The organism is Bacteroides sp. AF25-38AC, assembly GCF_003602995.1.
Taxonomy (GTDB): domain Bacteria; phylum Bacteroidota; class Bacteroidia; order Bacteroidales; family Bacteroidaceae; genus Bacteroides; species Bacteroides uniformis.
In genome coordinates this window covers 57672-115342 of the sequence record NZ_QTMD01000006.1, presented here as the reverse complement: position 1 = coordinate 115342, position 57671 = coordinate 57672, and the positions used below count along the sequence as shown (strand labels likewise).

At 46.8% G+C, this 57671-nt stretch carries 46 protein-coding genes (2 of these 46 cut by a window edge); 11 read left to right on the top strand and 35 right to left on the bottom strand.

Annotation, left to right across the window (positions count from 1 at the left end):
- The 8 genes from DWY55_RS05985 to DWY55_RS05950 all read right to left on the bottom strand — a co-directional run.
- Positions 1 to 369: the 5' portion of an alpha/beta fold hydrolase gene (locus DWY55_RS05985; protein ID WP_005823804.1), read on the bottom strand. It extends 990 nt beyond the left edge of the window; 369 of the gene's 1359 nt are visible here — the first part of the coding sequence; the start codon lies at positions 367 to 369; its stop codon lies beyond the left edge, outside the window.
- 12 nt (positions 370 to 381) lie between these two features.
- On the bottom strand, positions 382 to 1338 hold the full coding sequence (locus DWY55_RS05980) for an SPFH domain-containing protein (RefSeq protein ID WP_005823806.1): 957 nt from the start codon (positions 1336 to 1338) through the stop codon (positions 382 to 384).
- 197 nt (positions 1339 to 1535) lie between these two features.
- A complete protein-coding gene (gene xyl3A, locus DWY55_RS05975) occupies positions 1536 to 4130 on the bottom strand; it encodes a xylan 1,4-beta-xylosidase (protein WP_057097280.1) in 2595 nt (864 codons plus the stop codon).
- Between the two features lie 88 nt (positions 4131 to 4218).
- Positions 4219 to 6624, bottom strand: coding sequence for a TonB-dependent receptor domain-containing protein (locus tag DWY55_RS05970; protein ID WP_117866233.1), 2406 nt, complete (start codon positions 6622 to 6624; stop codon positions 4219 to 4221).
- Between the two features lie 172 nt (positions 6625 to 6796).
- Positions 6797 to 8431 (bottom strand): hypothetical protein, encoded by a 1635-nt coding sequence (locus tag DWY55_RS05965; RefSeq protein WP_117866232.1) that lies wholly within the window; start codon positions 8429 to 8431, stop codon positions 6797 to 6799.
- Positions 8432 to 8456: 25 nt separating this feature from the next.
- Entirely contained in the window at positions 8457 to 9626 is a 1170-nt protein-coding gene (locus DWY55_RS05960; RefSeq protein ID WP_117866231.1) for a MalY/PatB family protein, read from the bottom strand.
- A gap of 229 nt (positions 9627 to 9855) precedes the next feature.
- On the bottom strand, positions 9856 to 10470 hold the full coding sequence (locus DWY55_RS05955; RefSeq protein ID WP_005823820.1) for a CPBP family intramembrane glutamic endopeptidase: 615 nt from the start codon (positions 10468 to 10470) through the stop codon (positions 9856 to 9858).
- Positions 10467 to 11360, bottom strand: a complete 894-nt coding sequence (locus DWY55_RS05950; protein ID WP_008665553.1) for a prenyltransferase — start codon at positions 11358 to 11360, stop codon at positions 10467 to 10469. The genes DWY55_RS05955 and DWY55_RS05950 overlap by 4 nt, the downstream gene beginning before the upstream one ends.
- A gap of 87 nt (positions 11361 to 11447) precedes the next feature.
- On the opposite strand from DWY55_RS05950, the gene DWY55_RS05945 reads away from it, so the two are divergent.
- The 4 genes from DWY55_RS05945 to DWY55_RS05930 all read left to right on the top strand — a co-directional run bounded on the left by DWY55_RS05945 (position 11448) and on the right by DWY55_RS05930 (position 15785).
- Entirely contained in the window at positions 11448 to 12248 is an 801-nt protein-coding gene (locus tag DWY55_RS05945) for a Cof-type HAD-IIB family hydrolase (RefSeq protein WP_005835301.1), read from the top strand.
- A gap of 12 nt (positions 12249 to 12260) precedes the next feature.
- A complete protein-coding gene (locus tag DWY55_RS05940) occupies positions 12261 to 14003 on the top strand; it encodes an ATP-dependent RecD-like DNA helicase (protein WP_005835299.1) in 1743 nt (580 codons plus the stop codon).
- Positions 14004 to 14071: 68 nt separating this feature from the next.
- Positions 14072 to 14686, top strand: coding sequence for an L-threonylcarbamoyladenylate synthase (locus DWY55_RS05935; RefSeq protein WP_005835297.1), 615 nt, complete (start codon positions 14072 to 14074; stop codon positions 14684 to 14686).
- A gap of 76 nt (positions 14687 to 14762) precedes the next feature.
- Positions 14763 to 15785: an AI-2E family transporter gene (locus tag DWY55_RS05930; protein WP_005823830.1), complete on the top strand. Its 1023-nt coding sequence runs from the start codon at positions 14763 to 14765 to the stop codon at positions 15783 to 15785.
- 4 nt (positions 15786 to 15789) lie between these two features.
- Here the strand turns inward: DWY55_RS05930 and DWY55_RS05925 are convergent, their stop codons facing one another.
- From DWY55_RS05925 to DWY55_RS05790, 25 genes are all read right to left on the bottom strand, one after another.
- Positions 15790 to 16995 (bottom strand): 6-bladed beta-propeller, encoded by a 1206-nt coding sequence (locus DWY55_RS05925; protein WP_005835295.1) that lies wholly within the window; start codon positions 16993 to 16995, stop codon positions 15790 to 15792.
- Positions 16996 to 17053: 58 nt separating this feature from the next.
- Positions 17054 to 17902: a formylglycine-generating enzyme family protein gene (locus DWY55_RS05920; RefSeq protein WP_005823834.1), complete on the bottom strand. Its 849-nt coding sequence runs from the start codon at positions 17900 to 17902 to the stop codon at positions 17054 to 17056.
- Between the two features lie 354 nt (positions 17903 to 18256).
- The gene (locus DWY55_RS05910) at positions 18257 to 18592 is read right to left on the bottom strand and encodes a hypothetical protein (protein WP_117866229.1); all 336 of its coding nucleotides are present in this window, start codon (positions 18590 to 18592) and stop codon (positions 18257 to 18259) included.
- 96 nt (positions 18593 to 18688) lie between these two features.
- Positions 18689 to 18907 carry a galactosyltransferase-related protein gene (locus tag DWY55_RS05905; protein ID WP_061411404.1) on the bottom strand — a complete coding sequence of 73 codons (219 nt, stop codon included), beginning with the start codon at positions 18905 to 18907 and terminating at the stop codon, positions 18689 to 18691.
- 248 nt (positions 18908 to 19155) lie between these two features.
- Complete coding sequence (locus DWY55_RS05900) at positions 19156 to 19497, bottom strand: DUF3244 domain-containing protein (protein WP_225982651.1); 342 nt, start codon at positions 19495 to 19497, stop codon at positions 19156 to 19158.
- Between the two features lie 118 nt (positions 19498 to 19615).
- The gene (locus tag DWY55_RS05895; RefSeq protein WP_117877884.1) at positions 19616 to 21310 is read right to left on the bottom strand and encodes a hypothetical protein; all 1695 of its coding nucleotides are present in this window, start codon (positions 21308 to 21310) and stop codon (positions 19616 to 19618) included.
- 801 nt (positions 21311 to 22111) lie between these two features.
- On the bottom strand, positions 22112 to 22762 hold the full coding sequence (locus tag DWY55_RS05885; RefSeq protein ID WP_005823861.1) for a hypothetical protein: 651 nt from the start codon (positions 22760 to 22762) through the stop codon (positions 22112 to 22114).
- Positions 22763 to 22810: 48 nt separating this feature from the next.
- Positions 22811 to 26017 carry an efflux RND transporter permease subunit gene (locus DWY55_RS05880; RefSeq protein WP_117877882.1) on the bottom strand — a complete coding sequence of 1069 codons (3207 nt, stop codon included), beginning with the start codon at positions 26015 to 26017 and terminating at the stop codon, positions 22811 to 22813.
- Positions 26017 to 27489: a TolC family protein gene (locus tag DWY55_RS05875; RefSeq protein ID WP_005823863.1), complete on the bottom strand. Its 1473-nt coding sequence runs from the start codon at positions 27487 to 27489 to the stop codon at positions 26017 to 26019. Before DWY55_RS05875 ends, DWY55_RS05880 begins: the two co-directional genes overlap by 1 nt.
- The gene (locus DWY55_RS05870; protein WP_117877880.1) at positions 27486 to 30557 is read right to left on the bottom strand and encodes an efflux RND transporter permease subunit; all 3072 of its coding nucleotides are present in this window, start codon (positions 30555 to 30557) and stop codon (positions 27486 to 27488) included. The genes DWY55_RS05875 and DWY55_RS05870 overlap by 4 nt, the downstream gene beginning before the upstream one ends.
- Before the next feature lie 36 nt (positions 30558 to 30593).
- Positions 30594 to 31667, bottom strand: a complete 1074-nt coding sequence (locus tag DWY55_RS05865) for an efflux RND transporter periplasmic adaptor subunit (RefSeq protein WP_034525355.1) — start codon at positions 31665 to 31667, stop codon at positions 30594 to 30596.
- 124 nt (positions 31668 to 31791) lie between these two features.
- Entirely contained in the window at positions 31792 to 33441 is a 1650-nt protein-coding gene (locus DWY55_RS05860) for an O-antigen ligase family protein (protein WP_374937450.1), read from the bottom strand.
- Positions 33423 to 34319, bottom strand: coding sequence for a signal peptidase I (gene lepB, locus DWY55_RS05855; protein ID WP_117877878.1), 897 nt, complete (start codon positions 34317 to 34319; stop codon positions 33423 to 33425). Before lepB ends, DWY55_RS05860 begins: the two co-directional genes overlap by 19 nt.
- Positions 34316 to 36154, bottom strand: a complete 1839-nt coding sequence (locus DWY55_RS05850; protein WP_057256522.1) for a hypothetical protein — start codon at positions 36152 to 36154, stop codon at positions 34316 to 34318. Before DWY55_RS05850 ends, lepB begins: the two co-directional genes overlap by 4 nt.
- 98 nt (positions 36155 to 36252) lie before the next feature.
- Positions 36253 to 37125: a DUF1573 domain-containing protein gene (locus DWY55_RS05845; protein ID WP_117877876.1), complete on the bottom strand. Its 873-nt coding sequence runs from the start codon at positions 37123 to 37125 to the stop codon at positions 36253 to 36255.
- A gap of 27 nt (positions 37126 to 37152) precedes the next feature.
- The gene (locus tag DWY55_RS05840) at positions 37153 to 38154 is read right to left on the bottom strand and encodes a hypothetical protein (protein ID WP_133303482.1); all 1002 of its coding nucleotides are present in this window, start codon (positions 38152 to 38154) and stop codon (positions 37153 to 37155) included.
- Positions 38144 to 39142, bottom strand: a complete 999-nt coding sequence (locus tag DWY55_RS05835; protein ID WP_057256525.1) for a hypothetical protein — start codon at positions 39140 to 39142, stop codon at positions 38144 to 38146. The genes DWY55_RS05840 and DWY55_RS05835 overlap by 11 nt, the downstream gene beginning before the upstream one ends.
- Positions 39143 to 39264: 122 nt before the next feature.
- Positions 39265 to 39525, bottom strand: coding sequence for an NVEALA domain-containing protein (locus DWY55_RS05830; protein WP_081028992.1), 261 nt, complete (start codon positions 39523 to 39525; stop codon positions 39265 to 39267).
- A 209-nt stretch (positions 39526 to 39734) separates the two neighbouring features.
- A complete protein-coding gene (locus DWY55_RS05820; protein ID WP_057256538.1) occupies positions 39735 to 40763 on the bottom strand; it encodes a BF3164 family lipoprotein in 1029 nt (342 codons plus the stop codon).
- Positions 40764 to 40792: 29 nt separating this feature from the next.
- The gene (locus DWY55_RS05815) at positions 40793 to 41011 is read right to left on the bottom strand and encodes an NVEALA domain-containing protein (protein WP_057256539.1); all 219 of its coding nucleotides are present in this window, start codon (positions 41009 to 41011) and stop codon (positions 40793 to 40795) included.
- Positions 41012 to 41161: 150 nt separating this feature from the next.
- A complete protein-coding gene (locus DWY55_RS05810; RefSeq protein WP_229077931.1) occupies positions 41162 to 42274 on the bottom strand; it encodes a transcriptional regulator in 1113 nt (370 codons plus the stop codon).
- 186 nt (positions 42275 to 42460) lie between these two features.
- Positions 42461 to 44026: an ATP-binding protein gene (locus DWY55_RS05805; RefSeq protein ID WP_008665600.1), complete on the bottom strand. Its 1566-nt coding sequence runs from the start codon at positions 44024 to 44026 to the stop codon at positions 42461 to 42463.
- A gap of 465 nt (positions 44027 to 44491) precedes the next feature.
- Entirely contained in the window at positions 44492 to 45304 is an 813-nt protein-coding gene (gene nagB, locus DWY55_RS05800; RefSeq protein WP_005823882.1) for a glucosamine-6-phosphate deaminase, read from the bottom strand.
- Positions 45305 to 45382: 78 nt separating this feature from the next.
- Complete coding sequence (locus DWY55_RS05795; protein WP_005835258.1) at positions 45383 to 46582, bottom strand: FprA family A-type flavoprotein; 1200 nt, start codon at positions 46580 to 46582, stop codon at positions 45383 to 45385.
- Positions 46583 to 46643: 61 nt separating this feature from the next.
- Positions 46644 to 47573: a TIGR01212 family radical SAM protein gene (locus DWY55_RS05790; protein WP_005823884.1), complete on the bottom strand. Its 930-nt coding sequence runs from the start codon at positions 47571 to 47573 to the stop codon at positions 46644 to 46646.
- Positions 47574 to 47888: 315 nt separating this feature from the next.
- On the opposite strand from DWY55_RS05790, the gene DWY55_RS05785 reads away from it, so the two are divergent.
- The 6 genes from DWY55_RS05785 (at position 47889) to DWY55_RS05760 (ending at position 55246) form a co-directional block, all read left to right on the top strand.
- The gene (locus DWY55_RS05785; RefSeq protein WP_009037141.1) at positions 47889 to 48848 is read left to right on the top strand and encodes an ROK family protein; all 960 of its coding nucleotides are present in this window, start codon (positions 47889 to 47891) and stop codon (positions 48846 to 48848) included.
- Positions 48841 to 49992 (top strand): MFS transporter, encoded by a 1152-nt coding sequence (locus tag DWY55_RS05780; RefSeq protein WP_120172750.1) that lies wholly within the window; start codon positions 48841 to 48843, stop codon positions 49990 to 49992. Before DWY55_RS05785 ends, DWY55_RS05780 begins: the two co-directional genes overlap by 8 nt.
- Before the next feature lie 31 nt (positions 49993 to 50023).
- Positions 50024 to 50785 (top strand): sugar isomerase domain-containing protein, encoded by a 762-nt coding sequence (locus DWY55_RS05775; RefSeq protein WP_005823892.1) that lies wholly within the window; start codon positions 50024 to 50026, stop codon positions 50783 to 50785.
- A gap of 201 nt (positions 50786 to 50986) precedes the next feature.
- Positions 50987 to 53200 (top strand): S9 family peptidase, encoded by a 2214-nt coding sequence (locus DWY55_RS05770; protein WP_009037143.1) that lies wholly within the window; start codon positions 50987 to 50989, stop codon positions 53198 to 53200.
- Positions 53200 to 54081: a lipoyl synthase gene (lipA, locus tag DWY55_RS05765; protein ID WP_005823900.1), complete on the top strand. Its 882-nt coding sequence runs from the start codon at positions 53200 to 53202 to the stop codon at positions 54079 to 54081. Before DWY55_RS05770 ends, lipA begins: the two co-directional genes overlap by 1 nt.
- A gap of 46 nt (positions 54082 to 54127) precedes the next feature.
- Positions 54128 to 55246, top strand: a complete 1119-nt coding sequence (locus DWY55_RS05760; RefSeq protein WP_008665606.1) for a hypothetical protein — start codon at positions 54128 to 54130, stop codon at positions 55244 to 55246.
- Here the strand turns inward: DWY55_RS05760 and DWY55_RS05755 are convergent.
- Positions 55212 to 55916 (bottom strand): SAM-dependent methyltransferase, encoded by a 705-nt coding sequence (locus tag DWY55_RS05755; protein WP_005823906.1) that lies wholly within the window; start codon positions 55914 to 55916, stop codon positions 55212 to 55214. The genes DWY55_RS05760 and DWY55_RS05755 overlap by 35 nt on opposite strands.
- Positions 55916 to 56773 (bottom strand): enoyl-ACP reductase, encoded by an 858-nt coding sequence (locus DWY55_RS05750; protein WP_005823911.1) that lies wholly within the window; start codon positions 56771 to 56773, stop codon positions 55916 to 55918. Before DWY55_RS05750 ends, DWY55_RS05755 begins: the two co-directional genes overlap by 1 nt.
- 361 nt (positions 56774 to 57134) lie before the next feature.
- Here DWY55_RS05750 and DWY55_RS05740 point away from each other — a divergent pair, with 361 nt between their 5' ends.
- Positions 57135 to 57671: the 5' portion of an HAD family hydrolase gene (locus DWY55_RS05740; RefSeq protein WP_005823917.1), read on the top strand. Its footprint extends 117 nt past the window's final position; only the first 537 of its 654 coding nucleotides appear in the window; it begins with the start codon at positions 57135 to 57137; its stop codon lies off the right edge, out of view.

The window sequence follows — 57671 nt, the reverse complement described above, 5'->3', positions numbered from 1 at the left end:
CCGGATTGTATTCAGTGCCCCGTCAGCATCAAAAGCCACTAGAAAGCGGAGATTATAACGTTCAAATTCCACATCGGAATAATAGATAGTAATTCCCTGGGCAGAATCGGTCTTCCATTCTCCTTTTGATATGGATTTACCAAACATTTTCTCTGCTTGCCGGAAAGAATCATTGAAGAGTGCCGGAGCCAGTTTCTCCTGCAACTCCCGGTTCAATGCCGCATGGATGCTGTCACCTTGCCCTGCCACAAACAATTCATAAATGTGCTGCGCGCGCGCAGTATTCGCATCTTGTGCAAAGCCCCCATATACATTGCCCAGCAAGAGCAGTATAAGAGCCCACCGTCCTATGCCTCCCATCTCTTTCATCCGTATCCTTTATCAATGGTTCAACGTTCCCGTATTGACTACCGGTTGGGCAGCCTCGTCCGCACAAAGCACTACCAACAGATTGCTGACCATTGCTGCTTTCTTGTCTTCGTCCAGTTCAACAATTTCTTCTTCAGAAAGTTTATGGAGCGCCATTTTTACCATAGAGACTGCCCCTTCCACAATCTTCTCGCGTGCCGTAATAATGGCAGATGCTTGCTGGCGACGCAGCATCACAGCGGCAATTTCGGGCGCATATGCCAGATAGTTGATACGCGCTTCCACCACTTCCATACCTGCCATGGCCAGGCGTTCATTCAATTTCTGCTCCAGCTGTTCATTGATTTCCTCACCGCCCGAACGAAGTGTCAACTCTTCCGTATCAGCCTCATTATCATCATAGGCATACTGACCAGCAACCTGGCGAAGAGCGGCATCACTCTGTATCATGACGAAATTCTCGAACGCATTCATACGGTTGGCCACCGCATTGCCAAGACTGACCTGGTTCGCATTACCCGCTGTCGGAGCGGATGCAGCCATTGTTTGTGAATCAATCTCAAACATGGCTTTATAGGTGTCCTTCAGCTTCCACACCAATACCAGTCCTATAAGAATAGGATTACCAATCTTATCGTTCACCTTTATCGGCTCCACATCCAGGTTGCGTGCACGAAGCGAAAGCTTCTTCTTATTAAGGAAAGGGTTTACCCAGAAAAAGCCGGTCTCTTTGAATGTTCCCTTGTACTTGCCAAAGAACACCATGGCACGCGCCTCGTTCGGTTCCAGCTCCATATAGCCGGCAAACATAATGAACCATACCAGACACAGACACACCGAAAGGATCAAGGTAGGCACAGAAATGAGAAACCCAAAGATTATCACCGCCGTAAGCACTACCAAATGAAGGAACAAGGCCAGAAAGCCATTCATCTTGAAACCACTGAAACTACACTCTTTTGTTTCCATATTCTATAAATTTAATTGATATCATAACGATATCACAAATATATCAATTAAAATTAGAGAAGTACAAAGAAACAAGGGAGTTAACATATAGTATTAAGGATTATTAAGAACATGTATTCCCAGTATATAAAAATTCCGCTTGAGGGTCATAACTCACCCTCAAGCGGAAAACTTTTTTTGACTCTGTCAGTGATGTATCAAGACTGAATGACAAAAGACCGGCGCAGCAAATCAGCAGTTTGCGAGCTACCGCCCACCATCAGTTCATAGCTGCCTTCGGAAACGCACATGGCATTGCTTTGCGGATTCCACCACACCAACTCTTTATCACCCAAATCAAACTCTACATCGACCGTCTTTCCTGCCGGGATATGTACCCGCTTGAAAGCACGCAATGCCTTGCTCGGTCCTTCGACATCATCGTTTTTCTTCAAATAGACCTGCACAACCTCTTCACCGTCACATTTGCCGGTATTGGTTACGGGGACACTCAATCTCAATTTCTCACCGGACTTTATATTATCCGAACCAAGCACCACAGCGCCATAGCTGAAAGAGGTATAGCTCAATCCATGACCGAAGGGGAAAAGCGGTTCCTGGGTCATGTAACGGTAAGTCCGGCCCGTCATATTATAATCCTCAAAATCTGGAAGCTGTGACACATTACGGTAGAAGGTTACCGGCAAGCGTCCTGCCGGATTGTAATCACCGAACAAGACTTCAGCTACAGCCGTACCGCCTGCCTGACCGGGATACCATGCCTGCAGGATAGCTCCACACCTCCCGGTTTCCGGCTCCAAGCCGATAGGAGAACCTGAACAGTTCACCAACACCACCTTTTTACCGGCATGGTGCAAAGCGGCAATCAGTTCCCGCTGGACAGCAGGCAACTCAATATCAGTACGGTCGCCTCCTCTGAATCCGGGAAGCTCAACACCCATCTCCTCGCCTTCGAGGTTCGGAGAGACTCCTCCCACAAAGACCACGACATCAGCATCCTTTACACGCTCCACAGATTTCCTCACATCCACTTCATTCTTAAATCCAAGGTCAAAGTTCAGCTGTGCATCGCTACGGAAATATTCAAAATCCAATTCAACGTCATACGTTTTTCCTGCTTGTACCTGCAAAGTATAAGCACTCTTCTGCCCACCGTGCTGATTGGAGAATCCTCTCACTTCCTCCCCATTTATCCGCAATCTCCCTGAGCCATAAGCATAGATGTCAAAGACCACCTCTCCCGACTGGTCGGGAGTGAATACGCTGTTGTAGGTAGCCGAGAAGTCGGTAAGGTTCACACCCGGAGCAAAAACCGTGGCACCGGATGTACAGAAATGGAAAGGAGTGGTCACTTGGGCAGTAGTGACTGGCTCACCGTCACGAGTCACGTTATTCCAGTAGCGTGCAGTAAATCCGGGTTTCCCGTCGGCAGTCTTGCAACGGTTGAAGACGCTCTGTATCTGAGCTCTCTCCACCCATCCGCAGCCTTGTTCATAAATAAGCCGATCATCACTCCCCAAAGCTTTTCTAATTCCGTCCAGAATGGTAACTGTGTGCGGAGGCATACCGTTATAATTTCCCCACTGCATCACAGAATCATTGGCATTCGGACCCATCACGGCTATAGTCAGCCCTCCACGCTTCAACGGCAAGGTATTATCCTTGTTCATAAGCAGTGTCATTGACTTGCGCGCCATGTCGAGCGCCAGAGAATCGTGTCCGGCAGAAGCCACCACAGAAAAAGGAATGCCAGTCCAGGACACCTTCTCCGGCTCGTCCATTTCACCCAAGGCAAAGCGAGCCGTCAAAAGACGCTTGACTGCTACATCCACTGCTTTTTCATCAATCTTTCCCTGCTTCACCGCTTCTACCAGGGCCTCGTAACTCGAACCGCACTCCAAGTCAGTTCCACTCAGCACCGCAACTGCCGAAGCGGACTCTGCATCAGGATGCGTCTTATGACCATAGTCTCTGTAAAAATCGGCAATAGCTCCACAGTCCGAAAGGACAATACCGTCAAATCCCCACTCATCGCGCAAAATCTGCATCAGTAGGCGGTCGCTACCGCAGCAAGGATCGCCCTCAAAACGGTTGTAGGCACACATCACCTCCTTCACTTTTCCTTCTTTCACCAAAGCCTCGAAAGGAGGAAGATAAGTTTCATACAAATCACGGGGCTTGATATTTTCCGCATTAAACTCATGGCGGTTCCATTCCGGACCGGAGTGTACGGCAAAGTGCTTGGCACAAGCATGCAGCTTGTCATATTTTCCATCGTTCGTACCCTGCAAACCTTTTACAACCATCACACCCATACGGCTGGTCAGATAAGGGTCTTCCCCATAAGTCTCTATACCCCTTCCCCAGCGGGGGTCGCGATAGATATTCACTGTAGGAGTCCACATCGTCAATCCTTGATAGCGTTCATGGCTTTCCTGGGATGTATAGTAGGCATTCTTGGCACGGGCCTCATCAGAAACAGCAGTAAATACCTCGTATACAGTCTCCGGCGAGAAGGATGCCGCCATACCAATCGGTTGGGGAAACACTGTGGCCAGCCCGGCACGCGCCACTCCATGCAACGCTTCATTCCACCAGTTATAGGGCTTGATGCCCAGACGTTCCACTGGTTTGGAACTGTCCATCATCAAGGACACCTTCTCTTCGAGCGTCAGTTCCTTCAGCAAAAGTCCGGCACGCTCTTCTGCCGGCAGAGATGCATTTTTGTAAGTAGCCTGTCCACATCCCGACAATAGGAAGAATGGCAAAAGGCAAAGAAGTTTCTGTTTCATCATGGTTTTATATTAATCGTTGTTACAATCGCTTGTATCACAAAGATAAATATTTTCTTCCAATTGCCAACACGCAATAAACTTCTTATTATAGCCTCCTCTGAATATCCTCGTTACTGTTCCGCTGACCCTTGCTACGTATATCACCACCGAAAGTATAGGATACACCGATATGGAAACTGGTAAAGGCAAACTGATTGTCGGCAATTATCTTCAGCCTGTTGGACATGGTTTCCAATTTGGAATGGCTGACAAACAAATTGTTGACATTCAGGCTGAGGCTGAGCTTATTGTCCAACAACCGGTAAAGCATACCTGCACTGATACTGTAAGTGGGGCTCATCAGATAGATGCCCTGATACTGACGGGAAGAATAGGAACCGGACAACGTAGCCAGAAGAGTCTTCTTTTCATTGAAGAAGAAAGTGTTGCGCAGACTGGCGTCATAAGCCCACCCTTTCTCCTCGGGAGAGGTGGTGGCAGCGCTGGAGGTGGTCCGGCGATAGCTCACTCCATGCTGGGCGTAAGCTTGCAGCCATTTGGTACGGAAAGTGTACGAATTGTTAAGCCCGAAAGCATGCGTCTGCATGAAATTCTCCCAGAGAAAAGAGGTCACATTCGTTTCGGCATCCAAGTCCACAACCTGGAAGAATACATCGTCCGAATAAGAATAATAGGCAGAAACATTGAAGTTATTCTTCAACGTATATCCCAGCTCGACATTGTAAGTATAACTAGGTTTCAAGTCTTCACGACCACAAGCGTAAGTGTACTTGTTCTGATAGAACGGAAAAGGATTGACCATATTCTGTGACGGACGGGAGATGCGGTTGGAGAAACTGAAGTTCAGCGCATGCCCGTCAGTAGGCGAATAAAGCAGATAGACAGTAGGGAATAAGCGCGTATAGTCGTGCTTGTCCTCCGTATCCTTCGCTTCGGAAATACCGGTAGTGCGGGTGTGCTCCATACGCAAGCCCAACTGCATGGAAAAACGTTCGGAAAATTCACGGCTATAATCAGCATATAAGGCATAGATTTGCTCCTTGTAACGGAAATAATCATCCTGCACCAGCGTAGGGTCCGACGTATCGTAATTGATACCGTTGCGAGTGTTGGTAAAGGAGACCTTGGCACCTGCCGTTATCTTGTACTTTTCAAAAGGAAGGATGAAATCAAGAGCGGAGGAGACTACATCTACCTTGCGATGTTGCAGATAGTTGTAATCGAAGTTTGTGCCCGGAATCTCCGTACCGTCAGGCAGGAGGGTTTTCGAGAGAAAGCCCATATTTTCGTCCCGGTTGTCACGCAGGTAATCCACATCCCAAGTCATTTTCTTGCCTTTGTCATCCCAGACCTTATCGGTATGAAAATTCAGATTGAGGCGGTCGGAACTGGTATCCTTGTCACTGTTGGAGTACAGCAAAGAATCCAATACGGCGGTAGAGGCATCGTAAACTTCCGTCCATGAAAGGGCGTTGCCCGGTTTGGGAGCACTGTGATTATAGATGGCCTGCATACCTACAGTCCAGTCCCGTTCCAACGATACGTCCACACCTCCCTGAAGGTAGAAGCTATTCATGTAATTGGTGTAGTCGGCACGGCTGTTCCAGGTGTTCTGCGGAAAATAGCGGTAATTCTTCTCACACGTCTCATAGTTGCCCTGCGTAGTACCCCCGTTGAGGAAGGATGACACGCGCCCCTTGCTGAGATTCAGGCTTACCCCGCCATATCCGTAATTGTCCTTTTCACCAGCGCTGTAGGAAGCGGAAGCCGTACCACCCACGTAATCTTTGGGACGTGACTTCAAGCGGATATTGATGATGCCTGCATTTCCGGCGGCATCGTACTTGGACGGAGGCGTGGTAATCACCTCCACCTTCAGTATCTGGGAGGCGTCATAGGAACGGAGGTAATCTATCAGTTCATCTCCCGACAGCTTCGTCTCACGGTCGTTGATATAAACCTTGATACCCCCTTTACCTATAATACCAATACTGTTTTGTCCAACCTGCAGACCGGGCACTTCACGCAGAAGGTCGAGTGCACTGCCTCCGGCAGAGGCTATGGTATTATGTGCATCGAACACTACCCTATCCACCAGACGCTTGATAACGGGACGCGCGGCCGTAACGGTCACTTCGTCCAGCAAGGCGGAAGAAGATTTCAATGTCAATTCGCCAACGTTTTTGTTTCCTTGCAGCACAACGGGAACGTAGAGGTCTTCGCTGCCGATAAGGGTAATATGCAACAAGTATTCTCCCAGTGGCTGGTCAAAGGAAAAACAACCTTGTGTGTCGGTCAGCATACCGGTAATATAGGTACTGTCTTTTGCCTGCTTCAGCAGCACATTCGCCACCTCTACCGGTTGGCGGTTCTCGTCCTGCACACAACCGGAAAGCCGGTAAGTCTGGGCGGAAAGGAAAGTGGCCATACTTGCCAAGGCCATCCATACCATCACTCTTTTTCTAACGTTGTTCAGTAGATTTTCTTTCATTATGCGTTTGATTTCAATGTTTTACTCTTTGTATTTCGCTGAAACAAAGATAGGGGTAAAACATGCCTCAAACGGTCTATATCGGGGAATAAAAAGTCTATACCCCAAGACTACAAATCACTACATATCAACACTTTAATTTTACAAAAGTCTATATTATGCCTTTTCCGGTCTATATGCTGCCTATAAACTCTACAATGCCTTCCTTCTCCCCCATCCCCAGTTTCTTGCGGATATTCGTCTTTCGCTGGTAAATGGTAGGAATGCTTTGTTGTGTCACCACACTAATCTCCTTCGTCGAGAAGTCCGCACAGAGCAGGCAGCAAAGCTGCTTTTCTTTGTCAATGAGCACATCTCCAAAACGGCTGTCCATCTTTGTGTAGAAATTATCATACATCCGGTCTATGATAGGGTACAAGTCCTCCCATACCAGCAAACTCTCTACCGGCAGTTCATGGCTGGTAATACCCGAAATGCGGCGAAGCAGCTCCTGATTCTGCGAGGTAGGTTGTTTAGCCACCAGCCGTATCATGCCTAATTGCTGCAACAGTATTTTCCGGAAAAACTGTCCGTCTTCCTCCTTCGACTGGTTCTTGGTCGCATCTTCCAACAGCCGGGTCAGTGTTTCCGCCCGTTCTTCCGCTTCAATCAACCGGTTACGCCGGTTACGGACATAAAGGGACACACCGCCACCTGCAAGCACCAGTACCAACAGTGCCAGCAACAAATTCAACTGTGCCTGCTTCCGTTCCACCGTCAGAATCAAGTTGGCTTGCGAAAGCGTCTCCTTCGACTCGTCCTTACGCCGGACGGTACTCTGCAGCGCAGCAAGAGCATTGGCAACAGAATCATTATAGCGCGCCACGTCCAGCACATCAAACGTACGGTGACGTGTATAATCTATCAATGCCCTATATACTGCCACCATATTCTCTTCCGTCAGAAACCGGTTCCGGCCCTCGCCACGTTTCCTCTCCTTATTCAAATAGTATTCCGCCGAATCAAGCAGCCCTTCTTTCAAGAACACTTCCACTTTCACCAGATCTCCCATACGCAACTGCACCGGATCGATGACATACTGCTCCATACGACGAATAGTAGCTATCGCACCGGAAGGTTCATCAAAAAGGTAAGCCTGCATCTGGGCATAGTTACGCAAATAATGCACTATCTTACTGGTATCTCCTGCCTGCACAGCCAGTTCTATGCTACGCTCCATGTAGTAAGGTGCAGAATCATTCTTGTTCAGCCCCAGGGCAATTCCCATAGAGAAGAAGCTTTCGGCTCTTGCATCCAAGGCTATGGCAGTACGGAAAGTTTCTATCGCTTTCTCATAATCTTTCCAGACATACACATACCAGTATGCCTTATCAATCAGCATATCAGCCATTCTTCCCGTGTCCTGCAGCGCCTTGGCCAAAGCTACGCCGCTGTCAATGGCAGCTATACACCGTTCGTGCTCTTTCAGCCAATACCAGTACCAGGCTTTCAACTGATAGGAAAACAGATTCTTCGCCGTGTCGTTGCGGAAGACGTAATAATCGGAAGCAGGCAATATCAAGGAATCTTCCGCCATCGAGTTGTGCCGCTTATAGTGCACATAAGCATTCAGCCATCCATACAACAGCCTCTCCTCATCCGAAAGTTGCGATGGCCTCTCTATCTGTACCAGCAAGGCATACACGCTGTCCACATTCATATTCACCTGCTTTTCTGCCAGATGTAACAGATGTGCCTCATTCATCTGCCGGCAGGCAACAAGGCACAGCAACGCAAACAATAGTCCAAGGAAAGGTAATCTATTCATAATATAGGAGATATAGTTTTTTCTATCATTTGTCTGCAACCGCAGTTTCCAGTTGCTTCAGCGCCTGCTCCAACACCGAACGCGGGCAGCCGATATTCAGCCGCATAAATCCCTTGCCCGGTTCACCGAACATGGTACCGTCATTCAGCGCCAGGTGTGCCTGGTCTACAAATAATCTCACCAGTTCCTCCTGAGTCAGCCCCAATCCCCGGCAGTCCAGATAAATCAGGTAAGAAGCTTGCGGACGTATCATGCCGATGCCCGGAATATGCTCGCGCAGGTAGTTCTCCGTGAAATCGATATTGCCCTTTATATAGTCCAGCAGCTGTTCCAACCATTCCTCACCATGCATATAGGCAGCAGCCGCACCGATATAGGCCAACATGTGCCCTTCGCTGAACTCGCCCGCTTCCATGAACTCCTGAAAACGGTGGCGGATGTCCTCATTGAGGATAATGGCGTACGAACTTCCCAATCCCGGCATATTGAATGTTTTGCTGGGTGCCATGAAGGTGAGGGAATTCTGCGCGGCAGCCCCCGAAACAGTAGCAAAAGGATGGTGTTTGTAAGGTGGCAGAGTCAAGTCGGCATGAATTTCATCGGAGATGACAAACGTATGGCTTTCCGTACAAATATCAGCAATCCGGCGTAATTCGTCCATCGTCCATACACGCCCGCCCGGGTTATGGGGATTGCAGAGAATCAATACTTTGCATCCTTGTATATCCTTACGGAAACGCTCAAAGTCAATCTGATACTGTCCGTCTTTCAGGTCGAGCGGAGAGTAAACCACTTCGCGCTTCATGCGTTGCGTCACCAGGAAGAAGGGATGATAAACGGGAGTCATCACCATTACCCGGTCGCCGGGATTGGTGAAGCATTGCAATGCGAAGGCTTGACCGCGGACAATGCCGGGTACAAAAGTCAGCATCTCGCGAGTGACGTCCCAACCGTGGCGACGACTGAGCCAGCTACAAATGGAAGTATACCATTCCTCACACGCAGACGTATAGCCCAGCACTTCATGTTCAAGACGCTTCCGCAAGGCTTCCATCACAAACGGGGGCGTGCGGAAATCCATATCCGCCACCCACATGGGGAGGAGGTCATCGCGTCCCCATACACTCTTCACACCGTCCCATTTCACGGAGTCGGTACCACGGCGCTCTATTACTTCATCAAAATTGTAAGTCATTTGCTTGTCTTTTTATTGTAGTTTCACTAATTCAACGCATCAATTTGTCTTGTTTTTATACCGCCCGAAAGAGAATTTACAACTATCTGATTATCAACATGTATAAATACATCCTATTTCTGTCGTATACTGAGCCCTATTCAGTCGTATACTGAAATAGGTTCAGTATACGACTGAATAGGGCTCAGTATACAATCCATTACCGCCACCTTATTTTTGTAAATAATAATCATATCGGGAAAAATATAAATACCGCCACATCCCACACTGCATGAGACAAGATAATAGCGGCAAAGCGGTTCGGAAAGAAACGGTAAAGCGCCCCCCATGCCGCCCCCACCACCAGAGCCGCCATGACCAGCATGAAGTTGCAGGAACCGGCATGCACCAGTGCATAAATCAAAGTAGCCACCACAAAACCCGCATTCGGATTCCAGCGTTTGGAAAGCGTGCGTTGCACATAGCCGCGCCAGAAAATCTCTTCCGCCGGCCCTATCAGCAACAGTAGCAATGCCGCCAACAGCCAAGGAGACTCTCCCTCTTTCATCCCATAAATGGAGTCCACCTGCGGACGGGCAAAATCGAACATCCAAGATGACACCTTGTCTCCCAACCAGAAAACGCCCCACAAAGCAACAGCAATGCCAATTCCCAGCAAGACATTCGGCAAGCTCCACTTCACCTCCCGCCACCAGCCGGGATTGAACAAGGTGGCAAACACGGACAGCGTGAGCGCAGAACCGGTCATCATCCACCAGAAATTCACGAAAGGAGCCGTCCAAGGCGAAAACATGACCGTCCACAGCACGGCAGCCAGCAGAATGGTAAAAATCAGCTTCTTCATGACAGCAAACCGGCTACAACGAACGACAACGTGAACAGCAGACTGAACAACAACTGGAGTTTTGCCGTCATCTCATCCAGACCGGCTATGGCACTTTCTCCCTTTCCGGGAAAACGGGACACCACCCGTACATTGCCTATGGCAGGAACCAGTGCCGGCATCACCAGCAGGGTCCATAGAGGAAGAGTTCCCGCAGCTATCAAGCCGGCTATCCAGCCAAAAGGGAAAAGGACTTCGGCACAATAAACGTACATCGACGCCTTTCCTCCCAGCTTCATGGCCAGTGTCTGAATCTCGGCACGGGCATCGGTACGCATATCCCGTGTATTATTGGCATGCAGAATGGCCACCGTAATCAGTCCCACCGGCAGAGCTATCCACAAGACATTCCAGTCAACTACTCCCGTAGCCACATAGCAGGTACCCAACGTCGGCAGCAAGGCATACGCCAAAAAGATGACGACATCGCCCAACGCACGATACTTGAGCGGCGGATAAAGCAACGAGCAAGCCGCGCCGCCTATACCGATGTACAGCAACGGCAACCCCGTACGCCACAGCAGGCCGACACCCGCAACAAGGGCAACTGCCAGCAATGCCATCGACAAGCCATATATCTCGCGCGGAGCAAACATCCCGTCGGTCAAGGTCTTGGCGCCAAAGGTATCCCTTGCATCGACCTTATGCTTATAGTCAAAATAATCGCTCCAGGTATTCCCGGCAGCGTGAAACACGACGATGTTCAGCAATGCCCAGATGCCGTTCACCCAGTTTATGTCCTGCTGCATCCAATACAGATATGCCAACGTCACCACCACCGGCATCGAAGAGGCGGGGAATGACCACGGACGCACCGCTATCATCCAATCTTTCAAAGAATGTTTCTTCATTTGTTATTTATCATTTATTTGTGCGCAAAAGTACGAAATATCTTCGCTTTTTTAAGTAATTTCGCGCACAAGATAAAAGAACCCCTTATGATAAAAGCTCTGTTTTTTGACATCGACGGAACCTTGGTCAGCTTCAAGACCCACGAAATTCCCGTTTCCACTATTGAAGCGTTGACTGCCGCCAAGGCCAAAGGCATACATATCTTCATTTCTACCGGACGTCCGCGCGTCATCATCAACAACTTGTCCGCCTTGCAGGAACGGAATCTGATAGACGGCTACATCACGATGAACGGCGCCTATTGCTTTGTAGAAGACACCGTTATCTACAAAAGCCCCATACCGACAGCGGAAGTGGATGCCTTGACAGCTTTCTGCCACGAACGCAACATCCCATGCATCCTGGTGGGAGAGCACGACATCTGCGTGAACCAGCCCGGCGAAGTAGTGGAGGAAATCTTCCATCACCAATTGAAAGTGGACCCCATCGAAGCAAAGCCCTATACCGACAGCCATGCCGACAAAGCCTTCTTCCAGCTGACTCCCTTTATCAACGCCGAGGAAGAAGCAATCATCCTGCCCTCCGTCCCCCACTGCGAGATGGGCCGCTGGCATCCTGCCTTCGTAGACGTGACAGCCAAAGGAAACACCAAGCAAAACGGTATCGACCAGATTATCCGCCACTTCGGCATCAAGCTGGAAGAGACCATGGCCTTCGGCGACGGAGGAAATGACATCAGCATGTTGCGCCATGCCGGTATCGGTGTAGCCATGGGCAATGCCAATAACGACGTAAAAGCTGCCAGTAACTACACAACCACTTCTGTTGATGAAGACGGCATCGCCAACGCCCTGAAATATTTCGGCATAGTCGGGAATCCATCATAAATCTGAAATCTTTTGAGCTTCGTTCCCGATACACAAAACAAAGAGTTTCAAGATGCCTTGAACCTCATTCAGTATACCCGTCAGTCCGTATTCCTGACGGGCAAAGCAGGTACGGGCAAATCGACCTTCCTGAAATATATCTGCGCGAATACGAAGAAAAAGCATGTAGTGCTTGCCCCTACCGGAATAGCCGCCATCAATGCCGGAGGCAGTACCCTGCACAGCTTCTTCAAACTGCCCTTCTACCCCCTGCTGCCCGATGACCCGAACTTCAGTCTGCAACGGGGACGCATCCACGAATTTTTCAAATACACCAAACCCCACCGCAAACTACTGGAAGAACTGGAACTGGTCATCATCGACGAGATTTCCATGGTACGCGCCGACATCATCGACGCCGTAGACCGCATCCTGCGCGTCTATTCCCGCAACCTGCGCGAACCCTTCGGCGGCAAACAGATATTATTGGTGGGCGATGTGTTCCAGTTGGAACCCGTCGTCAAAGGAGATGAACGGGAGATACTGAACCGATTCTACCCTACCCCTTATTTCTTCTCTGCCAGGGTATTCGGCCAGATAGACCTTGTCTCCATCGAACTGCAGAAAGTATACCGGCAAACAGACAGCAAGTTCATCCATGTGCTGGACCACATCCGCAACAATACCGTCGGCTCTGCCGAACTTCAGCTGCTCAACACCCGCTATGGCACCCAAATAGAGCAATCGGAAGCCGACATGTACATCACCCTCGCCACCCGCCGTGACAATGTGGACTACATCAACGACAAGAAACTGGCGGAACTTCCCGGTGACCCGGTCACCTTCTACGGCGAAATCATGGGAGACTTTCCCGAAAGCAGCCTCCCCACCTCGCAGGAACTGGTACTGAAACCGGGCGCACAAATCATCTTCATCAAGAATGACTTCGACCGCCGCTGGGTGAACGGCACCATCGGCGTCATCAGCGGCTTCGACCCTATTGAAGAGACCCTCTACGTCATCACCGACGACGGCAAGGAATGTGACGTCAAACGAGAGTCGTGGCGAAACATCCGCTACAAATACAACGAAGAAAAGAAACAGATTGAAGAGGAAGAACTGGGAACCTTTACACAATATCCCGTGCGCCTGGCATGGGCCATCACCGTCCACAAGAGCCAAGGGCTGACCTTCAGCCGGGTAGTCATCGACTTTACCGGCGGCGTGTTTGCCGGTGGGCAGGCATACGTAGCCCTCAGCCGCTGCACCTCGCTGGAAGGCATCCAGCTGAAAAAGCCCATCAGCCGTGCCGATGTATTCGTGCGTCCGGAGATTGTCAGCTTCTCCGAACGCTTCAACAACCGCACCGCCATCGACCGTGCCTTGAAGCAAGCACAGGCAGACGTTCAATACGTTGCCGCCGCCAAAGCCTTCGACAAAGGGGACTTCGGCACTTTCCTGGATGAGTTTTTCAAAGCCATCCATTCCCGCTACGACATCGAGAAGCCCAACGTGCAGCGCCTCATCCGCCGGAAGCTGAACATCATCAACCGTCTGAAAGAGGAAAACCGTGCACTGAAGCAAGCAGCATTGGAGAAAGAGAAAGCCCTCGTGAAGTATGCCCGCGAATACATCCTTATGGGTGACGAATGCCTGAAGCATGACATGAAGGAGGCGGCCATGAAAAACTATGAGAAAGCCGTCACCCTCTGTCCCAAATTCAAAGAGGCCTGGAAGAAGATAAAGAAACTGGAGAAAGAGATGCTAAAAAGGTGAATTGCTTGTTTATAAGCCGATTATTATCTATTTTTGCATGTAATATAAAACTCAAATCCATTTCTGCCATGCTTCTGAAACTTTATGAAAAAAATAACAATCCCGCCGACCTGCAGCAGGTGGTCGACCTACTGAATGACGGAGGTATCCTTATCTACCCTACCGACACCATGTATGCCATCGGCTGCCACGGACTGAAGGAACGAGCCATCGAACGTATCTGCCGTCTTAAAAATATCGACCCCAAGAAGAACAATCTTTCCATCATCTGCTACGACTTGAGCAAGGTCAGCGAATACGCCAAAGTGGACAACAGCACCTTCAAGTTGATGAAGCGTAATCTGCCCGGAGCTTTCACCTTCATTCTGAACGGCACCACCCGCCTGCCCAAGATATTCCGTAACCGTAAGGAGGTCGGCATCCGTATGCCGGACAATTCCATCATTCAGGAAATAGCCCGCCTGCTGGATGCTCCCATCATGACAACTACATTGCCGCATGAGGACAATGAGGACATTGAATACTGCACAGACCCGGAACTGATTGACGAGAAATTCGGTGATATTGTCGATTTGGTAATAGACGGCGGTATCGGCGGTACGGAAGGCTCTACCGTAGTGGATTGCACCAATGGGGAGCCGGAAATCATACGCCAGGGGTTAGGCTGGCTGGACGAAGGATAAATATTGAATTCCGGCCACAATTTCCAAACCTTTTCAACTTCTTTTATGTTTCTTTACTAAGAAATACAGGAACTTTATGAGCACAAAAGAACAATACTGGAAATATTCATTGATAGCCATCATTATCGGGCTGGGAATCATTCTTTTCAGACAAATAGCCCCATTCATGGGCGGTCTGCTGGGAGCCTTGACTATCTATATCCTGGTGAGAAAGCAGATGATGTACCTTTCCGACAAGCGGAAAATGAAGCGCAGCATAGCTGCCACCCTCATTACGGCAGAGGCAATTCTCTGCTTTCTGGTTCCACTTGGGCTGGTGGTATGGCTGGCTGTGGTCAATCTTCAAAACATCAATCTGGACCCGCAAGCCATTATAGCTCCTTTCGAAGAAGCGGCCAACATCATTAAAGCCAAAACCGGCTACTATATCTTGGGGAAAGACACGGTGGCATACGTCATTTCAATTCTTCCCCGCATCGGGCAAGCCATCATGGGAGGTATCAGCAGTTTTGCCGTCAACATCTTCGTACTGGTCTTTGTACTCTACTTCATGCTGATAGGGGGCAAAAAGATGGAACAGTACGTCAACGACCTACTGCCGTTCAACGATGACAATACACAAAACGTCATCCACGAAATCAACATGATTGTCCGCTCCAATGCCATCGGCATCCCCTTACTCGCCGTCATACAAGGAGGAGTAGCCATGATAGGCTACTGGATTTTCGGTGCTCCCAACATCTTGTTCGCCGGTTTCCTGACCTGCTTCGCCAGCATCATCCCAATGGTAGGAACAGCGCTGGTATGGTTTCCGATAGCTGTCTACATGGCATTGATAGGCAACTGGGTTCAAGCTATCGGCCTGGCCATCTATGGCGGTGCAGTCATTTCACAGCTCGACAACCTGATACGCTTCATCATCCAGAAGAAAATGGCAGACATTCATCCGCTTATCACTGTCTTCGGAGTTGTAATCGGCTTGTCCCTTTTCGGATTCATGGGTGTCATCTTCGGGCCACTGCTCTTGTCACTATTCTTTCTGTTCGTGGATATGTTTAAAAGAGGGTATTTGGATGCAAGGGGGAAGACGACGGAATAAGTACTTAATAAAGCATGACCATAATAGGGTTACCTTCCTCTTCTACTCCCATTCTCCGTTGATTATCATCACTGAGTTCATCCGGTTGTAACAAAGCAAAAAAATGTCCATCCGAAGTGACTCCCCTGATTTGGATATGCTGATTATTCATTTTATCAAATAAGCTATCACCCTTTTGGCAAACAACAGTTTTCTTTTCCTTATGGTAAAATCCACAATATGACTGACTTTCTTCTAAATATAAGCTTGTATGAAAATGGAAATAGATGTACTCTGCATTCTCCAGAATATAGTCTATGGCTATTTTTTTATCACATCCTTCTACATCCAATTGCTGCTGCTCATTCCAGTGCCACTCACCCAGTTCAAAAACCAGATATGGAGTAAGTCCCTGCTCTGAAATAGTATAGATAGTATCATTAAAAGCTTGTTTCACTCGGATGGCATCCTTAGATTTCCATAACGAAGGGCTATTGATTGCCGTATAATATTTCCGGTCACCAACAAATTCTGCCATTGCCAAGTCACCTCCATAAGCAACATTGCCCCCCAACAAATTTGAAACCGACAAAACCTCATCCATGGGAAGCAGGGCTGAATTCCATGTAGCAATACCGGTCAATGACATCGTATTTCTATCCATATAAAAGACTGATGGCGTCTCCGGAGAGAGTTTCATTTTATTATGTCCCCAAATTCTGTCCGCATCCATCAAATAGTAATTTTGGGACAGAATACAATTGACTGTATCTTGCAATCGAATTCTATCCTTATATTTCCCATCAAATCCATATAGTAGGAAATCATTATTCCATCCCAATAGATAAACGGTTCTCCGAACCGTATCAGCCCAAAAGCTCACTTTCCCCCATGAATCCTTTGCATATCCTTCCGGATCAGTACCTACGTGTCCAATATCCCGAATATACTTCCCGTTAGTACGGTCAAAAAGCTTCAGATTCTGATGGACAGAAGATACCAATATCGCACTATCCATAATTATGCACTCCGGATATTTTCCTATAATAGCCTGCTCATTAGTCTCCAAAGGAATATAACTTATGCTGGAAAACAAATTTTGTACAGATTGTCCTTCTGACAATCTACTCATTGCTTCCGCAACATTAATTACATTGCCATCAATCTGCTTTTCGGAACACGAAGTTACAACCAACATCAATAATAAAAAGAATTTCCACATATATCTCATACCATTTCTATTCATTACTCTGAAAGTAGTAAAATATCACTTATCATCATTAATTACATTATTTAATCGATTCCGGCTCCATCACAAGGCGAAAACCTCCATACTCGTCACTATAATTCTCAATGTCGTAATCAATGTACGACACCCGACACCCCTTTGCTGTTCCTCCCCAACTTCCACCTCGCAATATTCGGCGGAAAAAAAGATAAGTACCCTCAAAAGGCCATCCCGGATGGATAGACTTACCACCTTGCTTGTATTCTTTAGTGTACAAATCACCACACCACTCCCAAACATTGCCACTCATATCATACAATCCCAATTCATTGCTTTTTTTCAGACCTACCGGACGGGTAGTTCCAGCTTCTCCATATTGTCCGCCAGAGGAATTCCCAACATACCAAGCCACCTCACTTACCTGATTGCTGCCACTGTATTTATAGTGCTTACTTTTGTGTCCACCACGCGCTGCGTATTCCCATTCGGCCTCAGTCGGAAGACGAAATGTTTTACCGGTCATAGCATTTAATCTACCGATAAACTCCTGCGCATTTTTCCAGCTTACATTTTCCATCGGGCAATCTTCGCATCCCCCATTAAACGGCAAAATGGAATCAGTATCCATAACCGCCCTCCACAGCCTTTGAGTAACTTCATATTTTCCTATGTAAAAATCAGATACCGACTCCTTACGTGCTGGTTTCTCGTTATCCTCACAGTCACATCCCTGCTCATCTGTACATCCCATCATAAATGTACCTCCTTTCACAAAAACCATCTCAATAGAATCCCCATTCACAACAACTACAAGTTGCTGAATAGGAGTTTCATTCGACTGACATCGAATAAAAACAGTTATAAGACATATTGCCAAAACAACAGTCAATGCTTTAACTCTTCTTTTCATACTTTCATTAAGAACATTCTCTTCCTTAGTATTTCATACTATATATACGAATAGCACAAACATACTAAAAACAAATGAATTACGAACTATTCATAGATATATTTTTCACACTTCATGGGAAAACAGTTTCATCTTTATATCAACTTCTTAATAAAGAACAGCTATTATGGGGTTACCTTCTTCTTCAACTCCCATTCTCTGTTGATTATCATCGCTAAGTTCATCCGGTTGTAATAAAGCAAAAAAACATCCATCCGAACTAACTCCCCGAATTTGAATATGCTGATTGTTCTCTTTATCAAACAAGTTATCACCTTCTTGGCATACAACTGTTTTCTTGCGAATAAATATAAATCACTTCTTATATATGCCAGAATCATTTATGCTTACTTCAACAATACGATTACTATTTGACCCAAATAAATGTTCATTTTGAATATACAACTCTATTTCATGGCCTGGCAAATAATTCTGAAACCATTCATAATTTATTTCACTTTCCATACCTCTATTTATATAATAAAAAGAATCATTCTCCAACTCTATTACAATATCATTATGCTCTGTAGCAGATACACTTCTAACAATTCCTCTTTGCAGACTTATGTTATTTGATATAGACACGAATCTAAATATTAAAAATAGAGCTATAAAAGCCATCAAGACATACACTACAATCTTTTTTTTCATACATAAATAATTATTATGCTTCTTACTAAAAAGAAGCGTTATACAATCTTTTCTTTAGCTAAAAACGAACAAGTTTCACCCGACTTCATATCCTGATTACGACTCCAGACCATCATAAAATTCTGCATCCTCAAATCCATAGCCTACCAAAGCCTCATTATAACCTTTCATTGCAATAAAGCCTCGCTTCTTCAAACATATTCGTCCAAAAACATCACGTTTACAAAGAGTACTGATATAGAATATATTTTCTTCATTCTCAAACTTCTTCATCACGAACTCTGCAAAGCCTTTCCCCCAGATAATTATCTGCATCCAGATTACATACCGACTCGCTAACCTAAAAACCATATTCCCACTATGACTTCGTCGATAATAAGCCGGTTCATGCAAGTGATGCAAAATGAGATTTGTTTCATAGTGTTATATATTCATTATCAAATCAATGAACAGTAAATCTACCGAATGCATAAGCCCCATCCGCGCCCTTTATCTCAAGTAAAAAATCACCACCTAAACCTTGCTGTAACTGTACTTTTCTTAATATAGGAGAGTCTATATTCTCATAATATAGGAGAGTCTATATTCTCAGCAGAGGAGTAAACAACATTCCCATTCTGAGAAATTGCAATTTCCACTTCACCTATCGATTGATAGAATTCCAAATCAATGGAATGGTCATCATTCAAAAATGCTAAAAAAGGAGTAGCTGAAGGAATAGAACGATGAGCATTCCCCGGACCACCCGGTAAATCAAAATCCTCATCCATGACGATTTCTACTCTCGAAGGAAAAGTAACTGAATCTGCACTTACTACATTTACTACAAGAAAGTAGTATAAACTTAACAAAATAAAAAATGATTTCATAGTATCTTTAGTTTTGAATGTTACAAAGATAGCCATTCAATCACTTCTTAGAGAAAATACGAGTGGACAACACAAGACAAGTCAATACTCTATACACCAATAAGATGACAGTAAAAACATTTCTAAATTAGTGGACGAAAATCAAGCGATTATTCTAGTAAAGAGCTACAAATTCTTCCAATTTATCATTTGTATCCAAACTTAAGATTCCCCTCAACCTCCGTTTCTTCGTAAAAATGGAATTCATCTCACAGTCAAAAGTGAACATCAATTCACTGGAAGTGAAACCGACTTTAAGCAAAGCCAACAACATCAAGTTGCCACTAGTTAATTTAAAATCTTTCTTTAACCGAGAAATAAAATTACCATATATTAAATCTATATATTCAAGGAGTTGTTCTTTCTCCTGGTTGGTCATATTCTTCACAATCAGCTTTTCCTTCTTCAATTGTTCCAAGAGATAAACGCCATTTACACATACATTTTCACTTATTTTTTTATTCTCACTCTCCAATAGCAAAATCTTTTGGTTCAATTTAGCAATCTTCTCTCTATTTGTTTCTGCCATCTCACCTGCCCTTTGTTTCAACACATCAAGTTCATAAACATATCGTTTAATCATGCACTCATTTTCTTCTATTATTTGCATATTCTTCCGGAACAGTCCTTCATATCTCTTTCTCAAAAGAAAATACAAAACAATGCATAGCAGTATAATAAACAAGACTACTGCTATCCAAAAATAAAGCTGTATTTGCTTTTCACGTTCAACCTGTTGCTTTTCTAAAAGAAGTTTTCCTCTTTCATATTTACGTTGCAAAGTCAAAATTTGAGATGTTTGTTTAGCATCCCGTTCAATGACTAACAACGAATCAGACTTTTCTTTGAAATAGAGAGCCATTGCATACTTTTTCTGTTTCTTTTCCAACAGATACAAATAGTGATATGCACCCGCCAGAGTACGAGGATTTTCAGAATTCAAAGCTAAAGCGAAACATCTTCCAGCCTCATCCAACTTATTTAGATTCAAATAAATGTTCCCCAATGACATTGAACAGTGATGCATAGAATGCCTATCTTGTTCAGTCTCTACCGCAGTTTTCAACAAGATTATTGCATTTTCCAAATCTCCCTCATTTCTTTTTGCAATTCCTTTTACTTGTAACAAAGAAGGAGTTACTCGTTCAAAATCGATACATCCTTTCTTTTCTTCACACAAGGACAAAGCCCTATTGATGTAGTTATAAACACTGTCATATTGTTGTTCTACATAATAAATACGAGCAATATCCCGATAAGCATATATAACCCCTAAAGTATCGGCTGCCTTTTGAAAACAATATACCGAACTTTGATAATTATCAAGAGCATCTTTGTGTAGCTTTCTATCTGCATTCAAAATACCGATATACTCATATGCCAAGCCTTGTAGCTTATACTCTTCCGTTTTCTCCAATTTAGCCAAAGCATTCAAATAGGCTTGCATAGCCAGCGTATCATTCCCCTGCAAATCCATCACTTTGCCATAATAAAACAATGCCTTCCCCGCTTTCACGTTATCACCCCCATTCTTATAATAATCTACCGCCAACTTTATCAACGAATCCGACTGCATGCTATCCAGATAGTTCTTATCACGGGCTTGTGTCAACAGCAGCACATAGTCTGCCCGCTGCTTTCCACGAAGCTTCTCCGGATGAGGAATTTGCTCCAACAGCAGCAATGCACTGTCAGAATATACATCCATATACCTCTCTACCTTATCAAAAGCATTGAATACGTTCTTCTCTACGCAAGAACCTAACAGTACGCAAACGGACAAAAGTCCAAGATATAGCAGTTTTTTCATATGAACATGTTCTTTACCAGATTATCATTACGTATAACTCCTATGCCCACAGAATCCTTTTGGAGATAAATATTCACACCAGCCAACGGCAATCCTTTTTCCCCATCAGTCACAATGCCATTTGTCTACGCATTAGAAACAACTGCACAGCAGAATGTTATGAACAGTACTATACATCGCTTCATAATCCATGTATATATAATTAAACTTTGGATGAGAATAAGCTTTTTTACGGCCTCTCCCTTCAAAGATACAAAAAACCGCTTCAACAATGTACAAAAACAAGATAAATGTGGCAAACAAAACAAATAGCTCAGAGCTTGTTTCCCCTTACATAGGCTTCCTTTCCATTTTCTGTACGGAGTTATCAGCGCCTATCGGCCGTGATGCGCTCTGCCAACGGCCGTCAACCACTCGACTAACGACCGTCAACAAGGTGCTTCATAACCGTTGAACACCTATTATACTCATAGTTTCCCCATACTGTGCACCTATCTTATTCCTATTATGAGCCCAGCTGCAGTCTATCGGTAAACGGTCTTTTACGAAGTTAATACCGTGTTTACACGAAACGCTTATCGTGTAAACAAGATATTTGCAAAATGCTGCACATTCTATTAATACACTAACAAACAAGATATTAACTTACCTTCCGGCGTATTTCCGCTGTGGAAGCAAAAGTTGCTTCCACCTTTTTGAGTTGCTTCCACAGCACTTGTAATGCCGATGAATAAAGGGATGCAGGAAGTAGGTGGAAGTGTGGAAGCAGAAATGATAAAACTAAGCAGAGATAATTTTCCCTTAAAAGCAATAAAACTCCAGAATCTGCTGGAGCAAAGCATCCTGCTTTCCCGGACCTTTTTCCAACTCCACACTTTTCAGGTTATAGAGTTGTGCCAGCAAAGCTGACGACTGCTTCTCGCAAAGACGGGAATCATGTACCTGCTCCATCCAGCAGACGGTCTCTCCCCAAACATCTACCGAAAGATGTGACAAGACTTCTGTCGGGGCTCCCCCCTTCTCCACCTTACGGAAGATTTCGACCAAAGCACACAACAAGCTGGACATTATCTGTTTACAACGGGAATGGGAACGGGATTCCCGGTTTCTGAAACGTAGCAGGAAATAGTACCCCAGCCATAAATAAACGGTGGTGACTTCTGCATGGATTTTCTCTATCCTCTTCCAATGCGCAACCAAGGCAGCATCAATTTCTTCCAGAATCGCATCCGTATCATCTTCTATGTAGTATTTCTGCGCAAGACACTCTATCACGCACCCCCATTTCGCCATATCCACACACTCTTGCGTACGCCCCATCCATACATGGGCTTCCTCCAATATCCGGAATGCCTTTTCTCCACATTCTGGAGCATCATAAAACCGATACTGACGAAACAACAGAAGAGACTGACATAATAACTCATCCAAAGAGTACTCCGCACTTTCCATATTTAAAATTCAAGTATCCATTCAGGTAACAAAATCGAGCAAAAGTAATCATTTCCTAAGAAAATCACGCTGTTTCAACACAAAAACCGGCAGGAAAAAGAAGATACCGATGACGGACATCACCAGTCCGCCAATGGTACCCGCCGCCAATGGAAACCAGAAAGCCTCCTTGTCCTCACCTATCATGAAAGGGATAAATCCCAGAATGGTAGAAACTACCGTGAGGAAAATAGGAACGACCTTCGCATTCCACGCCTTGACGTAGGCACGAAGAGCGGAAAGACGGGGGAAACGACGTCGGATGCTGTTGTACTCGTTCAGGACATAGATGCTGGCATTCACCGTGATGCCGCACAGCAGGACGAACGAGGCAAAACCGCCCTGGTCGAAGTTCAGCCGGAACCAATAGAAAGTAAGAAATACCCCGATATAAGAAACCGGAATCACAAAGATGATGGCAAGCGGCTGCTTCAGGGAGTTGAACAGAACGCTGGTCGTAAAGAAGATGATGGCTATCACCACCAGCAGAAGCAGGTATTGGCGGTTGTCCTTCTCGCCCCATGACCAACTGTTGCTGTCCGACTCGGCTGTATAACCCATCGGCAACAGTTTGTTGAACTCCTCCAGGTCACGTTTCTGTATCTTGTTGCCCATCTCATTGGAGCCGATATATTCGTATTGCAGGCAGAGGCGGTACTGCTGGTTTTCTTTGGCAATCTCCTGCGGCATCTGTCCCTTTTCCACAGTAGCCAGTTCGGAAAGTTTGTAATGCTTGCCGTTTCCTACTCCATAGGGAAAGAACTGCATTGCCCAGATGTCATATTCGGCAGACTGGCGGGAAGAGAGCTTGATTTTCTCCGTTCCCTGCTCGGCCGCTACCGAGCCAATCTCCAGATTCTTGCCGAAGATGGGGCGCACCGCAGAGAAAAGCACTTGCGCGTCGATGCCCTCTTGCGCCATGCGCTCCTTGTTCAGGTTGAAGTAGAATTCCTGATAGTCATCCTTCCACCAGGAGAACTCCGAATTGATGAGCACTTCCTTGATACGCCGGTGCGTCAGCAGCTTGGCCTTCAGCTTCTCCGCCCACTCATAGAGTTCGTCGTAGTTGTAGCCGTACATCCTGATGCGGTAGGAGCCGGCACTCTCGCGGACGTCATTACTGAACCCCTGGTCCTGCAATCCGTAGATGCCCCAGCTGCCGCCTCCCAGTTCCAGTGCCTTGCTTATCATATTGGCTTTCAGTGTATAGGGAAAACCGCTGTTCCGGGCTTCCTTCTTAAAATAAATCTGCATACTGGCACGCCGGGGGCTGTAAATGGAAGTATGAAACTGCCTGATTTCCTTGAACCGGCTGAGGTAGGTCTCCATACGTTTCATCAAAGTGTTCATCTGCTCGAGGGTGCTGCCATTGGGAAGGTTGGCGTTGGCATAGAGCACCACCTCCTCATTACGGGTGAAGTAACTGCCTTCGTACACCTTCTGTATGAAAAGCCGCAAGCTGCCGCCCAGCGCCTTGTCCACAACGGGTTTCACCGACTCCTTATAGGTATCCGAACCGAATACCTTATTGTAAGCAGCTTCCCATTTTCCCCCTCCTTCCAGTTTGCCGGGCAACAGAAAAACGGGCAGACCGAAACCCAACAGTAACAGCAGGCATACAGCCCAGCGCCAACGGCACAGAAAACGGATGAGAGCAGAGTAACAGCAGGAGAAATAAACGGGGAAACGTCTGAAAATCCGTCCCAACCTTGTTTTGAATGTTTGCGTCAGCCCCGGCAAGACAAGACGCCTCTTCTTCCCCGTAATCCGCCTCACCAGTCCTATCTTCTCAATCATCGACGGAACAAAGAACAATGCCACCATCAAGGAAACAGCCAGATTGATGATCACTACCGCTGCAAAGTCCTGCAGGTTGAGCCGTATCTTCTCGTCAAGGAAGAAAATGATAACAAGCGCACCCATCGTAGTGAGGGTTGCCGCCAACACCGACAGGAAGGCCTTGAGATTACGCCGATGCAGAATGTGGTCGGTCATGACAATGGTGCTGTCTATCACCAGATTCAGCGAGACAGTGATACCCGCCAGCGAATAAAGCTGCATCTCAAGTCCGAAGAGGTAGTAGAAGATAAGTGCCACCGCTATATTTACAGCCAGGCTGGTAACTATCAGAAAAAGATATTTCAACTTACGAGTAATGAGCCATACGAATACAAGCAGGATGAGTACCGTCAAACCGGTACGGAAGTAAATCTTGTCCAGTTCTTCCCGTATGTACTCGGTCGCATCATAGCTGGTATGCACTTCATATCCGACAGGAAGTACCTGCCGAACAGCTTCCATCTCGTCCATCACGGCACGGTTCAGTTGCAACTGGTTGGCAGTTTCTTCCGCAGTAATGGATAGATAGACGGAATTCAGCCCATTGATGCGGTAATAGCTTTGCGGCTCCTCCTCCATACGGACAGCCGACACCAGTTCGTCCAAGCGGAGCAGTTTCCCGTCGGTAGCCGTCACGGTGATGGCAGCAGGATTAAAACCAAGGGAGTTGCTCTCCGGCACCAGTGCCAGGCGTATCCATTCCCGGCTACCGTTACCTGTATCCACATTGTGCGTACCCAGAAATTCCTTCCGGTAATGCCGCTGTACTGCCTCGCTGATGTCCGACAGTGCCACACCCAGCAAGCGCAACTGTTCACTGTCATATTCCAGTCTCCACTCCATGGGCGTGGCACCGCTGAGTTCCACCTTATAGATACTCGGAATATTTGCCAGCCGCGGCTTGATATGCTCCTCGGCATACTGCTGAATCAATATCGGGGTGGAGGGGGCGTTCAGGGTGAAGGACATGAAGGGGCGTGAGGCGTTCTCGTCGGGCACTTTCATGTGAATGGTGGGATAGCTGACACCTTCGGGCAATTGGGGCCACGTCTGCCGGATGATGGTGGAAGCTTCGAAGCGGACTGCCTCGACATCGGCATGCTTGTCCAGCTCCACAGTAATGTTGCCGTAGCCGTTGCCCGAGGTGGAGTTCAGCCGCTTCACTCCGCGGATACGCGCCAGCATGGATTCCAGCTTGCTGGTCACTTCCATCTCCACCACCCGCGACGAAGTGCCAGGCATGCTGAAACCCACCGTGAAGCCGGGCAGGCTGCGTGACGGATTCAGCTTGACGGGGAGCAGCGGTATCAACGCCACCCCTACCAAAGCAAGGCAGACAAACGCCACTATGACGGTGAAGGAAGAAACTCGTTTCATCAGTTATTATAATCAAATTTTTCCGACAGCGAAAATCCGCTGGCAAAGTCGTGCAACGTCAGTTTCCGTATCTTGTAATAATTCAGCCAGTAGTCCTGCAAGGCGGAGATGTAATTGCGTTGCGCTTCCTGCTGGCGGTTCAGCGAGAGGGTCAGGCTGTTGATGTCTGCCTTGCCGATAATGAAGCGCTGGCGGGTTTCGTTATACGCCAGGATGGCAAGGTCGAGGGCCTCTTCGGCACTGGCGACGAGGGCTTGCTGGACGTTGAAGTCGCTGACGGTCATGATAACCTCCTCCTCAATGCTGATTTCACTTTGCCTGGCAGAAGTCTTCACCACGTTCAGATTGTTCCTCGCCATGTTGTATTTGCCTTTCCTCACGCCCCAGTCCACCAGTGGAATGGAGACACTGACCGACACCATCTCCTGCTGCATGGGATGCCTGTATGCTTCACCGAATTTCTCTGCCACCTGGTTGAAGCCGACGCTGGCGTTGATGCTGGCGTTGAAGCGCGATTCCTTCTTCGTCTTGTCTACTGTCTGCTCGGCTTCCAGCACTTCCTGACGAAGCCCCAGAAATTCCGGATTGTTGGCTTGAGCGGCCAGCAAAGCCTCATCAACCGGTATGGTCAGCGCCCTCGGACGTCCCGGAAGCGACACCCTGATATCCGTGTTCTTCTCCATATTCAGGAAAGATGCCAACGAAAACATGGCGCGCTTCAAGGCACTGGCGGCATTCTGCAAAGTATTGCGGGCGTTCACCACGTCGAGTTTCAGCGTCAGCAGGTCGGCACGGCTGATGGCGGCTATTTTCAAGCGCTGCATGCCGATGCGGTAGAGGGTATCGGTGGAGACGGCATTGTCCTTGGCCAAGTCATATTCCGCCTGTGCCATGGCAAGCGCAAAGAAATAGGTAGTGGCCTGCTCGGACACCCGCTCTGCATTGTAGATATACTCCTTCTTCACCTTCTCGTACTTCAGCGGCTCAATCCTGCGTTCCCAACGGAAAGGATTGTAACCGACCAGACTCTGCGAGTAGCCCAGACGAACCGGAACACTGGTGAACTGGGTATACTTGTTTCCACCGAAGCTCCGCATATAGCCCAGCTCCGTATCCAGATAGAACGTACCGCCCGTCAAGTCGAAATTCTGTCTGACGGCAAGATTGCCGTATGCATAGAAGGATTGCTGGCTGCGATAGATGTCAAGGTCCTGTTCGGAGTCGTAACGCTTGGTGATATCGCGGTTGTACTGTGCCGGAGTCATGTTCAGCGTCAGGCTGGGAAGGCGGTTTGCCTTATAGGTGCGGTATTCCCAATAACCGGCCAGATACATGTTCTTGGTGCGGAAGGCTTCCAGCGAACTGTCATTCGCCAGGGCAATGGTCTGCTGCAAATCGAGCGTTATCCGCTGTTGGGCAAAAGCGGAAAGGGCTCCCAGACTGAACAAAAGTATAAGACTTAATTTCTTCATGCTCTTTCTTTTCTATAAATAAACCAATATATCAACGGGATGATGAACAGACTGACCAGTGTTCCTACAGACATAGCCCCAATCATCGCTATGGAAAGCGGCTTCTGCAGCTCCGAGCCCATGTCGAACGAGAACAGCAGCGGAACCATAGCGAAAATGGTGGTGAGCGATGTCATGATGATGGGCCGGAGCCTTCTGCGCCCCGCCTCGTGGATGGCCTCGAGCAACGGCATACCAGCCCTCCGTAATTCATTAATGGCATCCAGCTTCAGGATGGAGTCGTTGATGATGATACCGCACGTCACTATCAGTCCGATGGCAGACATCAGGTTCAAGGTATGTCCGCATATCCACAACAGAAGCAGGGCAAACGCCACATCTATCGGGATTTCCAGCAGCACGATGAGCGGCTGCACGAAGCTTTCGAACTGGGCGGCAAGAATGAAATACATCAGCATGATAGAGATGAAAAGAATCACCACCAACTCGTCCAGCATCTGGCGGTTGGAGAAGAAACTGCCGGAAAAGGCCGTATCCCAGTCACCCGTGGCATCCGCCTCCCGCTTCACCTTTTCCATCAACTCCGGAGCATCGTCCACTTCATAGAAACGGAACGGTATATATTCACCGTTGCGTCCTGCCGTAATCGTTTTCAAATCCTCGGCCGGACGCACCTTTACCAGCTCCCGAAGCGGAATATGCTCCACTTCGCCCTTACTGTCCGGACGGGTCTGTATCAATGTCTGCTGCAGCACCTCATTCACTGTCCGCTCCTCGCCCACAATGCTGATAGGCAGGTATTGCTGGTAGGAATGGAGCATAGCTACGCTGTTCTCCTTGAATGCCGTCCGCAGCGTACGGTAAAGCTCGTCATACGAAACGTCATAGAGCAACAGCCTTTCCTGCAGGATGCTTATGTCGAGCTGGTTCTCGAAAGCGATACCTACGGGCGCTGTCCCCGTAAGCTCCGCAAACTGTTGTTCCAGTCCGCGCAATTCTTCCGCCGCCGGCGCCTTCTCCTTATTGCGGGCATAAAGTTCCGCCACCACATCGGCCTCCCCGGTCACGAAAAGCTTCTCGAACACGGTTTCGGGTGGAGAAAAGGAGACTGTCGCCAACGGATATTCCCGTGTCAGCCACTCACCCGCCTGTTTCTGCAAGGGAGCAATCCCGTCAGGCGAGGAAGTCTTGAAATACAATTCCGCCTCCGAAGAAGAAAGAGCCTGCTCACGGTTCAGCAGATAGTCCTGCTGGCCTATGGCAGCCGTCTGTTCCACAGTCTTGTCCAACAACTGTCCGAACAGCACATTCACACGATGCCGGTTCTCGTCCACATGTATGTTTTCGTTCCATTCCACGTGGACTATCAGTTCATTCTGGTCTATCTGCGGCATACGCTCCTTGCCGACGGAATAGAACAGAAAGACACAAAGAGGTATAGAAACCACACAGAATACGCTACTTACCGTCTTGTGGGAGAATACCCAGTCGATGCCCGCATCATAAAAACGGTCCAGCGTATGTTCCTTCAACGGATTGTTGATACGGATGCGGGAGAACCACGACCTGCCGCGCAACCCCGTCCGGTAGACCAGCATATAGAGGACCGGCAGCAGCATGATACCCGTGAAGTAGGAAACCAGCAACCCCACCGTAACAGAGAATGCCTGGTCGTAGAACAACGCCCCTGCAATGCCGCTCATAAATATCAGCGGCACAAATACGGCAATAGTGGTCAGCGACGAACTCAGCATGGGCGTCACCACCTCACTCGTTCCCGTCACGCAAGCCCGCCGCAACGAATAGCCCCGTTCGCGATACTGCGAAATATTCTCCGTCACAATGATGCTGCTGTCAATCATCATACCCAACGCCAGGATTAATCCCGACAAAGAAATGATATTGAGTGACATCTTGAACAAGTAGAAGAACAGGAAGCAGATGACAATAGATACCACCATACTCAACCCGATGATGAACGGTGATTTGATGTCACCCAAGAAGAGTACCGCCACAATGCAGATGAACAGGAAACCCAACGACAAATTTTGCTGAAGATTGGAGATGGTATAGTCCAGCAACTCCGTCTGGTTACGGCTGATGCTAAAATCAATGTCGGGATATACTTTCTTGAAGTAGTCCATCGTGCTGTTGATGGCAAGCTTCATGTCTTCCATATTCTCGTCCGCCTGCTTGATGACGGCAAGGGTAACGGCACGCTTGCCATTGCTCATGGAGACACCTTTCTCCTTGGCAGGAACAATCTCTACCCGGCAGAAGTCTCCCAGGCGGATGATACGTCCTTCCTTTCGCAGCAGGATGCCCTTCACGTCCTCCTCTGTCCGCAGCAGGGTGGAGAACTTAATGTTGTATTCGTAGTAGCCGTCGCGCACGGTCATGCTGCCCGGCTCCACGTTGTTTTGCGCCAGCACGTTTTCTATGTCTTCAATGGAGAGCCCCAACACAGCAAGCTTATCCGGGTCGGGCACAATCTGTAACTGGCGTTCGACCAAACCCGTGACATCCACCATTGCCACTTCCGCCAACTGCTCGATGCGACGCTTTATGACATTTTCGGCAAACTCGCACAAATCAAGAAACGCGCGTTCGTCCACCTTGCCGTATGCACTGTCGCTTTTTAGGGTCAGATTGAGGTAGAAGACAGGAATGTCCGTCGCACTTGCCTTTATCACCTTCGGGCGTTCGGCATCCTTGGGCAGATAGTTCATGGCGGCGTCAATCTTCTCGTTCACTTCTATGAAGGCAAGGTCGGTATTCGTACCGAAGTCGAAGCCCAGGCGGATGATGCCTGCACCATCGCGCGTCTCGCTGTCCATGTCCTTCAGTTTCGCCACCTGGATGAGCTGCTGCCGCAGAGGTTTCACCACCGTATTCTCTAATTCACGCGCCGAGGTATTCTGCGCCGACACCTGCACTGTAATTTCCGGGATGGCAATATCGGGCAGCAAGGATACCGGCAAGGTGAAGTAAGTCACCAGCCCGACAATGAAGCATGCTGTAAATGCCATCAGTACGGCAATAGGCCGCTGTATCAAAAACTTTATCAATTGAACTATGAATTTTGAATTACCACTTATCACTCATTATCTATCAACCACCTTCACCGGTGCTTCATGTGCCAGATTCACATTTCCCGTCACAATGACCGTATCGCCCTCTTTCAGGGCATCGTCGGCCATACTATAGCTTTCCGCATTCTCCAGACCGGTCTGCACATAGTTCCACTGCGCCTTTCCGTCTTTCAGGGTAAACACCACCTGCTTGCCCGAACGCAACACCACGGCACTCTTCGGGATTACAAGCTGTCCGCCCAGAGAGCGGTGCACGTTCACCCTCACGTTCATCCCACTGAACAGCCGTCCCTTGCCATTGACGGTAGCCTTCACCTTAACCATCCCCTTGTCATCCACCAGAGGATTGATTTGGGTGATGCGCCCCTCCTGTCTGGAACCGGCATCCGAATAAGGGGTAACAATCACCTTGTCGCCACTCTTTATCAACGGCAGTTCGCTTTCCAGCACCGTGAAGTCCACCTCCATACCTTGAGTGCCGATAATGGAGCAGAAGGCTTCCGAGGTACTTGCCTCGTTGAACGGTTTGGAGAACAGGTTCGCCACTACCCCGTCAAAAGGCGCAACCAGCGTGGCGTGTTCCTCTTCATACGCGGCAAGCTCATACTGGGCGAGGCTCTGGTCGTAACCGCTCCTCACGCGGGCCAGCTTCATGATGTCAGCAGGTACTTTGGAGGCATCCCCCACCGGATAGCCTTGCCCTATCAATACATCCTGCAGCTCAAGTTCCGCTTTTTCCAAGGCATCCTTGGCCTGCGCGGTCTTGTTCTTCAGGCGGAACTTATCCAGTTCGGCAAGTTTCTGCCCTTTGCGCACCGGGTCACCGTTCTTCACGTAGATGTGTGCCACTACACCGGTGGTCTCAAAACGCAAATCCGCCATGGCACCGGCGGTTACTTTTCCGTTGCTCACCAGTTCATGCTCAAAGGTCGCCCGCTTCAGGACTTTCACGGTCACTTCATTGCTTTCACTTGGCAGGACGGTTGCCACCCCTTCCTCGGACTCTTTTCCCTTTCCGGCATCGGAGCAGGCGGCAAGCAGGGCAACGGCCATGCATAGCAGGTATCGATAGTTCTGTGTCTTCATATTCATACTCAATTATAAATTGATAAAATTAATCGTTTCAAAAAAACGAACCGATATTTGCATGTGGACACTTTTTTCATAGCACTTTAGCAATTAGTTCACTCATTATTAACACTTTCCGTTTTTATTCATCTTTTTTAATATGGACAAAAATAAGCTGAATCTTTTTTATTTCCTCCCTCATCTGTCGTATTGCCGTAGAATGCACTTTCGGCTCTTTCGTCAATACCATCCACTTCATTTTTTCAAACTTGTCCGGTTGCCTGAAGCTTGGTTCCGCATAAAGCTTCGCAAGCAGATAATAGGGATAAATACGTCCCGGCAAACGATGGGTGGAACGGATAAACCAGTCTTCCGCTGACAAGCAATCACCCATCTGCTGATAGTTCTTGCCTATCACATTCAGTATCATGGGGTCACAACTACGCTGTAAAGCTTCTTTCAAAATACGGTTGGATTTACTGAACTGCTGCTGCTTGTGCAATCCATGCCCATATTCGAACAAGAAAGATGCCCGGTCCCTCAACAGAGGATAAAGGCGCCCGTACTCTTTCTCTGCCGATTGATACGCACCTGCATTATACAGCACCCGCGCATTCATCCACTCCCGACAGGCCTGCTCCACTTGCAAGTCATTCTTCAGGCGAAAACCGCCAATGATGCCTACTGATACAGCCAGCCCCAACCATTGCCAACGGTCGGCACCGGACAAGCACGCCACAAGCAATCCTCCAAATGTAACGATAAATACCGGAAGTTGTAGCGGATAGGAGGAAAAAGAGAATATCATCAAAGAAAGAATAGCCCCACAGATACCATAACGTCCTTTACGGACTCCCCTATACAAACACAGCACGACCACAACCAATAGACATACCGCCAAAGGAATGCCCAGTTCGACCGCAGCCTGCAGATATTCATTGAATGCATATTCCGGACTTCCCGCCACACGTTCCTCCCACGGTTCATAATCACCTGCTGCAAAATAAGTTTCCTGCGCATTTCCATAGGCTGCTGCGAAATTATGAATCCCATATCCGGTCAACGGCTTTTCTGCAATGGCACGACAAGTTATCTTCCACATGAAAAGACGGCCACGTGCAGAATCGGGTTTCAAGACAAACAGTAAATAGCCCGCCAATAGCAAGACACAGAATCCACCGACCACTACCATCACCACACGCTGCTTTTGCTGCTGCCATAATAATCTGAACTTATCCGTCCAATCCATATGCCAAGCATATACACACAGACAGGAAACTCCTGCCGCCAACCATGCCGAACGGCTCATTCCTGCCGGAAGCACACAAAAGATAAGCAGCATCACACCACCGGCAACAACACGTCCCCCCCTCCTGCCACAAACCAGCCATTGATACAAACATACCGGAAGTATCATAGCCAAATAGCCCGAATAAGGTCCCGGATTGAAGAAAGAACCCGTCAAGGCGTACATAGAGTGACCGGAAGTTGCAAAGCCATAGAGTTGGCGCAACCCTAAAATAGCTTCAGATCCTCCCAACACAACCAATACCCAGGAAATCACAGAATCCAAACTTATAAAATCCCCTTTAGACTTAAAGATAAGCGCCGATAGAATACATCCAGCCAACAAGAAGGACGCCTTGTCGAACCAGACCCACTGCCCGACAGTTTCAGCAGGAAGTAACCCTGAAGAAGCTACGCATACCATTGACAATAAAACCAGAACAGCCATCCAAAGCACAGTCCAAGTAACGACAGCCTTTATTTGCCTTATTCTATTTTCTTCCATACCCGTTCCCATTTTATACTTCCTGACATATCATCCTTCGATTTCCAAATGCGTAGAGCCCTGCCTACAATAAAAGGTTCAGGCAACAATCCCCAATAGCGTGAGTCTTTCGAGTTCTCCATCTTGTCACCGGATACGAAATAATAATTCTCACGGAAACAGTATCTGCTTATAACACTGTCTCCTAACAATACAGTATCCCTCCTGAACGTCAGTTTCTCCTTCTGTTCCCATTCTATCAGATTTCTATAAAGCATCCGGTTCAGTGAATCCATCTCTACTACACTTCCTTTAGCCGGTATGTACAATGGTCCAAATTCGGCAATGCTCCAGCCCAGTTCTTTATCAAAAGGATAACTTTCAACCACTATTCCCCTATTCACAAATTCCTCGGAGTCAAGTAATTTTTGCAATTTATCTTGTGCAGCAGTATTCCCCAAGTATCCGTCATGCCCTTTCACCCTATAATGGCAGTCCTTGATTTCCAAAGTGTCTCCCGGAACTGCTATACAACGCTTTACATAATATGACATTACATCAAAGGCAATGCTGTCCCAACTTCCCGGATAAGGAAAATTGAATACAAGCACATCATTCCTCTTGAACTCCCTCCATCCGGGCATACGATGAATCTTAACCTCTTTCCTTTCCAATGCGGCAAACACATCGAACAGCCTCGCTCCTTTTGAGCACTTATCAACCAGAATATAGTCTCCTGCCAACAAGGAAGGTTCCATCGAATCAGAAGGAATCTTAAAGGAAATGGCAAGCAACAACTGAGCCAACAGTCCCCCAAAAGCCACAAAACACAATCCATTGACTAAATTAATGCCCCAAGCCAACAACTTACGCAAGAATAAATTATTCCGAAACCTCATTTCCCAAAATTTGATATGAAAACCTGCTTTCCGTTCTCAATCCGAAATACTTGCTCCTCTTTGCCACGTGTGATGTCATGAAGATAAAAAAGTGCGCCCCTAGGCATGTTGTCATACACCAAAAAAGTATCGGTAGCCTTTTTCTGTCCCAACGAAATCCATCCATCTTTTCCCCCATGATAAAACAACTCATAAACATCGCCTATACGGACAAAATTATCATCATTTCTGGGCATATACATCAATTCATTGAAACATATCTCCTTACCAAAATCAATCACCATAGAAGCACCTCCCTTTTTAGGTAAATAGTAAGTAAGCACGTCACCGTCAATAATATTATCTATTTTAAGATACTTATTTTCCGAAACATCTCCTTCTATTTTCAGAGGATTCACCTTCACTCCATCATAACTGAAAGACAACTCGGCCAATTCAATACGTATATCTTTTGGCGTAGAGAACCTAACATACCGTCCTTTCACCGGTTCTGGCAAATGTATAAAAGTACGGTTGGTATGTGGGGTATCGCAAATACAATAAAATGGTTCATTCCCTGAAAAATCTTTTCTATTTGACACCTCAAATTTACTGCCTACCATGATATTGAAACAGTATCTAATCCAGTCAAAGAAAGCAGCTTTTCTTTTTAAAACGACAGTATCCTTTACAGACAAATCAGGAATGTAAGGATGTGCCTCCTTACCGTCAAAGAAAAAGGGATAACCTATGGGCTTATAGGTTGAATTCTCATAAGCAAGAGGCATATATATCATTTTAGCCTCTATATTATTGAAAGTCGCTTTTCCTTTCCTCAATTTAGCTATATCCACTCCCTCTCCTGCCGTTTGCGGACGAAATACTCCCAAATATACATAGTCGTCTTCTACATCACTTAAATCCAACACCAAATCATCTTTAAAATAATCTTCAGAAACATCCTTCACAAAACAATGTCTGAACAAGGGAGGTATCTCATCTTTCACACTCAGAAACTTCAGTTTCTCTTTTTGTAGACCATAACAATAGCGAAATACCTTCCCTATCCTTCTTCCGTCCACGTCCCACTTAAATTTAGCCACATGGAAAGAGTTTATATTAACAAAATTTCCCAAAGAATCTCTCACTACATCCCAGATATGGCCCATTCGGGATTCCGATTCAAAGAAATACACGTCTGCTGTGGCCGGAATTCCTAATGAGCGCAAAACATAAAGTCCAAAATCACACATGTCCACACATTTTCCGGCCCGATGCTCCAATAGGAAAAGAGCACCCATATGAGGTGAATCAAAGTCATTATTAAACCGAAATCCCCTTTCCCTCAGGTTCTCCATAACAACCTTCGTGGCTTCCATTACATCTGTTCCTATATAAACAGAGTCCAATAAAAACGAGAATTCCTCGCTGTATACACTCCGCCAGTCTTCAAGCGTTTCATCACCGATACGATAAGGAAGAATCAATTCACAGAAATCATCAAAGGAAAGATCTTTATTCCAAGGCCTTTTCTTCCAGACCACAAAGGCTTGATCTATATTACGAATCAGATAATCAGCAGTTATAACATGAATATCATACTCTTTATTCATCATCGAAGCCGGATATTTCTCCCATTTTGCTACTTGACTACTATCAATGATACCAAAAGAATCCGTAGTTGCTTTCCAATATCTCAACGTATCTATCAGCCACCCTTTGTAACTGTAACATTTAGGCATATTCTCAATCAAAAAGCAAGCTGCTTTATATTTCTCCCCACTATCTTTATAGTGGATAAGTACCTTTTCTAACTCGCCCCGATTACTCCCAGCCAGTTCAAGCGCTTTACTCAAACGATGGTTGTTCACACAAGAGCAAAGAAGCAATAATGTAAACAACCACACAGATTTCCTCATACCTTATTAATTTTCGTTTTTACTTTTTTAAACACTCACTGTGCATTACCAGAAACCGTAAGTATTATCGGAGATGACTCCGAATTACAATGTATTCTTACTGTTTTACTAAAATGTTCAGGATGTTCTGCCTTATAAATAATAGACAAATTCAAATCCATTCCCGGACGAACCGGCTCTTTAGAGTACTCTACAGAAATACAGCCACAAGACGTATCCACCCCTTCTATTGCCAACAGTTTATCGCCTACATTTTTCATGATAAAAGTAACCTTCTGTTCTTTTTGCCAGTCGAAATTCCCCATAGATGTCGAAACTTTATCCACATCAACAATTGTTTGAACAACATTGTCTTCATCATCAGATTTTACTTCTCTGCCTTGTATAATCTTCAAATAGAGCTCTCTTACTTTCAAATTATGGATAGGATTACCCATAGCTACAACTCTATTATCATTATCCAACAAAAAAGTTTGAAATGCCATATCAGCAGGAAAATGATTCAACTTATTCAAGTTGTCTCCTTCATCAATACAAATCGGATGTTTAAACCTTTCCACCCGTAAAGTTTGATATATCTCCATTCCATTTTTAGGACACAAGAAAAAAAGGAACTGTACCGTATGAGGTCGTATAGAATCGACTACGGTGATAAACTTTTCCCATTCAGCAAGTTTCAATTTACAACTGGTACAACCCGTAGAATCAATATAAGTCAATATTTTATATGTGTTTTGAATGGGATATTCTACCGTATCTTTTCCTTGAATCGTAAAAACCGACCTAGCAGGCAAACTCAATTCTTTTCCTATCCATTTCTGTAACAAAGAAAAAGATTTGTCTTTATTGGATTTTCCACATGAAGCAAATACCACAAAACCTAAGATTATTATTATAAAATTCTTCATAAGTTATCATTTATAAACTACCTTCAATCAATTATCTAATAAATCCATCTTGAAGAATCGTGTACTTTCATAATCAGAGCAACTTCCACAAAGAATATTTCTCTCTTCATCTACAAATATATCATTGATAAGCACACTGAAACGATATTTAGCGACCAAATTCCCTTCCCAATCCAAAACCAACAAATTGCAATGCGGAAGCAAAGGCCCCGCACCCAACTGATTCGGATTTATCAAATAAATATACCTATCCGTTACAAACGGGCAACTAAAATGCCAATACTGCTCTGAAGGGCGAGCGGGAACTACCTTGTAATTTCCCAGCCCACCTTCCAGAAAGACGTCATGCCGCAAATTTTCATTCCGATCATAGATCCGGATACGTCTCAAAGAAGCGTAAGTAACCACAAAAGCACTCCTATCCGGTTTCATCATCAGATAATGATAATAAGCCGATTTAAAGCTTTCCAAATTCTTAAAACGAATATCATTTTCCGGATAATTCCCCCCTGAGACATCTCTTCCCGTCTGAATATCTGTCACATGATATTCAGACACTCCCGGATGTTTTCTCCTATCTGCATATATATACACCCCGGGATTCAACTCTTGCACCGTCCCAATATTTTCACTTACTTTATCAATAACAAAAGAAGATGTTTTACACAAGGAATCACTTTTCAAGGTATAGGCATCCACTTCTCCTCCCGATTCAAGATACAAACAATCTTTTCCTTGAGAAACAGAAAAACGACCGGGAAGCACCATTTTCTTTATGAATTTTAAATCGGGGTAATCATAGATTCCTACTTCTTCATATCCCCCAAAAGCAATCACCCGATTGTTGATTCTATTCATCCGAGCGGGACGTACCAATTCTTCTGCCGGATATGTCTTAATAGGAAGCATTGTATCTATAGGAAAATGTTCTTTATAGACGACAGCCACAGCATTACGCTGTTCCCCACAAGCCACACAAAGAAGTAGTGCAACGCAAATAACGATTAAATGCCCTATCTTATAATTCATATTTCACCAAGACAAAATCCGGATTCACCCCTATGGCATACAACGTATTACTCTGTTCTTCAGAAGCTATACGCATTACGGGAATGCCCAAATCAACAATCTTCACTAAATTTCCATCATAATCATACAAGAAAACAGTATGAGGGCATTTGCTTGCATCCCTTCCCACTGTAGATTCATCCGTATCATCCTTTCTACGGTCTCGTTGCAATGTAATAATAAAATCCTTGCTCATACAAAGTCCCCGGACACCTTTTACCCTGCGGTCAAAAATCACCTCATTGTTCCGAATCTCGTATTCGTCACCATCTGTTCTCCATTCCCACACTAATGAAAATTCATCCTCACCCTGCTGATACAATGCTAAATAAGGGAAATCATAACAAGAACAGACAAATACTCCACGAGATGCATTATATCCTCTCTCTCCCCCTAAATATTGTTTCACCTGCGGAATGGGATAATTGCCAAACGAAGAAGCCTGACCATGCAATAGAGTTTCAAAACAATGTTCCGCACCAGCATCCGCAACTCCAATATACACATTCTTGGCATATTCAGCCATGGCAGGACGTGATAACCGTTCCTCTTCCGTCATAGGAATAAACGCATCTTTACTTTGCGACAAGCTATCAAGAGACAAGAAGCCACGCGTCTTTCCATTAGCATCCACGGCAAAAAAACGATTGTCGATACATGAGCCATTTATACCTCCTGTGATAAATTCACGCGGACCTTCTCCTACCTTTCCCATCACTCCCACTTTACGACCAGTTTCTTTTTCGTGCACATGTACAAAATAGTCGCGCGCAAAAGGGTCCTCCCACACCAAAAAATCACCGGCTACGCGTAAGGTTCCCGGCATGGTAGTTGCTATTTCATCATCCAGCAACTCATAAGTTGCACTCACATATTCTACATTCAGTTTTTTCTCATTTGCACAGCCATACAAGAAAAAAAATATAAGCAAATAATAATATGTTTTCATTATATACTATTTTTTATTAGCGAGCACCGCAAAATAGTTACATGATCCAACGAATTTTATAAATATTCTACAGTGCTCTATCATTTTATGTCTTTAAGCAGCCATTAGGCTGTCAAATTCCACTAATAATGACAATTCTTTCGAGTTTCACAACTATTTTTACCATTAGCATACGCATATGTATGATGTACATTAAAGCAAACACAACATTCTCTATCCCAACTGGGGTCACAACCTGGATTCGATATTTCACTACCTGCCAACGCTTCCACATTCGCCAACATCAAATCAGACATAGTTTCCGATTGTTGGTTAGCATAAACACCGTATCCTGCCACTGCCGCAAATGCTGCAACAAAAGCTATTTTCATTATCTTTTTCATTGTTTTCTTTGTTTTTCTTAATCAATAATATTTTGTTTTGTCTTCCATATCTATCCTTTCAATGGGAAAGCAAACATTTTGCTTATTCAATCCAAATCCTTATCTTTGCCTCGACCTCCTTTCTGGGTGGGTTATGGAACGGACGGCTCATCATGCACCAACAAGACGTTTGCCGTCCGTTCCTCTCCATTCCTATTTATATTTTTCTTTTATTTCATTGTATACTCTATTATCGGTTCATCCTTGTTCACATCCGTAGCAAGAATCGTCCCTTTTTGCTCATTTACAGAGATGCCATAGATACAATGGTCGAGTACATATTTACAGAGAGGTTCCCCCTTCAAGTTGAATACATAAATATATTGTCCCCCATCCACTTGGATGCCTTTCCGTGCATTCTGGGCTATTTCTTTAAAAGAGCGTCCATGAAAGACGGCATAAATGGCACTGTCCGTCACTTGCACATCGCTGAATCCCATGATACCCGTAGGAATGCCATAACCTTCTGACAATTTGAATTCCGGCTCGCCATGAGGCCCGATGCGTACCACGTGCGTGCTGTCTTTCAAATTAAAGACTTCAAGCACTTCGCCCAGTTGGGTGACCGCCGCCAGCACTCCGTTTCGGGGATTGTAATCGATGAAGCTGCGCCATGCCTGCGCCAATGCAGGACGAGCATGCTTCATGGCATCCTCATTGGAAGAAGGGATTGCCCCCATTTTATACAACAGTCCGCCTTGCCTGTTCACCCAGCAAAAACGGTTGTCTCCCGAATAATCGGGAATAATAAAGGTAGAATCATCCATCATCACAAAGTCCAAAGCACGGAGAATGTCTTTATCCAGGTTCACTGCTTCTTGACGAAACAGTGAATCACCGGATAAATCACAACCAAACCGAGTTAATTCAGACTTGTTGGCATCAAGAGACCACAAAGATTCCCCATACCACCGGATATTTTCGACAGAAATCTGCTCATCGGGAGATTCTCCCCGCTTGCCGAAAGAGGATATGTAGTGAAATTCCGGATAACTAAAAGCATGACAGAAACAGTCTGTCCCATGCAAATCCATCACCACAGCCATATCTCCCTGCACCCGAATACGGAAAGGATAACGGAACAAAGCAGTATCCAGCGGAATAACTGTTCCTTTCAGTTCCCGCGTTTGCGGGAAATCAGCACAAAACATCCCGTTACTGTGTGGAGTAGAGGTACAAGCTACTAAAATAATGAACAAGAACAATATGTTAATAAAGTTCTTCAAGGCTACCTACTCATTACAGCCCAAACCTTAACATGATTAATCGGACAATCCACAGATCCGGTACCACGACAGTAGATATTTGTACCCGTTTCACCGGATGCCAAAGCATCTATATTCTCCAACATTAGACTTCCTAAATCATTTTTTCCTGCATTCAATTGAAAAGAGATTGTAACTACTGCAACCAAAAACAAGCTGATAAATAAAATTTTCTTTTTCATCCTTTTACTATTCTTTATATTAATAGTTTTGTTTCTAAACGATGGTGCGAAGTACCGAAAAAGAAAAGAAACTACCAAATTTCAAGTCTGACAAAGTCTGACAAGCACTTATTTTAGGCTTTGTCAGGCCTTGTCAGATGAAAGATTCCATCATTCATTCAAGGATTTTTCCGATGAAATGGGGCTTTTTAGTTGATAACAAAGATTTTTATTTTCTATCCGCCAATCAGAAACTTCGGACAGGGCTTTTCGTAATCTTGTTATTACAGTATGTACATTTCCCGGTGTTACTGAACCGTCCGGCCACAATAGTTCCATAATTCCATTGACTGACAACCTATAATCTTCCGCATCCAAGAAGGCTTGCAGTAGTCTTGCAAGAGTTGCCGTCAACTTCACCCTATGGTCTACTCTATACAACACACCGGAATCGGCATCAAAAAACAAATCATCTTCCAACCGATAAACAAGCGCCTCACTCCTATCTACTACAATCATTGGTATTTCTTTCTCCACAAATATCGGGACTGGGGTTTCTACCGTCACCTCTTTGACAAAGAAACGACAATAAATCTTTACAATGTATTCTTGCAGAAAAAACAGCAGAAAGCAACAAAGAGCAAGAGCGCACAAAAGAATCTTATCCTTAACTGTAAAAACGTTCAACCAAGAATAATACAAATATCCCGTCACACCAATTTCGCACCTATAGCCCAAATAACAAGACATAAGACTATCCGGTTTTAACATATAAAGGGAATCATCCGAAAAAGTATAAGTTTCACGTTCATCCCAATCAGCCACAGATATACGTACTACCGTTTTACCAAAATAGTTCATTTCTTCCAGTAAGCGATACCATATCCTATTCAACGAATCAGCCTGCAAAGGACTCTTATACAACACATAAGAATATGACGCTCGCATATCTGAAGAGCGTTCTATATTATGGGAATGCTTTTCATAAGGGATAAAAAAGTCTTTTACCCCATATTCACTTTCTATACGTACTTTTATCGGTTCCTTCTTAATATCAATGGAATTATCTGGTAATCTAATATTTCCTGACGAACTGAAATACACGTCAACTTCATTCCTTTTCTGCAACTCTTCTCCCAAAGCCATACGAAAAGCACTCCGTGCCTGCGTTTCCCAGAACTCCATTCGGTTTTGATACAAGAACCATCCAGTAATTACTGCTACAATAACCCCTATAGCAACGTATATCAATAGCATTTGTCGTCTCTCCCTTTTCTCGTCCATGTGGTGTGTCTAATATTAATCCGCCTCAAAGTTAAGCATTTTTTTACAAGGGACACCAATCTTAATCATCTTCTTACCATGCTCGCCTGATAAGAAATGGTAAGATACCATTGCGCAGCAGATAAAATACTTGAAGAAAAACGAGAAAACCATAAAAATATGGCATAAGCATACTTACAAGAGTTTCTAATCAGCTTTAGCTATTTTCCACCCACCAATCGTCCGCGTGGCACTGTCAAAATTCACGCCAATCTTGACCACACGCCTGCCGTCCGCCCGGTAAGGGATGGCATACTGCTTGCTGTCAATCTGAGCCAACGCCTCTTCCGGGGTACCGTCGTATTTGAACTCGAAGACATAAACGACATCCTGCAACTGCACCACCACATCCGCACGGCCTACGGAACTCTTCACTTCCGACTCCACATATTGCCCCATCAACCGGAACAGCAAATAGAAAATGGTCTGATAATGCTTTTCGGTCTTGTTCTCCAAATCATTGGGAATGGAGGCAAAGAAGGAACGGGTACGCTCCAGGCAGCTCTCCACATCACCCTTCATCAAGTCGCGAAGGAAAGAGACGACGTAGAAGGTGTTGTTCTGGGCAGGCAAGTGCACGTAAGAGGGAAGCAGGGATTCAATGAACCCTTTACGGACCTCACCGTTGGGATAGGCCAAACGATAGATTTGGAAATTACGGTCATAGCCCTTAATGGTCAGATAACCGCTCTGGTAGAGCACCGGGATGGGACTCGTTATCTGTTCCGTAGGCGCATCAAACTGCTCATCGGTAGCCTCAACACCTTCCAGCGCACGCACATCGAAGTCTGCATGGCGCAGAATATCTATCAGGAAAGTAGGCGTGCCCGTGGAGAACCAATAGTTCTTGTATTCTTTGGAATTGAAAGCATTGAACAGGCTGAACGGGTTGTAAATATCCGCACAAGCCTTACTGAAATGATAACCGTCATATTGCCGCTTCAAATGCAAGCATGCCTCCTCGTAAGTCTCATCATTAGCCTCGGCCATCCGCTCAATATCGGGTTTCAACTGCGTCAGCAGTTCCTCCTCGGTGATGCCGCAGAGGGCACTGAAGTCATCGCGCATACTGATATTTTGCAAATTGTTCAGTTCGCTGAAGATGCTCAGCTGGCTGAACTTGCTGATACCCGTGATAAAAAGAAAACGGAGATATTGCCCCAGCCCCTTGAGAGGACTGAAGAACTTGCGCATCTCGTTGCGAAGCTGTTGTTGCAAAAGGGCATCGGAATTACTGTCAAGCAGAGGAGCATCGTACTCGTCAATCAGCACTACAACCGGCTTTCCGGTCTTGGCGTAGGCACGCAGGATGATGCCTTGCAGACGCTCTGCCGCCCCCTCTTCCTCTTCCTTTTTTCCGTAAATTTCTTCCCAACGAGATAAAAACAAATTCAATTGCCCCGTCAAGTCACGCAGCTCAGTATATTTCGTCAAGCTGAAATCAACGTGCAGCACCGGGCAAACCTCCCATTCCTGCTCCAGACGTTCCATAGCCAGCCCTTCGAAAAGTTCCTTTTTCCCCTGGAAATAGGCCTCCAGCGTAGACACGAGCAAGCTTTTGCCAAACCGACGGGGGCGGCTGAAGAAATAAATTTGGTCTGTATTCACCAATTTGTACACCAGCTCCGTCTTATCCACATACACACAATTCCGCGTACGCAGTTGCTCAAAATTCTGTATCCCTATCGGATAGCGTCTGCCACTCAATTCCATAGCTGCTACTGTTTAAATTACAAGTATGACAAAGATAGCACATATTCCGCAAAAAAGAAAGCACGCCCATGGCTTTTTCATCACAAGCCCTCACTGCAAACCTACTGCACATCTTTTGCAGTAACACTGCAAAGGCGTTGCAGTAGCACTGCAAAACAGTTGCAGTGGCACTGCATCTATGTTGCAGCGGCACTGCAAAAACGATGCACTGGTTTTGCAGTGAGTATTTGGTATCTTTAACATTGGCACCCAAAGCCTTACAGCGGAGCAGAGCCCGTTTTCATCACATAACGCCCTGTCCTGAAAACAGTCAACCAAAATCAGGAGAACAAAAAGGGTGAGGGCAAAATTTGCCCTCACCCTTTTAAATTGCTCTCACTCACCCCTGAAACACCGATGAACAAGCAGATGCAGACAAGCGGTGAGGGTGGTGAGGGTGGAATTGCAAAACTTTTATTAGTTTGCTTATTTCAGCAAGCTTTCCGCATCCAGGTGCTCTGCCTCAATATCCTTGAAGTAGCGGTAAGTACCCACCTTCAATTCTTCGGTGGCCGCATCGTCACAAACGATGATACCCTTTTCGTGCATCTGCAAGGCGCTGATAGTCCACATCTGCATCACGGGACCCTCGACTGCATGATAGAGGGCACGTGCCTTGTTGTGTCCGTTTACGATAATCATTACCTCGCGGGCGCTAAGCACAGTACCCACACCGACGGTCAGGGCAGTCTTGGGCACCTTGTTCACGTCGTTGTCAAAGAAACGGGAGTTGGCAATGATGGTATCGGTAGTCAATGTCTTCTGGCGGGTGCGTGACGAAAGGGAAGAACCCGGCTCGTTGAAAGCGATATGTCCGTCGGGACCGATACCGCCCATGAAGAGGTCGATGCCGCCGTAGGACTTGATTTTTTCTTCATAGCGTGCACACTCGGCATCCAGGTCGGCAGCGTTGCCGTTCAGGATATTGGTGTTCTCCGGCTTGATGTCTATATGGCTGAAGAAGTTGTTCCACATAAAGGAATAGTAGCTTTCGGGATGTTCCTTGGGCAAACCTACATACTCGTCCATATTGAAAGTCACTACGTTCTGGAAAGACACGATGCCTTTCTTGTTCAGGTCGATAAGTTCCTTGTACATGCCCAACGGAGAAGAACCGGTGGGGCATCCCAATACAAACGGTTTTTCAGGTGTCGGATGAGCGGCCTTGATCTTGGCAGCCACATAATGTGCCGCCCACTTTGATACGGATTGATAATCCGGTTGAATGATTAGTCTCATTGTGATTGTTTTATTAGGTTAATAAATTAGGGGTAATTTTCAACTTCAATTCTTAATTCTTTAATTCTTAATTTTCAACTACTTCCTATCCTTCTTCAAACGCTCTGCCATGGCACGTGCCAGGTTTTCGCATTGTTCGTAAGTAATGTCCTTCATGGCCTGCTTCATCTCTACCGGGTCGCCCACAATCTCGAACTTGCTCTTTTCGGCAAACTCGCCCATGCGCTTCACGGCAGCACCTGCCCAGCAGAAGGATCCGAAGTATCCCAGATAACGTCCCTTCACTTCGCGTACCAGAATCTTGGAGAGCAAGGATTCTATCTCAGGATAAATCTGGTTGCTGTAGGTGGGGCTGCCGATGATAAGTCCGCGATACTTGAATATGTCGGCAATGATATAAGAAGGATTGCTCTTGCTCACATTGTGCATCACGATGTTCTTGATGCCTTGTGCAGAAAGTTCCGCCGCAATGGCTTCCGCCATCTGCTCCGTGTTGCCGTACATGGAACCATAGGCAATGACCACACCTTCGTCAGCGGCGTAGCGGCTCAACTTGTCGTAGATGCCGATAACCTTGGCTATGTTTTCCGTCCACACCGGCCCGTGCGTGGAGCAGATGGTGGAAATGGGCAGACCGCCCAGCTTGGCAAGTGCCTTCTGCACCGGAGAGCCGTACTTGCCCACGATGTTGGAATAGTAGCGCACCATCTCGTCCCAGTATCTGTCCAGATTGATGCGGGTATCCAGGAACCCTCCGTCCAACGTGCCGAAACAGCCGAAACCGTCACCGGCGAAAAGGACTCCTTCCGTTTCGTCAAAAGTCATCATCGTCTCGGGCCAGTGCACCATCGGGGTCATATAGAAGCGGAGCTTATGATGTCCCAAAGCCAGAAAATCCTCGTCCTTCACCATGTACTGTTCGCCCGTCACGCCATAAAAGCCCTCTATCATGCCGAAGGTCTGCTTGTTGCCCACGATGATGATGTCGGGATAATGCTGCTTTATCAGGCGGATAGAGCCCGAATGGTCCGGCTCCATATGGTTGATGATGAGATACTGGATGGGGCGCTCGCCGATAATGCTCTTTATCTTGCGCAGATACACCTCGAAATAGCAGATGTCTACCGTATCGACCAAAGCGACCGTCTCATCATCTATCAGGTAAGAGTTGTAGGAAACCCCATACGGCAACGGCCACATACCTTCAAACAAATGCTTATTGCGGTCATTCACTCCCACGTAGTGGATTTTTCCTTTTATCACTGTTTTTGGGTTCATAATTATTCTTTATTTAGATTGATTCCATATTTAAAGTTGCGGCAAAAATAATTCTTTTTTCTCACATTTCATACTTCTTTCCCTGATATGCACCGAGTTCTTTCATTCTTTTTTGAACCCGATGATTAAATTCATAATTTTTCAGTCCCCAGTCGGGTGCAATGAGCAGTTCCTTAGGAGACTGGGAGACAAAACGCTCCAGCACCAAATCCGGCCGCAGATGCTCGATATAGTCTATCACGAGGCCGATATATTCCTCCACATCAAACAGATGAAAATCTTCAGGATGCTGCCGGTACTCCAGAGCCATGCGGGTACCCCTTATCAGTTGCAACTGGTGCATCTTCAAGGTAGTGAGTGGCAGGCGGGACAATACACCGGCTTGTGCCACGATGCTTTCGTGCGTCTCGCCCGGCAGTCCGAGTATGACATGCCCACCGGTCAGGATTCCGCGTGAAGCGGTTCTTTCCACCGCATCGGCGGCGGCATGAAAAGTATGCCCGCGGTTGATGCGGCAAAGTGTCTTGTCGTCGGTACTCTCTATGCCGTACTCCACTAAGAGGAATGTATGCCGGTTCATCTCCTCCAGATAGTCCAGCAGGCTGTCGGGCATACAGTCCGGACGGGTGCCGATAACCAGGCCCACCACCCCGTCTGCCGACAAGGCCTCCTCGTATTTCCGCTTCAAGTCTTCCAATTCACCATACGTGTTGGTATAGGCCTGGAAATAGGCGAGATACTTCATCTCCGGATATTTGTGTGCAAAGAACTGCTTGCCCTCTTCCAGCTGGCGGGTAATGGATTTCTCCGTACGGCAATAATCGGGGTTGAAGGTCTGGTTGTTACAATAGGTGCAACCGCCGACTCCTTTGTTTCCATCCCGGTTGGGGCACGTAAAACCGGCATTCAGCGATATTTTCTGTACCTTATAGGAAAAATATCGCTTCAGAAAAAGAGGGAACTCATTATAGAGCGTAGATTTGGTTTCCATACATATTCCTTATGTAAGTGGCAAATATAGGATTTTTCCGTGGGATGAACCTGCAAAAACAAGAATACTTTCCACCCGATTTGTTAACGAACATAAAACAAAGAATTTCCACCTGCACTAAAAAATGTTTCATCCACTGATATATAACTAATTAATTGAGAAAGAGTACATCCAAGCGCAATTACATTAAACACAATTTAGTGATTAGACACTCTTTTTACACACAATTTCCTCAGTTTATACACCTCAAGAATGAAATAAATTCATAGCTTTGCATACAACCTTAATGAATCAACCTATAAATACTATAACACCATGGCAACAATCGCATTGGACATAGGCGGCACAAAAATAGCCAGCGCCATTTTCTTTCCGGACGGAAGCATGATGTTTAACCGCAAACGGCTCCTGAAAGGAAGAACCGGTCACGAAGTGGGCAAGCTCGCCGCGGATATCCTCGCCAAACTTCTTACCGTAGCACGCAGAAGCCGTATACACGTCGACGGAATAGGTGTCTGCATCCCCGGTATCGTTTACTCCCAAACCAACCGGGTATGGGCCCCCAACATACCGGGCTGGGACAACTACCCCCTCTATGAGGAGCTGCGCAGTGTAACGCCTCCGGGCATCGAGATATACATCGACAGCGACCGTACCTGCTATATGTATGGAGAGATGTGGCAAGGTGCCGCCAAAGAATGTCACAGTGCCATATTCATTGCCGTGGGAACCGGTATCGGTGCCGGCATCATCATCGACGGGCACGTGTTGCACGGAGCCAACGACATTATCGGCGCCACCGGCTGGATGGCCCTGCAACCTCCCTACCGGGAAGAGTATGACGCATGCGGATGTTTCGAATATTACGCTTCCGGCAATGGTATCGGGGCACGGGTACGCGATGCCGTACGCGCCAACAAGTCATATAAAGGAAAACTGCGCCAGAAACCCATCTGTCGCATATCGGCCTATGATGTGTTCAGTGCCTATAATGAAAAAGACCCTATTGCCATCTCCGTATTGCACAAAGCTGTCGAGATGTGGGGCATGGCTTCCGCAAATCTGGTCAGCCTACTCAACCCGCAGAAGATAATTTGGGGCGGAGGCGTCTTCGGCCCTGCCGGTATCTTTATAGATGACATTTACAAGGAAGCCTGCAAATGGGCGCAGCCGCTCAGCATCAAGCAGGTGGAATTTGTACCTTCTCAGTTGTCCGGTAATGCCGGACTGATAGGAGCAGCGTTTCTTGCCATCAAAAATCACTTGTATGAGTAACAGTTATCACAAGAATCTCGTATTCACGGCAGCGTGCATCGGGATGTGTTTCTTCGGAGTCTCCATGATTACATTGGGAGCAGTGCTGCCATCCCTCATAGCCAAGCTGAATCTGAGCGGGTTGCAGACAACCTCACTGGTCACTTTCCTGCCTCTGGGCATGCTGGCCGGTTCCCTGATTTTCGGTCCCATCGTAGACCGGTTCGGACATAAAGCCCTGCTGGTGCCCAGCTGCATCATCGTACTGCTGGGGATGGAAGGGCTTGCCTTCTTTGAAAGCGTGCCACTGCTGCAAGCTTCCATCGTCGGCATCGGCCTGGGCGGAGGCATCCTCAACGGAGAAACCAATGCATTGGTATCCGACATCTCAGGAGAATCCGAAAAAGGCTCACGCCTCAGCTTTCTGGGCATGTTCTACGGACTGGGCGCATTGGGCATACCGATGTTGCTGGGCTCCCTTTCCAGGCATTATTCATTCGAAACCATCTTGCTGGGAATTGGTGTAGTGATGCTTGCGGGCATTATATTCTGCATCCCCGTACGCTTCCCCGCCCCTAAGCAGGCGCAAGGTTTCCCGGTAAAAGAGGGATTGGGACTGCTGAAAGAAAGCAGCTTACTGCTACTCAGCTTCATTCTTTTTTTCCAAAGCGGCATCGAGGGTGTCTGCAACAACTGGTCCACGAGTTACTTTGGGCAGATGACGGATATTCCGGCCAATCAGGCATTGATTGCACTGACCTGCATGGTAGCGGGACTGACCGTGGCACGTATGATGCAAGTTGCGATATTCAAGAAGATAAAACCGGAAACCGTGCTGCCCTACAGCCTTGCACTCACTGCCATAGGCTTCTGTTTCCTTATGTTCTCGCCGGGTTTTGCACGCGCGGCAGTCGGCATGGTGCTGGTAGGTATGGGGCTGTCGGCCACGTATCCCGTGATACTCAGCATTCTTGGAAGCCGGTACCCGTCCTTATCGGGAACAGCATTCAGCGTGGCGCTTGCCATAGCCCTCATTGGCCAGACTGCAATGAACGGCCTGATGGGAATGGTTTCCCAATACACCAATGGCATCGGGCTTTATCCTTATCTGATGATTGCCTCACTTGCCGTCATGCTCCTTTTGTATAAACGCTCACTCAAATAAATTTATTAACTTCTTAAAAAACAAAAAAGTTATGTTAGCACTCGAATGGTTAAAGAATGCCCATGGCATTATGGAAAAACTGGAGGCTACCCAGTTGGAAAACATCAAAAAAGCAGCCACTGTTATGGCAGACTCCATCGAAGCCGGTCGTTGGGTCCACACGTTTGGTTGCGGCCACGCAACAATTCCCGTAGAAGAAATGTATCCGCGTATCGGCAGCTTTGTAGGATTCCACCCACTTTGCGAATTGCCTCTGACATTCTTCACACAGATTATCGGCCAGATGGGTATTCATCAGTTCCTCTTCCTGGAACGGGCAGAAGGCTACGGCCAGGAAATCATGAAGAATTATGATTTTGATTCCAAAGACTGTATGTGGATTTTCTCACATACCGGTATCAATGCCGTCAATATAGACATGGCATTGGAAGCCAAGAAGCGCGGCATGAAAGTTATCGTATACGGTTCGGCCAGCGAAACGGGCGACAAGGCCAGCCGCCACTCCAGCGGAAAGAACCTCTTCCAGTTGGCAGATATCGTAGTGGATTCCTGCGTTCCCCTGGTAGACGCCTCCGTACCTTTGAAGAACCACTTCGACAAGGTAGGTCCGTTGTCTACATTGAGTTTCGTCACCATGGTATGGATGACCATCACTACCGTTGCCGAAATCCTTGCCGACCGTGGCGTACACTTGTACATCCATCCGTCGCACAACGTTCCGGGTGACACAACCGCCCACGAACGACTGGATGCAGCCATTGCAGAATATCAAAGAAAAGTCAAGTGCTTGTAACGAAAGATATTCCAATCATCATCTCATCCAATCATCATCTATGAGTGACGGAGGCCCGTTCCTGCTTCGCCCCCAAGAAGCAGGACGGGCTTTTTCTGTTCAAAAAGAATAAAATCGGCCCACTGCTTCGATAAATCTTCCCTTTGTTGTATATTTGTTCCCCAGAAAAAATAGGGAAACAGATAAGCATAAAAGATAGATATGAAACAGATAAGCATCGCACTTCTCCTCTGCCTCTGTACGCTGGCAGGTTTCGCCCAAAGTGGCAAGGCACTCGATTTGAAAGAAATCGTATCGGGCAAGTTCACTCCGAAGAATATTTCCGGCGTTATCCCCATCCCGGGAGACGGGGAACATTATTCGCAGATGAATGCGGACAGGACACAAATCATCAAGTACTCCTTCAAAACGGGAAAACCCGTGGAAGTGCTGTTTGATGCCGCTACCGCACGCGAATGCACGTTCAAGACATTCGACAGCTACAGCTTTGCTCCGGACGGCAGTAAGCTGCTCATTGCCACCGAAACAACTCCCATCTACCGTCATTCCTATACGGCTGTGCATTACATCTACAGCCTAAAGCGCAACCTGGACGGTAAAATCAACAACATTGTGGAAAAGCTTTCGGACGGCGGCCCGCAACAGGTGCCCGTATTTTCACCGGACGGCAACCAGGTGGCCTTCGTACGCGACAACAACATCTTCCTTGTAAAACTGCTCTACGGCAACAGCGAAAGCCAGGTGACGGAAGACGGGAAACAGAACGAGGTGCTGAACGGCATCCCCGACTGGGTTTACGAAGAGGAGTTCTCCTTCAACCGTGCGCTGGAATTCAGTGCCGACAGCCAGATGCTGGCTTTCATCCGCTTCGACGAGAAAGATGTTCCCTCCTACTCTTTCCCTCTTTTTGCCGGACAAGCCCCCCACTTCACCCCTTTCGAGAAGTATCCGGGAGAGTATACTTACAAATATCCTAAAACGGGAGAAGTAAATTCCAAAGTGTCCGTACACACCTTCGACATCAAGTCGAAAGTGACCCGCAAGATAAACGTGCCGGTAGATGCAGACGGCTATATTCCCCGCATCCGCTTTACCCAAGACCCCAACAAGCTTGCCGTCATGACACTGAACCGCCATCAGAACCGGTTCGACCTATACTTTGCCGACCCTCGCAGCACGGTAGCCAAACTGGCTCTGCGTGATGAAAGCGATACCTATATCCGCGAGAATGTATTCGACAACATCGTCTTCTATCCGGAAAATTTCAGTTTTGTCAGCGAAAAGAGCGGATACAACCATCTGTACTGGTATAGCATAGGCGGCAATCTGCTGAAACAAGTGACAGCCGGACAATATGAAGTGCAGGAGTTCCTGGGTTACGACCCCGAAGAAGGAAGCTTCTACTTCAGCAGCAACGAGGAAAGCCCCATGCGCAGTGCCATCTACAAGATTGACCGGAAAGGTAAAAAGACCAGACTATCGTCACAAGCCGGAACAAACAGTGCGCAGTTCAGTGCGAACATGAAGTACTATATGAACCGTTATTCCAATCTGGACACTCCGACCGTCATTACGCTGAACGACAATACCGGCAAGACTCTTGCCACCCTGATGGACAATGCGGCATTGAAGCAGGAAATCAGCGGCTATGACATGCCACGGAAGGAATTCTTCACTTTCCAGACTTCCGACGGAACCACATTGAATGGCTGGATGATGAAACCTGCCGACTTCTCTGCCGGCAAGAAATACCCGGTACTGATGTACCAGTACAGCGGCCCCGGTTCACAGCAAGTGCTTGACAAGTTCAGTGTAAGCTGGGAAACCTACATGGCATCACAAGGCTATATCGTGGTTTGCGTAGACGGGCGTGGCACCGGAGGACGGGGTGCCGAATTCGCCAAATGCACCTATCTGAACCTGGGTATCAAGGAAGCCAAAGACCAGGTGGAAACCGCCCTCTACATGGGCAACCAGCCTTATGTGGACAAAAACCGCATCGGAATCTGGGGATGGAGTTACGGTGGATACATGACCATTATGAGTATGAGTGAAGGAACACCGGTATTCAAGGCCGGAGTAGCCGTAGCTGCCGTTACCGACTGGAACTACTACGACACCGTTTATGGCGAACGCTTTATGCGCACACCGAAAGAAAACGCCGAAGGCTATAAGGCCAGTTCCACCTTTACCCGTGCCGACAAGCTTCACGGCAACCTGCTGCTGGTACACGGCATGGCAGACGACAATGTACACTTCCAGAACTGTGCCGAATATGCCGAACAACTGGTACAACTCGGCAAACAGTTCGATATGCAGGTTTACACCAACCGCAACCACAGTATCTACGGAGGAAATACCCGGTTACACCTATACACGCGGTTGACCAACTTCTTCAACAAAGAATTGAAATAATGCCCGAAAGAGTACGTAAGCCTGAGTGGCTCAAAATAAGCATCGGTGCCAACGAGCGCTATACCGAGACCAAACGCATTGTCGAATCGCATTGCCTACATACCATCTGTAGCAGCGGCCGTTGCCCCAATATGGGGGAATGTTGGGGGAAAGGCACCGCAACCTTCATGATTGGGGGAAATATCTGCACCCGGTGCTGTAAGTTCTGCAACACGGCAAGCGGGAAGCCCTTGCCACTGGATGCCGATGAGCCTACACATGTGGCAGAGTCCATTGCCTTGATGAAACTCTCCCATGCAGTCGTCACCTCCGTAGACCGTGACGACCTGCCCGACTTAGGCGCGTCACACTGGGTACGTACCATCCGGGAAATCAAGCGGCTCAACCCTGACACCACCGTCGAAGTGCTGATTCCCGACTTCCAGGGAAGAAAGGAACTCGTGGCACAAGTCATCGATGCACAACCGGAAATCATTTCGCACAACATGGAGACTGTCCGTCGCATCAGCCCCCTCGTACGCAGTGCCGCCAAGTATGAAACAAGCCTGGAAGTGTTGCGGCAAATTGCAGAAAGCAATACTACCACCAAGTCCGGCATTATGGTGGGATTGGGCGAGACTCCGGAAGAAGTGGAAGAACTGATGGACGACCTCCGCCGGGTGGACTGCCACATACTGACTATAGGCCAATACCTTCAACCCACACACAAGCATTATCCGGTAGCAGCATATATTACTCCCGAACAATTTGCACTCTACAGAGAGAAAGGATTGAAAAAAGGGTTTCAGCAAGTGGAAAGCGCTCCATTGGTACGCTCCTCTTATCATGCGGAAAAACAGATCCATTTTATACAAAAAAGAAGTAAAATAGGAAACATTTAAATTTCCCAGTTGTTATGATGTAAACGACAAAATCATAATACGGATAATGAGCCATCAAAGAATTTTATCATCAAGATTCAATATGTCGCTGGGATTCATCCCCGTTATAATATCCATCATATTATGCGAGTTTATAACGCAGGACATGTCCATCTACATCGGTGCAGGTGTAGGACTCTTGTTTAGCATCTATTCGGTGAGGCATAGAGGAACGCATGTTCCGCAAATCATACTTTACTGTACTACCGGAATGTTACTGCTGTTATCGGTAACAACCCTATTCCTCGTAAACTACTGTCCCCGTTTCATGCTTCCGTTCACGCTGGAAATCAGTGCCATCATTCCCCCATTCGTCATCTACCTCAATAGGAGAAAATTTCTGGACTACCACATGTCTCAGACACAGAAATGCTGCAAGCAGCTTTTTGCACAAGGGGCAGAAGCCGCCATCGTATCCTCACGCGTAATCCTTATCATAAGCCTGCTGCATTTTCTGATTATCTTCTTGGCGGTTCTGGTCAGTTACCCTTTGGGAGACACTACCCGCCACATTCTGTTTTATGTGGCGCCTCCCCTCGTCTTTATATCAGGCATTCTGTTCAATCAGTTCGGCATTTTCTATTTCAATATAGTGATGAACCACACGGTTTTCGTACCGATAGTCAATACCAAAGGAGATGTCATGGGGAAAGCCATCGCCTCAGAAGCCATCAACCGGAAAAACGACTATATCAATCCGGTCATCCGGATTGCCGTTGCCTCACACGGCATGCTGTTTCTCCTCCCCCGCCCCAAATGCAACGTTTTCGAGAAAGATAAAATCGACTTGCTGATGGAGGGTTACCTGATATATGGAGAAACATTGGAACAAGGCGCACACAGAATTTTACGACAAACGCTTCCCACCGCCCCATTAGACCATTTGCACTTCAACTTCATGTATCATTTTGAGAATGAAGCCACCAACCGCCTGGTCTATCTCTTCACACTAGACCTGGACGATGACTCCATCCTATGCAATAAGAATTTCAAGGGGGGAAAGCTATGGACATTCCAGCAAATGGAACACAACCTGGGACGGAACTTCTTCAGCAGTTGCCTGGAATATGAATTCGAGCACCTGGAAGCTATTATTTATACAAGAGAAAAATACAAGGAATCTTAGAAAGGTCGGGAGTCTTGCCCTGCCACTCCCTCACGGTCTTGGTTTTGATATACTCCCCTTCACAAGTAATGTTCGCCGCAATGCAGAGCTTGGTCTGCGGACGGCAGTTATGAAGAATATCCTCTATCATCTTATTATTGCGATAAGGCGTTTCAATGAAAAGCTGAGTCTGATGTTCATTATAGACGCGTTGTTCCAGCATTTTCAGCTTTTTGGCACGCTCTGCCGGTTCAATGGGAAGATAACCATGGAAGGCAAAGCTCTGACCGTTGAAGCCGGAACCCATGACGGAGAGGATAATGGAAGAGGGCCCCACCAAGGGGACCACTCTCAAGTTTTTCCGTTGTGCAATAGCCACTACGTCCGCTCCCGGGTCGGCCACAGCCGGACAACCGGCTTCGGAGATCACGCCCATCGGATGCCCCTCCACCAGCGGCTTCAGATAGCCGGAGATGTCTTCGGGCGACGTATGCTTGTTCAACGTATAGAATGTCAGCGCATCAATATCTATTCCCTTGTCCACCTTTTTCAAAAAACGGCGTGCCGAGCGCACATCCTCCACGATGAAATAGCGGATTCCCAGTATTATCTCCTTATTATAAGGAGGCAACACCGTTTCAATAGGCGTATCGCCCAGCGTGACTGGCAAAAGATAAAGTGCGAGTTCCATTAGCCGTAAATGATATTTCCGTTTTCGTCCTTATACTCATCCAGTCCCTTCTCGTAAGTAGCCATGGCGCGAAGGCTCATACCTACGCTGGAGAAACCTCCATCGTGGAACAAGTTCTGCATAGTGACCTTGCGGGTGAGGTCGGAAAACATCACGATACAGTAGTCCGCACACTCATCGGCAGAAGCATTACCCAGAGGAGACATGCGGTTGGCGAAGTCGAACAGTTTGTCCATACCCTTCACACCGGAACCGGCAGTGGTCATCGTGGGAGACTGGGAAATGGTGTTGACACGTACATGGTGTTCACGTCCGTAGATGTAACCGAAGCTGCGGGCAATGGATTCCAGCAGTGCCTTGGCATCTGCCATATCGTTGTAACCGTAGAACGTACGTTGCGCAGCCACATAACTCAAAGCCAGAATTGAACCGTAGTCGGCAATGGCGTTGAGTTTCTTGGCAGCTTGTATCATCTTGTGGAAAGAGACAGCGGAGATGTCCAGCGTCTTTTCCAACATATCGTAATCCAAATCATCATATGTACGTTTCTTACGCACATTGGGAGACATACCAATGGAGTGCAGCACGAAGTCAACCGGGCCACCCAATACTTCCATAGAGCGTTTGAATACATTTTCCAAATCTTCTACACTTGTAGCATCTGCGGGAATCACCTCGCAGTTCAGTTTCTCCGAAAGAGCGGACACTTCGCCCATACGGACAGCAACCGGTGTATTCGATAAAGTGATGGTTGCACCTTCTTTTACTGCTTTTTCTGCTACTTTCCAGGCAATGGACTGCTCATTCAGAGCACCGAAAATAATGCCTCTTTTTCCTTTCAACAAATTGTAACTCATACCTATTTTTAGTAAAATTCGGCTGCAAAGATAGGAAGTTTTTGCATAAAAAGCCCGAAAGTGTGCAAAGAAAAGGGAAGAACGGCAAAAAATATACCGATCACCCACTGCAAAACTACTGCAACGCTTGTGCAGTACCACTGCAATACAGTTGCAGTATCACTGCAAACATATTTGCAGTAACGCTGCACTCCATCTGCAGTACTACTGCAAAACGCATGCAGCAGGAATGCAGTAATAACGCACTGATTATCAGCCCAGGGCTTCCTATTCTGCAAATACCTGATGAAACCCGAGACAGCATTTGAACATGAGCGCAAAAAGCCCTATATTTGCAGCAAACTAAAAAATAGAGAAGGCAATGAAGAAGTTGATTATATTTGACCTGGACGGAACTTTACTGAATACAATAGCCGATTTGGCACAAAGTACAAACCATGCCCTGCAAGCGCTTGGCTATCCCACTCACCCGGAATCGGCCTATAACTTCATGGTTGGCAACGGAATCAACAAACTGTTCGAGCGCGCCCTCCCGGAAGGGGAAAAGAGCGAAGAAAACGTCCTGCGCGTCCGCAAGGAGTTTGTGCCTTATTATGACGTGCACAATGCTGATAAAAGCCGCCCTTACCCCGGCATCCCCGAACTACTGGAACAGTTGCAGGAGAAAGGGATGATATTGGCAGTGGCTTCCAACAAATATCAATCGGCTACCGTGAAACTGATTTCACATTATTTCCCCAACATACGTTTTACCGCCGTCTTCGGACAACGGGAAGGGGTCAACGTGAAGCCCGACCCAACAGTGGTGCATGACATTCTGGACATCACCCGGATATCCCGTGAAGACGTGCTATATGTGGGAGACTCCGGAGTGGATATGCAGACGGCCGCCAATGCC

What these genes read in the sequence shown, in the direction of transcription:
- DWY55_RS05980 (WP_005823806.1), bottom strand. Translation starts at nt 1,338, where the DNA reads ATGGAAACAAAAGAGTGTAGTTTCAGTGGTTTCAAGATGAATGGCTTT.
- xyl3A (WP_057097280.1), bottom strand. Translation starts at nt 4,130, where the DNA reads ATGAAACAGAAACTTCTTTGCCTTTTGCCATTCTTCCTATTGTCGGGA.
- DWY55_RS05970 (WP_117866233.1), bottom strand. Translation starts at nt 6,624, where the DNA reads ATGAAAGAAAATCTACTGAACAACGTTAGAAAAAGAGTGATGGTATGG.
- DWY55_RS05965 (WP_117866232.1), bottom strand. Translation starts at nt 8,431, where the DNA reads ATGAATAGATTACCTTTCCTTGGACTATTGTTTGCGTTGCTGTGCCTT.
- DWY55_RS05960 (WP_117866231.1), bottom strand. Translation starts at nt 9,626, where the DNA reads ATGACTTACAATTTTGATGAAGTAATAGAGCGCCGTGGTACCGACTCC.
- DWY55_RS05955 (WP_005823820.1), bottom strand. Translation starts at nt 10,470, where the DNA reads ATGAAGAAGCTGATTTTTACCATTCTGCTGGCTGCCGTGCTGTGGACG.
- DWY55_RS05950 (WP_008665553.1), bottom strand. Translation starts at nt 11,360, where the DNA reads ATGAAGAAACATTCTTTGAAAGATTGGATGATAGCGGTGCGTCCGTGG.
- DWY55_RS05945 (WP_005835301.1), top strand. Translation starts at nt 11,448, where the DNA reads ATGATAAAAGCTCTGTTTTTTGACATCGACGGAACCTTGGTCAGCTTC.
- DWY55_RS05935 (WP_005835297.1), top strand. Translation starts at nt 14,072, where the DNA reads ATGCTTCTGAAACTTTATGAAAAAAATAACAATCCCGCCGACCTGCAG.
- DWY55_RS05930 (WP_005823830.1), top strand. Translation starts at nt 14,763, where the DNA reads ATGAGCACAAAAGAACAATACTGGAAATATTCATTGATAGCCATCATT.
- DWY55_RS05925 (WP_005835295.1), bottom strand. Translation starts at nt 16,995, where the DNA reads ATGAGATATATGTGGAAATTCTTTTTATTATTGATGTTGGTTGTAACT.
- DWY55_RS05920 (WP_005823834.1), bottom strand. Translation starts at nt 17,902, where the DNA reads ATGAAAAGAAGAGTTAAAGCATTGACTGTTGTTTTGGCAATATGTCTT.
- DWY55_RS05910 (WP_117866229.1), bottom strand. Translation starts at nt 18,592, where the DNA reads ATGAAAAAAAAGATTGTAGTGTATGTCTTGATGGCTTTTATAGCTCTA.
- DWY55_RS05905 (WP_061411404.1), bottom strand. Translation starts at nt 18,907, where the DNA reads ATGCAGATAATTATCTGGGGGAAAGGCTTTGCAGAGTTCGTGATGAAG.
- DWY55_RS05900 (WP_225982651.1), bottom strand. Translation starts at nt 19,497, where the DNA reads ATGGCTATCTTTGTAACATTCAAAACTAAAGATACTATGAAATCATTT.
- DWY55_RS05895 (WP_117877884.1), bottom strand. Translation starts at nt 21,310, where the DNA reads ATGAAAAAACTGCTATATCTTGGACTTTTGTCCGTTTGCGTACTGTTA.
- DWY55_RS05885 (WP_005823861.1), bottom strand. Translation starts at nt 22,762, where the DNA reads ATGGAAAGTGCGGAGTACTCTTTGGATGAGTTATTATGTCAGTCTCTT.
- DWY55_RS05880 (WP_117877882.1), bottom strand. Translation starts at nt 26,017, where the DNA reads ATGAAACGAGTTTCTTCCTTCACCGTCATAGTGGCGTTTGTCTGCCTT.
- DWY55_RS05875 (WP_005823863.1), bottom strand. Translation starts at nt 27,489, where the DNA reads ATGAAGAAATTAAGTCTTATACTTTTGTTCAGTCTGGGAGCCCTTTCC.
- DWY55_RS05865 (WP_034525355.1), bottom strand. Translation starts at nt 31,667, where the DNA reads ATGAAGACACAGAACTATCGATACCTGCTATGCATGGCCGTTGCCCTG.
- DWY55_RS05860 (WP_374937450.1), bottom strand. Translation starts at nt 33,441, where the DNA reads ATGGAAGAAAATAGAATAAGGCAAATAAAGGCTGTCGTTACTTGGACT.
- lepB (WP_117877878.1), bottom strand. Translation starts at nt 34,319, where the DNA reads ATGAGGTTTCGGAATAATTTATTCTTGCGTAAGTTGTTGGCTTGGGGC.
- DWY55_RS05845 (WP_117877876.1), bottom strand. Translation starts at nt 37,125, where the DNA reads ATGAAGAATTTTATAATAATAATCTTAGGTTTTGTGGTATTTGCTTCA.
- DWY55_RS05840 (WP_133303482.1), bottom strand. Translation starts at nt 38,154, where the DNA reads ATGAATTATAAGATAGGGCATTTAATCGTTATTTGCGTTGCACTACTT.
- DWY55_RS05835 (WP_057256525.1), bottom strand. Translation starts at nt 39,142, where the DNA reads ATGAAAACATATTATTATTTGCTTATATTTTTTTTCTTGTATGGCTGT.
- DWY55_RS05830 (WP_081028992.1), bottom strand. Translation starts at nt 39,525, where the DNA reads ATGAAAAAGATAATGAAAATAGCTTTTGTTGCAGCATTTGCGGCAGTG.
- DWY55_RS05815 (WP_057256539.1), bottom strand. Translation starts at nt 41,011, where the DNA reads ATGAAAAAGAAAATTTTATTTATCAGCTTGTTTTTGGTTGCAGTAGTT.
- DWY55_RS05810 (WP_229077931.1), bottom strand. Translation starts at nt 42,274, where the DNA reads ATGGACGAGAAAAGGGAGAGACGACAAATGCTATTGATATACGTTGCT.
- DWY55_RS05805 (WP_008665600.1), bottom strand. Translation starts at nt 44,026, where the DNA reads ATGGAATTGAGTGGCAGACGCTATCCGATAGGGATACAGAATTTTGAG.
- nagB (WP_005823882.1), bottom strand. Translation starts at nt 45,304, where the DNA reads ATGAGACTAATCATTCAACCGGATTATCAATCCGTATCAAAGTGGGCG.
- DWY55_RS05795 (WP_005835258.1), bottom strand. Translation starts at nt 46,582, where the DNA reads ATGAACCCAAAAACAGTGATAAAAGGAAAAATCCACTACGTGGGAGTG.
- DWY55_RS05790 (WP_005823884.1), bottom strand. Translation starts at nt 47,573, where the DNA reads ATGGAAACCAAATCTACGCTCTATAATGAGTTCCCTCTTTTTCTGAAG.
- DWY55_RS05785 (WP_009037141.1), top strand. Translation starts at nt 47,889, where the DNA reads ATGGCAACAATCGCATTGGACATAGGCGGCACAAAAATAGCCAGCGCC.
- DWY55_RS05780 (WP_120172750.1), top strand. Translation starts at nt 48,841, where the DNA reads ATGAGTAACAGTTATCACAAGAATCTCGTATTCACGGCAGCGTGCATC.
- DWY55_RS05775 (WP_005823892.1), top strand. Translation starts at nt 50,024, where the DNA reads ATGTTAGCACTCGAATGGTTAAAGAATGCCCATGGCATTATGGAAAAA.
- DWY55_RS05770 (WP_009037143.1), top strand. Translation starts at nt 50,987, where the DNA reads ATGAAACAGATAAGCATCGCACTTCTCCTCTGCCTCTGTACGCTGGCA.
- lipA (WP_005823900.1), top strand. Translation starts at nt 53,200, where the DNA reads ATGCCCGAAAGAGTACGTAAGCCTGAGTGGCTCAAAATAAGCATCGGT.
- DWY55_RS05760 (WP_008665606.1), top strand. Translation starts at nt 54,128, where the DNA reads ATGAGCCATCAAAGAATTTTATCATCAAGATTCAATATGTCGCTGGGA.
- DWY55_RS05755 (WP_005823906.1), bottom strand. Translation starts at nt 55,916, where the DNA reads ATGGAACTCGCACTTTATCTTTTGCCAGTCACGCTGGGCGATACGCCT.
- DWY55_RS05750 (WP_005823911.1), bottom strand. Translation starts at nt 56,773, where the DNA reads ATGAGTTACAATTTGTTGAAAGGAAAAAGAGGCATTATTTTCGGTGCT.